Origin of the sequence: Pseudomonas sp. Irchel 3F6 (assembly GCF_900187595.1) — a bacterium.
GTDB lineage: Bacteria > Pseudomonadota > Gammaproteobacteria > Pseudomonadales > Pseudomonadaceae > Aquipseudomonas > Aquipseudomonas siliginis.
Window position 1 is genome coordinate 171,076 of sequence record NZ_FYDP01000007.1, and the last position, 57,671, is coordinate 228,746.

Below are 57,671 nucleotides of genomic sequence, written 5' to 3' on the forward strand. Positions count from 1 at the left end.
GGTTCGGCACGTCGATCGGCCCGCTGCAGCATTTACAGATGGCGCAGATGCGCGCGCTGGAAGCCGGACGCTGGATGATCCGCGCGACCAACAACGGCGTTACTGGCCTGATCAACCCGTTCGGGCAGATCACCGAACAGATTCCGCAGTTCGAACAAGGTGTGCTGTACGGCGAAGTGGTACCGATGCACGACCTGACGCCGTATCTGCAATGGCGCTCGTGGCCGTTGATCGCGTTGTGCCTGCTGCTGTTTGGCTGGGCGCTGATGGCCAGCCGGATGTCGAAGACCCTCTGAGAAATGTGACAAGGGGATTTATCCCCGCTGGAGTGCGCAGCAGTCCCCTCTTCTGAAGGTAAGAGAGAGGCCGCTACGCGCCCCATCGGGGATAAATCCCCTCGCCACAATGATCTTCAGCGGTAAAACAACGAGTACCCCACCTGCCCCACCGCTTCATTGAGCAATTGCCCGCTCTGCCAGATCGACTTGAATTCCGGCAACCAGCCGCCAAACGGCCGGGCGTTATCCGTACCGAGGAAACCCACCGGTGCCGGCACCACTTCGAATCCGGCCTGCTCAAAGCTCCACACTGCACGCGGCATATGCCACGCCTGCGTCACCACGACGACCCGCTTGATCCCTTGCGGCAAGAGGATATCTGCCGTCATCTTCGCGTTCTCCCATGTGGTGCGACTCTCGCCTTCCTGCCAGCGTACCGTTACGTCGAAATCATCACGCAACGAATCTGCCATCAATTTCGCTTCGGTCGGCGGCGTGCCGTAGTGCAGGCCGCCGCTGGTCAGAATCGGCAGGCCCGAGGCCTTGGCCAGGCGCGCCGCGTAACGCTGCCGCTCCAGTCCGATGCCGGTCGGCTGGTCTTCGCCCCAGGCGATGTCACCGCGCTCGCGTCCCGAGCCCAGCACCACAATCGCATCGGCACGTTGCGCCAGGGTCGTCCACTCTGACCGCGCCAGCGGCGGCTCACGCTCCAGCGCCTTGGCGCTCCACTGCACGACCACCGGCAGGCTCATCAGCAGCAGGCCACCAAAACCGACGGCAAAACACACGCCAGCCAGGCGTGGCCGCGAGCGGCGCAGCCACCAGGCGACCAGCAACAGCAGCAAAAGAATGCCGGGCGGCAATAAAAGTTGTTTGATGAAATAGCGAAAGGGCATCGGGCATCTCCAAAGATGCCCGAAGCCTAAGAGTGTTGATTACGAGTTACAACCAGTAGGCCGGATCCGGTTGCAAAAGATCCGTTTCATGACCTGCCATGCGCTTACTTGGCCTGTACAGAGCGCACCTTGCCGGTGTCTCTGCGCGGCGCCTTGTCCTTGAGCCAGATGACCTTGGCCGAATGTGCTGCATCGAGTTGCTTCACTGCTTGAGACAGGCATCCCTGCGTTTCACGTTCACTGCGATCCAGATAGGCCTTGACCAGTTTGAACTCGGCGGGGCTCAAGCCACGCAATTCCAGTTCCAGGGGGCGCTCGTCGCGCAGCCGGTCAGCGGTTTTCACGGCGTCCAGCGCCATGCCCAGACGATCGATCAACCTTTCATACAACTCGGGTTTCGTTACGTTCTTTTTCCGTTGCTCCACCATCCCTCACCTCATTGAAGATAAGACTCACTCCCCAATTAGAGCTTAGCTTCGCTGCACGAACCGGCTACACGCCGCGACCAACGGCCCTCGTCGTCCAAAAGGTCGGGCAAACAGCTGTAATCAGGGTTTCCCTCGGCCAAGCGCGGTCATGTATGCTACGGCGCTTCCTGTCATTCCACTTCCAGCGCACCCGGGCCATCCCGGATGCTGCCGTCGAAGAGGATTAGGCCACCCCTATCCAGTACAAAAGTAGCCATGCACGAACAATATCAGCCACGTGAGATCGAAGCCGCCGCCCAGTCGTTCTGGGATGAGCAAAAGTCCTTTGAAGTCAGTGAACAGCCAGGCAAGGAAACCTACTACTGCCTGTCGATGTTCCCTTACCCCAGCGGCAAGCTGCACATGGGCCACGTGCGCAACTACACCATTGGCGACGTGATCTCGCGCTACCAGCGCATGCAGGGCAAGAATGTTCTGCAGCCAATGGGTTGGGATGCGTTCGGCATGCCGGCGGAAAACGCCGCAATGAAAAACAACGTAGCGCCCGCCAAGTGGACCTACGAGAACATCGCCTACATGAAGTCGCAGCTGCGCAGCCTCGGCCTCGCGGTGGACTGGTCCCGTGAAGTGACCACCTGCAAGCCGGACTACTACCGCTGGGAACAATGGCTGTTCACGCGCCTGTTCGAGAAAGGCGTGATCTACCGTAAAAACGGCACCGTGAACTGGGACCCGGTCGACCAGACCGTTCTGGCCAACGAGCAAGTCATCGACGGCCGTGGCTGGCGATCCGGGGCGCTGATCGAAAAGCGCGAAATCCCGATGTACTACTTCAAGATCACCGCTTACGCCGACGAGCTGCTGGAAAGCCTCGACGAACTGACTGGCTGGCCGGAACAGGTCAAGACCATGCAGCGCAACTGGATCGGCAAGTCCCGTGGCATGGAAGTGCAGTTCCCGTACAACGTCGATTCGATCGGCGAAGCCGGCACCCTGAAAGTCTTCACCACCCGTCCGGACACCCTGATGGGCGCGACCTACGTCGCCGTCGCTGCCGAGCACCCGCTGGCCACCCTGGCCGCGCAGAACAATCCCGAGCTGCAAGCGTTCATCGCTGAATGCAAGGGCGGCAGCGTCGCTGAAGCCGATGTCGCCACCCAGGAAAAGAAAGGCCTGCCGACCGGCCTGTTCGTCGAGCACCCGCTGACCGGCGAAAAGCTCCCGGTATGGGTCGCCAACTACGTGCTGATGCATTACGGCGACGGCGCGGTCATGGCGGTTCCGGCGCACGACGAGCGCGATTTCGAGTTCGCGCACAAGTACAACCTGCCGGTGAAATCGGTGGTACGCACCAGCTCCGGTGACACCAACCCGGCGCCGTGGCAGGACCCCTATGGCGAGCACGGCACGCTGATCAACTCCGGCGACTTTGACGGCCTCGACTTCGCCGGCGCGTTCGACGCCATGGAAGTGGCCCTGATCAAGAAACAACTGGGCGCCTCGCGCACCCAGTTCCGCCTGCGCGACTGGGGCATCAGCCGCCAGCGCTACTGGGGCTGCCCGATCCCGATCATCCATTGCGCCGCGTGCGGCGACGTGCCGGTGCCGGAAGATCAACTGCCGGTCGTGTTGCCGGAAGACGTGGTGCCGGACGGCGCCGGTTCGCCGCTGGCGCGCATGCCCGAGTTCTACGAATGCAGCTGCCCGAAATGCGGCGCGCCGGCCAAGCGTGAAACCGACACGATGGACACCTTCGTCGAGTCGTCGTGGTACTACGCCCGTTACGCCTCGCCGCATTTTGAAGGTGGCCTGGTAGAAAAATCCGCAGCCGATCACTGGCTGCCGGTGGATCAGTACATCGGTGGTATCGAACACGCCATTCTCCACCTGCTTTACGCGCGCTTCTTCCACAAGCTGATGCGTGACGAAGGTCTGGTCAGCTCCAACGAGCCGTTCAAGAACCTGCTGACCCAAGGCATGGTGATCGCCGAGACTTACTATCGTCGCGAAGCCAATGGTGCCTACACCTGGTTCAACCCGGCAGACGTGGAACTTGAGCGTGACAGCAAAGCCAAGGTGATCAGCGCAAAGCTGAAATCCGACGGCCTGCCGGTGGAAATCGGCGGCACCGAGAAGATGGCCAAGTCGAAGAACAACGGCGTCGACCCGCAGTCGATGATCGACCAGTTCGGTGCCGACACCTGCCGTCTGTTCATGATGTTCGCCTCGCCGCCTGACATGAGCGCGGAATGGTCCGATTCCGGCGTTGAAGGTTCGCACCGTTTCCTCAAGCGCGTCTGGCGTCTGGCGCAAGCTCACGTCACCCAGGGCTTGCCGGGCAAACTGGATATCGCCGCTCTGAGCGACGAGCAGAAAACCGTGCGTCGTGCGATTCACCTGGCGATCAAGCAGGCCAGTCATGACGTCGGCCAGAACCACAAATTCAACACGGCCATCGCTCAGGTGATGACGCTGATGAACGTGCTGGAAAAAGCCGCCCAAGGCACCGAACAGGACCGCGCGCTGCTGCATGAAGGTCTGGAAGCGGTGACCCTGCTGCTGGCGCCAATCACCCCGCACATCAGCCACGAACTGTGGAAGCAGTTGGGTCACGCCGATGCGGTGATCGATGCAGGCTGGCCGGCCGTGGACGAAAGTGCCTTGGTGCAGGACAACCTGACCCTGGTCATTCAGGTCAACGGCAAGCTGCGCGGGCAGATCGAAATGCCGGCCAGCGCCACCCGCGAAGAGATCGAAGCCGCCGCGCGCGTCAACGAAAACGTGCTGCGTTTCGTCGACGGCCTGACCATTCGCAAAGTGATCGTGGTACCGGGCAAACTGGTCAACATCGTCGCGAGCTAAATTGGATCGGCTGCCAGGCTCGCCTGGCAGCCAGTAAAACCTTTCGGGCCGCAGAGTCGGCTCACCTGGTTTCAAGGGGAGCAACACAATGATCAAACGCAATCTGCTGGTGATGGGCCTCGCCGTTCTGCTGAGCGCCTGCGGTTTCCAGTTGCGTGGTACCGGCACCAACGAACTGTCGATCAAGGAAATCGACCTGAGCGCGCGTAACGCTTATGGCGAAACCGTAAGACAGCTGCGTCAGACGCTGGAGTCCAGCGGCGTCAAGGTTTACAGCGGCGCGCCGTACAAGCTGTATCTGGCTGACGAACAGGAAAGCCAGCGCATCCTCAGCTATGCCGGTGCCGGGCGCACAGGCGAGTATCAGGTCAACACTGTGCTGAGCTATGACATCCGCGGCGACAAAGACCTGTCCCTGCTTAGCGATAAGCTCGAAGTGCAGAAGGTGTTCATTCACGACGGCAACAACCTCGTCGGCTCCGATCAGGAAGCCAACGACGCCCGTCATGAAATCCGTCGCGAGCTGGTGCAGCGCATGATGCTGCGCCTGTCGCAGCTGACCCCGGGCCAGTTGCAGCAACTGCAGCAAACCGCCAACGACCGCGCCAAGGCTGAAGCCGATGCGCTGGAAGCGGCGCAGAAGGCTGAGGCGGAAACTCCGCGTCAGTCGCCGCTCGAAATCCCGCAGCAGTAAGACGGCCGGGGCGCTCAGGCGCCCCGCTCGCCCTTCCTTATGAAGCTCGCTCCCGCGCAACTCGGCAAACACCTGCAAGGCGCACTTGCGCCGGTCTACATCATCAGCGGCGATGATCCGTTGCTGTGTCAGGAAGCCGCCGACGCCATCCGCACCGCTGCTCGCCAGCAAGGTTTCGACGAACGTCAGGTCTTCGCCGCCGACGCCAATTTCGATTGGGGTACGTTGCTGCAGGCCGGCGCAAGCATGTCGCTGTTCGCCGAAAAACGCCTGTTGGAACTGCGCCTGCCGTCCGGTAAGCCTGGCGATAAAGGCGCCGCCGCGCTGATCGAATACTGCTCGCGTCCTGCGGAAGACACGGTTCTGCTGATCAGCTTGCCGAAGCTCGATGGCAGCGCGCAGAAAACCAAGTGGGGCAAGGCACTGGTCGAAGGCCAACAGACCCAGTTTGTGCAGATCTGGCCGGTGGATGCCAATCAACTGCCGAGCTGGATTCGTCAGCGCCTGTCCGAGGCAGGTCTGTCGGCCAGTCAGGACGCCGTCGAATTGATTGCCGCGCGTGTCGAAGGCAACCTGCTCGCCGCCGCACAGGAAATCGAAAAGCTCAAGTTGATGGCCGAAGGTGGGCAGATCACCGTCGAAACCGTGCAGGCCGCCGTGGCCGACAGTGCCCGGTTTGACGTGTTCGGCCTGACCGACGCGGTGCTCAACGGCGAACCGGCGCACGCGTTGCGCATGCTTGAAGGCCTGCGCGGTGAAGGCGTCGAGCCGCCGGTGATCCTCTGGGCATTGGCGCGGGAGTTGCGCCTGCTGGCCAACATCTCCCTGCAATACAGCCAGGGCACGCCACTGGACAAATGCTTCAGCCAGTCGAAACCGCCGGTCTGGGACAAGCGCAAGCCGCTGATGAGCAAGGCGCTGCAACGTTACTCGGCGCAACGCTGGGCACAGTTGCTGCTCGAAGCGCAGCGCATCGATGCGCAGATCAAGGGCCAGGCGGCGGGTTCACCGTGGATGAGCCTGAGTCGGTTGGCGCTGTTGATGGCTGGCCAGCGATTGTCTTTGCCTGCCGAATAAGGCAGTCGACCGCGTAGCGTCCATTCGCGAGCAGGCTCGCTCCCACAGCTGACCGCGTACCAATGTGGGAGCGAGCCTGCTCGCGAAAGCGCCAGAATATTCCTACGCATGAGCTACTGGACAGATGCGCCACATCGGCAGATTATTCCCGGCGCAAAACCCACCACGCCGAGAGAACCCTCATGAGCAAAAAGCCAGCAAAGCATGGCCCCAACAAGGCCAAATCCATCGTCGCCCAGCCCTTGTTCCGCAGCCGCCAGGAACGACCTTCCAAGGGCAAAGGCAGCTACCGCCGCGAAGCCTTCCGGTCTGACAACCGGGAGGCTTTTTACTTTCTGGCTGCCTGAAGCGCACTACCCCTCGCTCATGTTAAGGTCTGCACCTGATTCGTTTCCCCTGGAACTGTGCATGCCCACAAGTCTTTCCCGTCGTTGGCCCGTGCGCCAATTGATCGCTGCCTCCAGCTTCATCCTGCTTGTCGCCTGCGCGGAAAAACCCACCGCCGCCGATGCACAACCGCTTCAAGCCGCCCCGGTTACCACGGCCCCAGCGATCATTCCGCCGGTAGTGCCGTCCGCCGACCCGCTCGATATTCAACCGACCCAGACCTTTGCCGAATGGCAGGCGGGCTTCCGCAAGGACGCCCTCGCCGCCGGGATTCGCCCCGAGCTGTTCGATCAGGCATTTGCCAACATCAGCTTCGACGCCAGCGTGATCCGTGCCGATCGCAGTCAGCCGGAGTTTTCCCGCCCGGTGTGGGAATACCTCGATGGTGCGCTGTCACCGCTGCGTGTACGCAAAGGCCAGGCGCTGATCAACCAGTACGCCGACATTCTGCAAAGCATCGAGCAGCGCTATGGCGTTGATCGCCAGGCACTGGTGTCGGTGTGGGGCATGGAAAGCAATTTCGGTCAGTTTCAGGGCAGCAAGTCGGTGATCAACTCGTTGGCCACTCTCGCCTACGAGGGGCGTCGTCCGGGCTTTGCTCACGCGCAATTGATTGCCGCGCTGCAGATTCTGCAACAGGGCGATATCACCCCGGAGAAAATGCTCGGCTCCTGGGCCGGCGCGATGGGCCAGACCCAGTTCATTCCGACCACTTACAACACCCACGCCGTGGACTTTGACGGTGACGGTCGCCGCGACATCTGGGGCAGCCCGGCCGATGCGCTGGCCTCGACCGCGCATTACCTGCAAAGCTCGGGCTGGCAACGCGGCCAGCCGTGGGGTTTCGAAGTGCAATTGCCGAGCGGTTTCAACTACACGCTGGCCGATGGCGCGATTCGCAAAAGCGTCGCCGAATGGCGGCAACTGGGTGTGAACCTGCCCAATGGTGCGCAGGTGCCAGCCGGCTCCGAACAACTGTCCGCTGCCCTGCTGCTGCCAGCCGGTTATCGCGGCCCGGCGTTTCTGATCCTCGACAACTTCCGGGCGATTCTCAAGTACAACAATTCGTCGTCGTATGCGCTGGCGGTGAGCCTGTTGTCCGAGCGTTTCGAAGGCGCGGGCCTGATCAATGGCAGTTGGCCCAAAGATGATCTGCCGCTGAGCCGCACCGAACGCATCGAACTGCAGACGCTATTGAGCGCGCGTAATTACGACGCTGGCACGGCGGACGGGATTATCGGCGCCAATACGCGCAAAGCGATTCGCAGTGCCCAGCAGGCGCTGGGCTGGCCGGCGGATGGTTATCCGACGCACAAGTTGCTTGAGAGCCTGCGCAACCAATAGAGCAAATCAAAAGATCGCAGCCTTCGGCAGCTCCTACAGGACGATCATCAATCCCATGTAGGAGCTGCCGAAGGCTGCGATCTTTTGCCTCCCGAATTATCGGATGACCACATCCTGCTCCAGCAGCAACTCCTGCTTCCCTGCATCCAGGCGCACCAGCGCGCCCAACGGCAGTGTCAGGTTCGGGTCGCAATGGCCACTGCGCCAACCCGACAACACCGGAATTCGCAACGGCTCAAAGGTTTGCTTGAGCAGGCGATTCAGCGCGTCGACCTCCACGCCGGCGATATCACCGACCAGCACACCGCGCAGTCTGGCCAGCTTGCCGGCCAGACGCATCTGGGTCAGCAGCCGATCAATCCGATACAGCGGCTCGTTGATGTCTTCGATAAACAGAATCACCCCTTCGACATCAATCTCGTAGGGCGTGCCGAGGGTTGCAGCAATCATCGCCAGATTGCCGCCAAGCAGCCGCCCGTGAGCGATGCCCGGTTCGACGGTTGATAATGGATGAGCCGCCGGATGGCTCAGCACACTCCCTGACTTCATTTGCCCGCGCAGCATGGCGAAGAATGAGGTGACGGTCGGCGGCTCTTTGTCGCCCAGCAGGTCGGCGTTGAGCAGCGGCCCGTGAAAGGTCACAAACCCGGCGTAGCGACTAATGGCCAGGTGCAGCGCGGTGATATCGCTGTAGCCGATAAAGGGTTTGGCGTGCCGGCTGAGCAGGTCGTAATCGATTCGGTCCAGCAGGCGCGGCGTGCCGTAGCCGCCGCGCAGGCAAATGATCGCGTCGACTTCGGGGTCAGCGAATGCCGCGTGCAGATCGCGCAGGCGTACGTCGTCACTGCCAGCCAGATAGCCGTCCTTCTCATAGACACCCGGAAACACCTTCAGCCCATAGCCGCGCGCGCGCATCCATTGCAGCGCTTTTTCAGTGTCGAGGGCGCCGGGGCCGGCAGGCGCGATGACGCCGATCGTCCCTTCGGAGGGCAGCGCCGGTACGGCTCGGTGGGCAACGAGGGTGTGGCTCGGTCGAACGGTCATCCTTGGGCTCCAGCGGTAAAGTCATGCACACACAGTAGACAGCTCAAGAGGCAAACAAAAGCCCCTTGTCTCAGGCAAAAAAATGCCCGCCGAGGAACCGTCCTCGGCGGGCATTTTTACATCAGCAGTGAATCAGGAACCCAGCAGCTCGGCCTTGACCAGCTTCGCCTGCTCGTCGGCGTGGTACGAGGAACGTACCAGCGGGCCAGACGCAACGTTCTTGAAGCCCATCTTGTAACCTTCTTCGGCGAACCAGGCGAAGGTGTCCGGGTGCACGAAACGCTGCACCGGCAAGTGGCTGCGCGACGGTTGCAGGTATTGACCGAGGGTCAGCATGTCGATGTCGTGTTCGCGCATGCGCTTCATGACTTCGATGACTTCCTCGTCAGTCTCGCCCAGACCCAGCATCAGGCCGGATTTGGTCGGGATATGCGGCATCATCTGCTTGAAGCGTTGCAGCAGGGTCAGCGACCACTGATAGTCCGAACCCGGACGCGCAGCCTTGTACAGGCGTGGCACGGTTTCCAGGTTGTGGTTGAACACATCCGGCGGCTCGGCAGCGGTGATTTCCAGGGCGATGTCCATGCGGCCACGGTAGTCCGGGACCAGGGTCTCGAGCTGCACGTTCGGCGACAGTTTGCGGATTTCGCGGATGCAGTCGGCGAAGTGCTGGGCACCGCCATCACGCAGGTCGTCGCGGTCCACCGAAGTGATCACCACGTACTTTAGCTTGAGGTCGGCGATGGCGATGGCCAGGCTTTCCGGCTCGTTGACGTCCAGTGGCTTCGGACGACCGTGGCCAACGTCGCAGAACGGGCAGCGACGGGTGCAGATGTCGCCCATGATCATGAAGGTCGCAGTACCGCCGGAGAAGCATTCGCCGAGGTTCGGGCAGGACGCTTCTTCGCAGACACTGTGCAGCTTGTGCTTGCGCAGCAGGCTCTTGATGCGGTCGACTTCCGGCGAAACCGGGATGCGCACGCGGATCCAGTCGGGTTTCTTCGGCAGTTCGGTAGTCGGGATGATCTTGACCGGGATGCGTGCAACCTTCTCGGCGCCGCGCAGCTTGACGCCGGCTTCAACCTTGGGACGCGGGGCCGGGCGCTCGGTCACGTCGAGCGTCGGGATCATGGTTTGCACTGCATCAGTAGTCATATCAGTCGATTCCGCCCGTGAGGGTCGTCTGCTCAGCATAGTCGAGGTGTTTGACGAGCTGCGCGCGCAGCCGGGCACTTACCTCGGCAAATTCAATCGATCCTGCGTGATCGCTCAGCTGGGTCATGGCCAGCCCGGCGTAGCCGCAGGGATTAATCCGTCGAAACGGTTCCAGGTTCATATCCACGTTCAGGGCCAGGCCATGAAAGGAACAACCGTGGCGAATGCGCAAACCCAGAGAAGCGATTTTCGCTCCATCGACGTACACGCCGGGAGCATCTGGCTTGGCGGCGGCGCTAACGCCGTAGCTGGCCAGCAGTTCGATGAGGCAGGCTTCCATGCGGCTGACCAGATCGCGCACGCCGAAACCCAGCTTGCGCACATCCAGTAACAGATAGGCCACCAGTTGCCCGGGGCCATGATAAGTCACTTGGCCGCCACGATCGACCTGCACCACCGGAATATCTCCCGGCAGCAACAGGTGTTCGGCCTTGCCGGCCTGGCCCTGAGTGAACACCGGCGGGTGTTCGACGAGCCAGATTTCGTCGGCGGCATCGCTGCCGCGTTCGTTGGTAAAGCGCTGCATGGCATGCCAGACCGGCTCGTAAGGCATCTGGCCCAGTTCGCGAAAGCCCAGCGTGCCGTGCATCACAACACCATGTGCACGATGCCGGAAGCCCGCAGTTCGCTGTTGATGTTGTACAGCTGATCCTGGTCGGTGGCGACGATGTGCAACTGGATGGTGGTGTATTTGCCGTTGCTGCTTTGACGCTCGTCGATGCGCTCATCATTGATGGTCGCGTGTTTCAGGACGATCGCGATGATCTTGTCCTTGTTGCCAACACCCGTATCGCTGATCACCTTGATCGGATAATCAGTCTGGGGAAATTCGATCTTTGGCGCCTTTACTTCGGTATCGGTCATGGCGTAACGGCCTCTATAGCGCAAGCCGTGGTAACGCACATGGCCCCGCACCGGATCGGGGCGGGGCCATGCAGGTCAACACAAAATCAATTGAACAAGCCGTAGAAGAATAGACGGATGCTATCCCACATGCGGCGGAAGATACCACCCTCCTCGACGCCGTCCAGAGCGATCAGGTCAGCGCTGTGCACCACCTTGTCTTCCAGTTTGACTTCGACTTTACCGATCACGTCGCCCTTGGCGATTGGCGCAACCAGTTGCGGGTTCATGGTCATGCTGGCAGCGAGTTTCTTCAGCTGGCCTTTTGGCAGAGTCATGGTCAGGTCTTGCGCCAGACCGGCCTTGACCTGGCTGGTGTTGCCTTTCCATACCGGCGCCTGCGCCAGTTCAGTGCCCTTCTGGTAGAAGGTCTGGGTTTCGAAGAAGCGGAAACCATAGGTCAGCAACTTCTGGGTTTCAGCGGCGCGAGCCACTTCGCTGTTGGTGCCGAACACCACGGCGATCAGGCGCTGGCCGTCACGTACCGCCGAGGACACCATGCAGTAGCCGGCTTCATCGGTGTGGCCGGTTTTCAGACCGTCAACGGTCTTGTCGCGCCACAGCAGCAGGTTGCGGTTAGGCTGCTTGATGCCGTTCCAGAAGAACTCTTTCTGCGAGTAGATCGCATAGTGAGCCGGGTCTTCGTGGATGATCGCACGGGCCAGGATCGCCATGTCGTGCGCCGACGAGTAGTGCTCAGGGTTTGGCAGACCGGTCGGGTTCATGAAGTGGGTATTGGTCATGCCCAGTTCGGTGACGGTCTTGTTCATCAGATCGGCGAACGCGTCTTCGCTGCCGGCGATGTGCTCGGCCAGGGCGACGCTGGCGTCGTTACCGGACTGGATGATGATGCCGTGCAGCAGGTCGCTGACAGTCACCTGCGAACCGACCTTGATGAACATCCGCGAACCGCCGGTGCGCCAGGCGTTTTCGCTGACGGTCACCGGATCGTTTTCACCGATCTGGCCGCGACGGATTTCCAGGGTCGCGATGTACGCGGTCATCAGCTTGGTCAGGCTGGCCGGTGGCAGACGCTGGTCGCCGTTGTTTTCGACCAGCACGTTGCCGCTGCTGGCGTCCATCAGAACGTAGGCCTTGGCGGCCAGTTGTGGTGGCGACGGCATCATCTCGGCCGCGAAGGCGGCTGGCGAGAGGAGCAGCGGGACTAGCAGACACAGGCGTTTGGCAAAGGTGGTGATGTTCATCCGTCTCTCGAAATCGCTAATGGAAACTTGCCCGAAGGCAAAACTTATTCAGACAGCCTTCTAACGGGCCATCGCGTGTTCAGTTGCTCACTCCAGTCACCCTTGCCGGGCTTTTGTTCTTCGACGAGCCAACAACCTGGTTCACCCCCCGAATACCGCAAGTGAACCGTCAATCAAGGTCTACGTGTTACTCGGTGACCACGCTGGGCGAACCCAGATTGGCCAGCCGCACACTGTTCTGCACCTGGGCGATCTCACCCGGCGAGCCGATCGGCCCCAGGCGTACCCGGTGCAGGGTCTGCTGATTGCGCACGATCGAGCTGATGAACACCGGCGCGCTCACCATCCCGCTGAGCTTCGACCTCAGCAGCTCGGCAGCGTCCGGGTTGGCGAACGCGCCCACCTGCAGATACTGGCCAGACGCTGGTGCAGAAGCGTTTTTTTTTGCATCGATCTGCACGGGCACCACGGCCGCGGCGTGTTGCTGCGGCGGCGGCGTCCATTGCTCGACGGTACCGGCCGACGCGGTGATGACCGGGGCGCTATTCTGCGCCACTTGCGGCTCATTGAGCATCAGCGGCGCCGGACGGCCCTTGGCCGCCCACCACTGCTGCGGATCGATGCCTTCGACCTTGACCCGTGCGGTGCCGGTTTCGGCATAGCCGAGCTTCTTCGCCGCAGCATAAGACAAGTCAATGATGCGATCGGAATAGAACGGCCCACGGTCGTTGACGCGCAGGATCACGGTCTTGTTGTTGTCCAGGTTGGTCACCCGGACGTAACTTGGCAGCGGCAAGGTCTTGTGCGCGGCACTCATGCCGTACAGGTCATACACTTCGCCGTTGGCGGTGTTCTGGCCATGGAACTTGGTGCCGTACCAGGACGCCGTACCCGAAGCCACGTAGGTCTTGGATTCCTGCAACGGAAAGTAGGTCTTGCCCAGCACGGTGTACGGGTTGGCCTTGTACGGGCCGGTGTGCAGGGTCGGTGTCGCATCCGGGATGCGCGAAACATCGACATCCCACCACGGCGCGCCGTCTTTGTGCGCGCGGTTGATGTCCAGGCCCGGTTGGGCGCGGACAGCGGTGGACGGGGTTTTCTGCGTCGGCGTGCGGCTGGTCGTGCAACTGGCGACCAGGACTGCCAACGCAGCGAAAGCCACCAGCTTCAGGGGTTTATTGTTAGGCAATGCCTGCATTACTTGACGCCCCGTGCTTGTACCAGCTGTTCAGACAGTTGATGTACGGCCATGGCGTACATCACGCTGCGGTTATAACGCGTGATCGCGTAGAAATTCTGCAGGCCCATCCAGTATTCAGGGCCGTTGTCGCCTTCGAGGCGAAATGCGGTAACCGGCATATCATCGCGCAGCGCATCATGACTTGACCAGCCCAGCGCCCGCAACTCTGCGACCGTTTTCACCGGTTCGATACCAGTAGTCAGGCCTTCATCAACCTGCTCGCCGCGCACATCGGCGCGGCTGACCACCGGTTCGCCGGCGACCCAGCCGTGACGCTTGAAGTAGCTGGCGACGCTGCCAATGGCATCGTCCGGGTTGTTCCAGATATTGATGTGGCCGTCACCGTCGAAATCCACCGCGTAGGCGCGAAAGCTGCTCGGCATGAACTGCGGCAGGCCCATGGCCCCGGCGTACGAGCCTTTCAGGGTCAGTGGATCGACCTGCTCTTCGCGGGCCAGCAGCAGGAACTCACGCAGTTCCTTGCGGAAAAATTCGGCACGGGGAGGATAGTCGAAGCCGAGGGTCGATAAAGCATCGATCACGCGGAAATTACCGGTATTACGTCCGAAAAAGGTCTCGACGCCGATGATCGACACGATCACTTGTGCCGGCACGCCGTATTCCTGCTCGGCACGGGCCAGGGTCGCCTCGTGCTGACGCCAGAAGTCGACACCACGGGCGATGCGCGCGTCGGTGATGAACATCGGACGATATTCGTTCCACTGCTTGACCCGTTCGGCGGGTCTGGAGATGGCGTCGAGAATCGACTGCTTGCGCTGCGCCTCGCGGAACACACCCATCAGTTGTTCACCGGCGAAACCGTAGTCGCGGGTCATTTCGCCGACGAATTCGGCCACCTGCGGCGAGCCTTCATAGTCGCCGGCCAGCGCTTCCTGCACGCTCCCCAGCAGGCCCACCAGGCCAACCAGCGGCGCGCATCGAGTCGCCCAGCCACGCATTACTTGCATTGCACTCTTCACCTTATTCAAACCTGTGCGATCCACTTGCGATGGGTATGGATCGACATCAAAACCCCAAACGCTGACAGCAGCGTCACCAGCGAAGTTCCTCCGTAGCTAATGAACGGCAACGGCACCCCCACGACCGGTAACAGGCCACTGACCATACCGATGTTGACGAAAACGTAAACAAAAAAAGTCATGGTCAACGCGCCGGCGAGCAATTTGCCGAACAGCGTTTGCGCCTGAGCGGTGATCACCAGCCCGCGACCGATCAACAACAGATAGATCAGCAGCAGCGCGCAAATCCCCACCAGACCGAACTCTTCGCCAAGCACGGCAATGATGAAGTCGGTGTGGCTTTCCGGGAGAAAGTCCAGGTGTGACTGGGTGCCGAGCAGCCAGCCTTTGCCGAATACGCCACCGGAACCGATCGCGGCTTTCGACTGGATGATGTTCCAGCCGGTGCCGAGCGGATCGCTTTCCGGGTCGAGGAAAGTCAGGACACGCTGCTTCTGATAGTCGTGCATGACGAAGAACCACATCGCCACCGACACCGGCACCGCCGCCGCCAATACGCTGAGAATCCAGCGCCAGCGCAGGCCGCCCATGAACAGGACGAAGGCGCCACCGGCAAGAATCAGCAACGAGGTACCGAGATCCGGCTGGCGCACGATCAGAATGAACGGCACGCCAATCAGCATCAGGCTGATGCCGACGTGCTTGAGCTGCGGCGGCAAGGTGCGTTTGGACAGATACCAGGCGATGGTCGCCGGCATCAGGATCTTCATGAACTCCGAGGGCTGGAAGCGGATCACCCCGGGGATGTTGATCCAGCGCGTGGCGCCCATGGCGTTGTGGCCCATGATGTCGACGACGATCAGCAATATCACGCCGATCACGTAACCGAGCGGCACCCAGCGCGCCATGAAACGCGGTTCGAACTGGGCGATGACGATCATCGCCACCAGACCGATGCCGAACGACGTGGCCTGCTTGCCGAGCAGGTCCCAGCTCTTGCCGCTGGCCGAATACAGCACGAACAGGCTGCCGGCGGCGAGGATCAGCAACAGGATCAACAGCGGGCCATCGATATGCAGTCTTTGCAGCAACGTCGCGCGGCGACGCATCACATCCTCGCTGGAGAGCATGCGATCGAAGTTATTCATCACGGGCCGGGGCCTCCGCAGTGATAGGGCTGGCGTACTCGGCTTTCAGGTGGCCGTCCTGGTCGAGCAACCAGGCGTCCATGACCTGGCGCACCACGGGCGCGGCAACGCCGGAACCGGACTCACCGTTCTCGACCATCACCGACACGACGATTTTCGGATCATCGGCCGGGGCGAAGCCGACGAACAGGGCGTGGTCGCGGTGGCGTTCCTGGACCTTGGAGCGGTCGTATTTCTCGCCCTGCTTGATCGCCACCACCTGCGCGGTACCCGACTTGCCGGCGATGCGGTATTGCGCGCCGATCGCCGCTTTGCGCGCGGTACCACGGGCACCGTGCATCACCTGCTGCATGCCATGGTTGACCTTGTTCCAGTCGGACGGGTCGCGCAGGATGATGTTCGGCATCGGGTTTTCATCCACCGGCTTCACCCCGTCGAGGGACTTGGCCAGATGCGGACGGTTCCAGATGCCCTTGTTGGCCACCAGCGCCGTGGCCTGGGCCAGTTGCAGCGGCGTCGACTGCATGTAGCCCTGGCCGATCCCGAGAATCAGGGTTTCGCCGGGGAACCACGCCTGTTTGCGCGTCGCCCGTTTCCATTCGCGGGACGGCATCAGGCCCGGGGACTCTTCGAACATGTCCAGCGAGACCTTCTGGCCGATGCCGAACTTGTTCATATAGGTAGACAGCCGATCGATGCCGAGCTTGTGCGCAAGGTCATAGAAGTAGGTGTCGTTGGAACGCATGATCGCCGTGTCGAGGTCGACGAAGCCGTCACCAGTGCGATTCCAGTTGCGATACTTGTGGTCGTAGTTGGGCAGCATGTAATAGCCCGGGTCGAACACCCGGCTCGAAGCCGTGACTACGCCGGCGTCGAGACCGGCAATTGCCACCGCCGGTTTGATCGTCGAGCCCGGCGGGTACAGACCGCGCAGCACGCGGTTGAACAACGGCCGGTCGATGGAATCGCGCAACTCGGCGTAGGCCTTGAAGCTGATACCGGTGACGAACAGATTGGGGTCGAAACTCGGCTGACTGACCATCGCCAGCACTTCGCCGGTTTTCGGATCGAGCGCCACCACCGCGCCACGTCGCCCGCCCAGCGCGGCCTCGGCGGCTTCCTGCAACTTGATGTCGAGGCTCAGGACGATGTCCTTGCCGGGAATCGGATCGGTGCGTTTGAGCACGCGCAATACGCGGCCACGGGCGTTGGTCTCGACTTCCTCGTAACCGACCTGACCGTGCAATTCCGGCTCGTAGAAACGCTCGATGCCGGTCTTGCCGATGTGGTGGGTGCCGCTGTAGTTGACCGGATCCAGCGACTTCAGCTCTTTCTCGTTGATCCGCCCCATGTAGCCCACCGAATGCGCAAAATGCGCGCCCTGCGGGTAATGCCGGACCAGTTGCGCGACCACTTCCACCCCGGGCAGGCGGAACTGGTTCACCGCAATGCGGGCGATCTGCTCTTCGGTCAGCTCGAACAGGATCGGCACCGGCTCGAACGGCCGACGGCCCTGACGCATGCGTTTCTCGAAGATCACCCGGTCCTCGGGCGTCAGCTCCAGCACCTCGACGATGACGTCGAGCACCTGTTGCCAGTCGCCGGAGCGCTCGCGGGTCATGCTCAGGCTGAAGCTCGGCCGGTTGTCGGCCACGACCACGCCGTTGCGATCGAAAATCAGCCCGCGCGTCGGCGGAATCGGCTGCACGTGGACGCGGTTGTTTTCCGACAGGGTCGAGTGGTACTCGTACTGGATCACCTGCAGGTAATACAGACGCGCGATCAGCACACAGATCAGCGCCACGATCACGATCGCACCGAACACGACACGGCTGCGCACCAGACGGGCGTCCTTTTCGTGGTCCTTGATGCGGATCGGCTGAGACATGAGGGCAGGCTTACTTGTGGTAAGGGTGGCCGGACAACACGGTCCAGGCACGGTACAACTGTTCGCCGATCAGGATCCGCACCAGCGGGTGCGGCAAGGTCAGCGGCGACAACGACCAGCGCTGGTCAGCGCGGGCACAGACTTCCGGTGCCAGCCCTTCCGGGCCGCCGACCATGAAGTTGACCGTGCGCGAATCCAGGCGCCAGCGATCGAGTTCGACCGCCAGTTGCTCGGTGCTCCACGGCTTGCCGTGAACCTCCAGCGTGACGACCCGCTCGTTGTGCCCGACCTTGGCCAGCATGGCTTCGCCTTCCTGGCGGATGAAACGGGCCACGTCGGCATTCTTGCCACGGGTGTTGAGCGGAATTTCCACCAGTTCCAGCGCCAGTTCGGACGGAAGACGCTTGGCATATTCATGCCAGCCTTCTTCCACCCACTTGGGCATGCGTGAACCGACGGCGATCAGGCGCAGTCGCACAGCAATCCCTTAGAACTGGTCTTTATTGAGCTTGGTGAAATGCTCGTGGGTGTTCTCCGGGCTGTGGTGCTTGGCATCGGCCGCACGGCTTTGCTCGGCACCGGCCCACAGGCGCTCCAGGTCGTAGAACTGACGCGCCGAGGCAGTCATCATGTGCACGATCACCAGATCGAGGTCGAGCAGTACCCAATCGCTGTCGCCCTTGCCTTCTTCGCCCAGCGGCTTGGCGCCCTGCTTTTTCACTTCCTCGCGGACCTTGTCGAGCATCGCGTTGATCTGGCGATTGGAGGTACCGGTGGCGATGATCATGTAGTCAGTGATGCTCTGCTTGTCGCGCACATCGATGATCTGGATGTCCTGGGCCTTGACGTCTTCCAGCGCAGCGACGGCAATCTTGACCAGTTCGTCGCCCTTGAGCGGCTCGTTGGTGTTGACGGCTTCCGGCAGTGGTGCGCTCTTGAACGTGCCTTTGCGCTTTACTTTCGGTAGATCTTTATCAGTCATATGTAACTCGTTTTGCTCATGTATTCGGCGGCTTGGGGATACGGTGATCCGTATCGGTGAAGCACGCCTTGTTCAGTTCGACGCACGGTACAGACCGTGCGCATCGATGTAGGCCAGGACCGCGTCGGGCACCAGGAAACGTACCGACTTACCGCTGGCCAGCAGTTGACGGATCTGGGTGGCGGAAACCGCGAGCGGTGTCTGCCAGACGAATGCAATCTGTCCGCTCGGCCCTTTCAGGGCCAGCGGGTCGCTCACCGAACGCGCTGCCAGCAGGTTGCGCAAGGCATCCGGCGGTTCGCTGTCGGCGTCCGGGCGCTGTAGCACCAGGATGTGGCAATGCTGGAGCAACTCTTCCCAGCGGTGCCAAGTGGGCAGGCCGCAAAATGCGTCCCAGCCCAAAAGCAGAAAAACCTGGGTCTCGGCGGGCATCTCTGCGCGCAGCGACTCCAGGGTATCGATGGTCCAGGACGGTTTGTCCCGCTGCAATTCGCGGGCGTCCACCACCAGCGGCGGCAATCCGGCCACCGCGCACTCGACCATCGCCAGCCGGTCCTGCGCCGACACCTGCGGCGTACCGCGATGTGGCGGCCGCGCGTTCGGCATCAGGCGCAACTCGTCCAGCGTCAGCGCTTCGACAACTTCCAGCGCGCCACGCAAATGGCCGATATGCACCGGGTCGAACGTACCGCCCAGCACGCCAATGCGTTGCGGGCGCGACTCGCTGCCGGTGTGCGGCGCTGTCAGGTCGAGGTCGGTCAAGTCAGACCGTCGCCTGGCCGCGCAACTGGCCATCGCCGACCACGATGTACTTCTCGCAGGTCAGCCCCTCAAGCCCGACCGGGCCGCGGGCGTGCAGCTTATCAGTAGAAATGCCGATCTCGGCACCCAATCCGTATTCAAATCCATCGGCAAAGCAGGTCGGCGTGTTGATCATCACCGAGGCCGAGTCGACTTCCGCCACGAACCGGCGGGTGTCAGCGAGGTTTTCGCTGACGATCGAGTCGGTGTGATGGGAGCCGTAATGGTTGATGTGTTCGATCGCCTGCTCCAGACCGTCGACCACGCGGATCGACAGAATCGGCGCCAGGTACTCGGTGTGCCAGTCGTCTTCGCAGGCCGCGACCGCTTCGATGATCGCCCGGGTGCGCTCGCAACCACGCAGTTCGACGCCTTTGTCGCGGAACTGCGCGGCCATCGAAGGCAGGAAATCCCTGGCAACAGCCTGATCGACCAGCAGGGTTTCCATCGCGCCGCAGATGCCATAACGGTAGGTCTTGGCGTTGAAGGCGATGCTTTGGGCTTTGGCCAGATCGGCATGTTCACTGACGTAAACGTGGCAGATGCCGTCCAGGTGCTTGATCACCGGTACGCGAGCATCGCGGCTGATGCGTTCGATCAGGCCACGACCGCCACGGGGCACGATGACGTCGACGTATTCCGGCATGCTGATCAGCGCGCCGACGGCGGCACGGTCGGTGGTTTCGACCACTTGCACCACGGCGGCGGGCAGTTCGGCCTCGGCCAGACCGCGCTGAATGCACGCGGCAATCGCGCGATTGGAATGAATTGCCTCGGAGCCACCGCGCAGGATGGTCGCGTTGCCGGACTTCAGGCACAGACTGGCGGCATCGATGGTCACGTTCGGACGGGATTCGTAGATGATCCCGATCACGCCCAGCGGTACACGCATCTTGCCGACCTGAATACCCGACGGACGGAAGCTCATGTCGCGGATCGCACCGACCGGATCCGCCAGTGCAGCAACCTGACGCAAGCCGACGATCATGCCGTCGATGCGTGCCGGGGTCAGTTCCAGACGCTCCAGCAGCGCCGGCTCCAGACCGTTGGCGCGACCGGCAGCCAGATCCAGCTCATTGGCGGCGGCCAGCTCGGCGCGCGCAGCGTCCAGAGCATTGGCGGCAGCCTGCAAGGCGCGGTTTTTCTGCGCGGTGCTGGCGCGACCGATGACCTTGGAGGCAGCGCGGGCGGCGCGACCCAATCGGGTCATGTAGTCAAGAACGGACTCAGTCATGGTCTGCTGGGGCCTTGGCAAAGAGGAAAGCGGCAGATTATAGCTGTCGCGTCCCGGGACTAACAGCGGTGACGGGCGGATGGTCGAAATGAGCTGCGTTTGCCCGTCGTTCAGACGTAATTAAGCTCAGCGTTGTTATCATCACGACCTCTTGAGCCTGGATAAACCTTGCCCATCATGACCAACGTGCCCCTTTGCCCCGAGTCCGCGCGCCTGCCCGTGGGCCTGCCGGACAGTTTTTTCGACCGCGACGCCCAGGTGCTGGCGCAGGCGCTGCTCGGCAAAGTCATCCGCCATCGCGTCGGCGATCTGTGGCTGAGTGCGCGAATCATCGAAACCGAAGCCTATTACTGCGCGGAAAAAGGCAGCCACGCCTCGCTCGGCTATACAGAAAAGCGTAAGGCTTTGTTTCTGGATGGCGGCCACATCTATATGTACTACGCACGCGGCGGTGATTCGCTGAACTTCAGTGCGCAGGGGCCGGGCAACGCCGTGCTGATCAAATCTGCCTATCCGTGGGTCGATGAAGTGAGCGGTCCGGCGAGTCTGGCGCAGATGTTGCTGAACAATCCCGATGCCCAGGGCCGACCGCGTCCGACACAGAAGCTCTGCGCCGGACAGACCCTGCTGTGCAAGGCGCTGGGTTTGAAAGTGCCGATGTGGGACGCCAAGCGTTTCGATCATGAACTGTTGCTGGTCGAGGACCCGGGACCGCCACCCGCGCAGATCATTCAAACCACCCGGTTGGGCATTCCGCTGGGCCGTGATGAACACTTGATGTATCGCTTCGTTGACGCTGCGTATGCGCAATGGTGCACGCGGAACCCGCTGCGACGGGGTCAGGTCGAAGGCCGGGATTATTTCCTGCTTCCCGGCGCTGAAGCCGAATCCGCTAATAAATGATGTCCCCCTGTGGGAGCGAGCCTGCTCGCGAAGGGGTCGTGCCAGCCAACGCTTCTATCGTCTGACACAGCGTATTCGCGAGCAGGCTCGCTCCCACAGGTCAGCAGTCCACCGCGAAACAATTACTTAAAGAATGAATGGAGTTTTTCTGTATGGGCCCATGGCTCGATAGCATCACCGGATGGCTCGGCGCCAATCCGCAGTGGTTGGCCGCAGCGGTGTTCATCGTCGCGTGCGTGGAATGTCTGGCGATCGCCGGGCTGATCGTGCCGGGCACGGTGCTGTTGTTCGGCGTGGCGGTACTGGCCGGCAGTGGCGCGCTGTCATTGAGCGAAACGCTGCTGCTGGGCTTTCTTGGCGGCATCCTCGGCGACTTGATCTCGTACTTCCTGGGGCGGCATTTCCATCAGAACATCCGCCGCCTGCCGGGCCTGCGCCATCACCCGGAATGGATGGCCGGCGCCGAGTCGTACTTCCAGCGCTATGGCATCGCCAGCTTGCTGGTCGGGCGTTTCATCGGCCCGCTACGACCAATGCTGCCAATGGTCGCCGGGATGTGCGACATGCCCTTCCCGCGTTTTTTCGCCGTCAGCCTGTTGGCCGCTGCTGGCTGGAGCCTGGCTTATCTGCTGCCGGGCTGGGCCACCGGCGCGGCGTTCCGTCTGCCATTGCCTGAAGGGTTCTGGCTGGAGGCCGGGATTGTCGCCGCCAGCATCGCGGTGATGGTCGGCCTGAGCGTCAACAGCAGCGTGCGCCGCCATCGTCGCGCGACGATCTGGATCGGCGGCATGAGCCTGCTGATCCTGATCGGTCTGTTCATCGGCTATCCATACCTCACCGCGCTCGACAACGGCGTGATGACCCTGGTGCAGGAGCACCGCCAGCCAGCGCTGGACGAAATCGCCGTGACGCTGACCCTGATCGGCGAATTCCGCAACATGCTGCTGTTCAGTGCACTGCTCGTCATTCTGCTGGTGCTGTGCAAGCAGTGGCGCCAGGCAATGTTCGCGGGCGCCACCATGTTGGTCACCGCAATGGCCAATACCGGAACCAAGTATTTTTTCGCCCGGGTGCGCCCGGAAGTGCTCAGCGATCCATTGACCACCTACAGCATGCCCAGCGGCCACGCTTCTGGCGCATTCGCCCTGTTCCTGACGCTGGGTGTACTCGCCGGACGCGGTCAGCCGCCGCGCATGCGCCTGACCTGGCTGCTGATTGCCTGCATCCCGGCACTCTCTATCGCCCTGTCGCGGGTGTATCTCGGCGCGCACTGGCCAACCGACATATTGGCCGGGGCGATGCTCGCCAGTTGTGTGTGTGCTGCGATGCTGTGGTTGAGCCAACGGCAGGCGTCCCTTAATGCAATGCCGTTCAAGATCTGGTGGCTGATCCTGCCATCGATGGTTGCTCTGTTCGGCTTCTTCGTACTGCGCCACTTGCCACATACATTGTTGCGTTACGCCTACTAAACCAGACAACTCACAAGCCAGATTTTTTATACGCCGCTCTTTTGGAATATTCCGACAAGAGCGGCGTTGATTACCTACGCAAACTTCCCCTCCTGCGGTTAACTTTCCTGGTTATAAAACCGACGTTTCCGCATTCCCAATCGACGCCAAACTAGCGTTACATAGTCCAGCCGGAACACGGTGGCGAAGTATTTCGCGCAACAGAAAATCCGTGAGTTCAATCCGCCCGGCTTGAGCACTTGCCAACAATCAATATTTATCCGGACCCGGCATTGAAGTTCTGCCGAGGCATTTATCAATTCATTCTTTGTCGAGTTATTCATGAGTCCAAAGATACCCCGCAAGACGCCTGTTACAACGCCGCATCAAACTGATCCGCACGCACCGGCACCACATCGCCCCTTGATCGATGCCAGCGCCGTTGAAATATCGAGAAGGACCGGTGGTCACGACCAGGCGCTGCCCACAACAACTTCCGGCAGCCCCCTCGCCGATGCAAACCCGAGACTTCCGGCGATCGAAATCTTTCAGTTACCGACACACGGCGCTTATCGTTCTGAACATTCCACTTCAATAAACGATTACTGGTTGTCGGAAGCTTTTCTGCGTGGGATGAAGCCCGCTGACCCCGATGGATTTCGCTGGGTCGTTGGCAGAAAGTTCGTCGACGTCGAATATCAGGGCGCTTTGCAAACCACTCACGTCGGCGTGGATGAAACCGGCGCATGGCGCAGCAAGTTGCTGACCGAGCGCGTGCCCTCCGGACCGCTTTTGTATAAAAACGCAGACAGCCCCACCTGGCGCCTGACCGAACATCCAGCGCCGAAGCGAGCACGGCTCGCCCCCGCGACAACGCCCATCAATCAAAGCCGTTACAGTCCATCGGGGCGTTCGCCGGATGCTCAGGGTTACTACGAAATGCATCCGCTTTTTGCAGCGCGCACAGACGCCCCCCTGTTCGCCTTCAGGGATTCATTTGGCAATTTCATTCCGGTAGATCCTCCGTCGGGGGGATTCGCGGCGTCGCCGACCCACCTCAAACAGTGGACCGATCATGAGATTTGGCAGCTATATGGCTTGCAGGGCCAGGACATCGCGCGCTTTCGTGTCGAAGCTCAGGCCAGCGGCATGCCGCCACAGTGGGCACATCCCACAACCACCGGAAATCCGCTGACCGATCTGCTGCGCGACTCGCTGCGCTGGCTGCATCCGCAGATGAGCCGTGCAGAGCGTGAAGCCTTTCTGCAATCGTTCAATCTGCTGCCCAGGCAATTGACCCGCTTGCAGCAGGAGATGAGCGACCATCTGGCGATTCCAGCCTGGGCACTGGCGCACAAGCGCCTGTTGGATGACGTCACCCACCCGCGACGCTTCGAGCAATTGGCCAAGGATGCGGTCGAGCAGCTCAACCTCAAGCACAATGCCCGCCACGACTGGTACGACGCCGAACAAGGCCTGACCCCCGAAGTCCGCGAGGCGCTGTTGAAACAGCTCGGTTACCTGCGTAACAAGCACAATTGCCTGTATCGCACGGACGTCCCGGCGCTGTTTCGCGGTGACGAGCGCACGCCGTTCGAGCTGGCGAATGACGGCACCATGCTGCCCCGCTACCACCACAAACCCGGCGCCACCACGCACAAGCCGATCAGCGCGACGTTCAGTCTCGAGCAGGGCCAGATGTATGCCAGCGCCCCCGATCCCGCATACCTGCGTTTCAACAGCCAGACCCATAAATATCCGGGACGCGACGCGGGTGACAGCAGCTCAGACAGCGGCGCAAGCGACGCCGATGATTCAAGCAGTTCCTCATCCGACTGGTCTGATCCTGAGAGTCCCGTCGCCTGGGATCACGAGCGGGGTTATCGGTCCTCGCGCACGCGGCAGACAGAAATGTTCATGTACGCCCTCGACACGCGCAATCTGGAAGTCGTCCCGCACGAAGAGAACATGGCGTTCAATTCCGCTGCGCGTGAGAACCCGCCGACCTGGTTTCCCTCCGACGATTTCGAGGGGCTGATTTCGGTCACCCGCAGCGGAGTTCCAGCCGAGCGTATCTGGTTACTGAACACAGACCTGAGCAAAGGCGCCAGGATCGCAGACATCAAGGAACAGGCCGGCGCGGACGCTGAGCGCATCGAGGCGGCGACCCATGCCGGGCATGCCAACAAATTCCAATACGACCGACTGATCGACAAAGTGGAAGCGGCGGGACTGCCAATCCTCAGGCTGTCGGGCAACAAGAACGAGTTTGCATACGACATCGCCTGGCCCTGAACCGGGCACGCCCATACAACGCCGGAGAGGAGACCGGCCCCCTCATGCACACCATTAAAGGATTAATACGTGTCGAAACTCATCGTCCCTGCGACCCATATCGCCCACGTTCGCGCACTTGAAGTTACCCCCATCGACGTCTCGGCGAATCCCCATGCCCCGCCCACCCATATGCGCAATCAGACGCAGGCGCCTGACATTGATCCGTCGCTTCGCAAAACCCTCAAAGCCCTGGACAAGCATCTGGGCCTGCTACGCATCGGTGAGATCATGATCAGTCGGGTCGAATTGCAAGCGCTGGGGGCGACCATTGACGGTCAACCGGTCAGTGCGGCGAACGCCCACATGAAGAGCGTGGATCAGGCATTTCTCGACGGACTCAATTTTCAATCGGCGCAGGTGCAGTCGCGCTTGCAGGCCGTGGATTTCCCCGACAATGACATGGCGGCAATGCTGTTTTACGAAATTGCCTGCAAGCGCTCGGTGGATGCCGGCCCACTGTTCATCAGTGATACGCCGCTGGTTTCCGGCAGCGCCATGGATCGCCTCAACAAGCTGGGCAAGGCTGCGCAAAAGCTGGAAATCCACCGTGCGGACGCGTTTGAAAACGCACCGGGCTGGATCAACAAGAGCAAAAGCTATTTGATGAGCGGCGCGGGAGTCGGCATGCAAGCCTTTGGCATCTACAGCAGCTACATGGCGCTGACCGATGCGATCAAGAAAGGCGAGGCACTGGAAATGCTGTACTACGGCGGATCCATCGCTGCAGAACTCGGCTCGCTGATCATCGAGCAGGGCCTGACCAGAACAGGCCAGGCGATGCTGACTCAGGGCAGCAACGTGCTGAGGGGTTTTGCGCTGACCTCAATCGGCAAATACATGAGCCGTGGTGCGGGACTGTTCGCCAGCGCGATTACCTTGCCGTTCGACATCGTTGACGCGATCAAATCCTTCAACGCCGCCGCCGCAACATCGGGCAAACAAGCTCAGGATCATTATTTCAGCGGTGCCCTGAGTGTAGCGGGCGCGGGTATCAGCCTGGTGCTGGGCGTCGCCGCGCTGGCCGGCTTCGGCAGCGTTGCCGGCCCGCTCGGCCTTGCGGCCGCTGCGCTGCTCATCGGCGGATCGATGATTTATCAGGCCGCCAGGGTCGTCGACGATATCGACGACTACATCGAACTGACGACACTCGAGCGTCTGCGCTCGGGATGGTTCGCCTTCACCGGCAAGGAACTGGACACCGAGGTGATGGATCGCTTCAAACTGTCCAGGCTTTACAGTGACTATGGAAAACAGCTCGAACTGTCGGCGAAAGACATGCTGGCCGGTGCTTACAAGGACTCCATCGCACAGGTAGTCAATGGCGCGTTTCGCGCTGAACTGCGCCCTGTCGAACTGTGGCGTTACCAGTGGGACGAAAGCGCCGGGCAGTTGCCGTTCAGACTCGACAGCCAGGCGGTGATCGTCGGCGGCGACGATGCAGTCGACGCAAGCCTCGGATTACCCGACAACCTCAAAGGCATGGTCAGCGGCAGCCCAGGCGAAGGCAAAGGCGTGTTCTGGCGCCTGGGTGATGGCAACGACCGCGTGGTTGGCGTCAAGGCGCGGCCCAACCTCTTCACCTACCGCGACGGCCATAAGGCACTGACGGGCGGCGACACAAATGATGCGTTCTACCAGGAAGTCTCTGATCAGGAACTGGATCGATCGAGCAAACCGCCGCACATCAATGTGCTGGATGGCGGCTCGGGCAACGACCTGGTTGCGTTCGAAGGCGTCCGCCCGATTACCGACACGCGTTACATCGGTCACGACGTCAACCTGCAAACCGGCAAGATCTCTCTTCGCGGCCCGGACTCTGCGAACGACACCCTCGAAGTCGCCCATCTGACCTCCATTGAAAACGTTGCGACCTTGCGCAAAGGCACAAGCACTATCACGGGCAATGACCAGCCCAACCAGATTTCCGCCAACGGTTACGACCGCATCAGCGCCGGCGACGGCAACGACACGATCGCAATCTCTGGTACCGAGTGCACGGTGGAGGGCGGCGGCGGCGAAGATCGCTATTACATCGCCGACACCAATGCACGTACAACGATCATCGAGTGTGGCGACCATTCGAGCCTGATCGAATTCGGCTGGCCGATGGCGGTCATTCAACGCTGGCAAATCATCGGCACCTCACTGGTGGTCAACTCCTTGCGCGGCAGGGACGGCAGCGACCCCGACCATGTGCTGACCCTTGAAAACGTCTACCAGACAGTCAACGGTCAGCGTCAATTGAACAATGCTCGGTGGGTGTTCCGCACTCTCGATGGCTATGAACTGCGCGCGCAACTGCCCACTCGACCTGGTGAAGCGTTGAGTCAGGACATCGAGGTTGCCGTCACTGTCAGCGGACGGCCGGCACCCGCCCCGGCAATCGTCAACGGTGGCACGGTGGCGCTGGACGGTCAGGACGTGCAGCGCCACTTCGTCGCACGTACCGAGCACAGGGTCGAATTCGTCGCCACAGGCAACGCTACCGGCGCCCGTACGATTTACCTGGATTACCAGGACAGCGAGATCGTCGACGTGGTGGTCAGCTATGGCGTGGAATTGCGCCAGGGTGTTTCGGGCAATACGCACCTGACCTACAACAACATCAGCCTGTCGATTCTGCTGCCATCCAGAGTGCTGGCCTTCAAAGGCGTGATCCAGACGATTGCCGCCGCGACGGGCTACAGTGGCCAAAACAGCCTGAAGGTCACGACACCGCTTCTGGCCCGGGACATCGTGCTGGTCATGCAGGATGACGTTTCATACCGCGTGCAGGTGCCCGCGTTCGATTACCGGGACGACGCCAGAAATCCCGGTACACGTGTGCTCAGCTCGCGGAGCTGGTTGAAGCGGCGCAACGGAAAATATCCATTCATCCGTCCGCTGGTCAGCGAGAAACCATCACTGGCCGCCCAGAACAGCAAAGTGGTCATCGAATCGCGGCCGCACACCGGGATTTATCTGCTCGAAGGCAAAAGCGCGACTTACGACGTCTATCTCGCCAGCAACAGCATCCTGCGTCTGGCCACACCGGGCGCTGCGGCAAAAACGGCCAATGCATCGAGATGGAATCTGTTCACCCGTACCCTGACAGAAACCGTCACGCGCGCCGACATTCAGCTCCAGGGCAACCGCCTGCGCATTGCCAGCGTCACGGTGGAGTTGCCGGACATCTTGGATGACACTCCGGTGGAGTGCATCGGTGTGGTGACGTCAGCCGGCAACATTTATGAAGTCTCGCTGCTGTTTGAGGTGTTGCAGCTGTATGTGATCGATGCTCGTGGCTACGCCAGTGTCGAGGCATTGCTGACGGATATCGACAAGCACAAACAGCGCCACGAACTGGCCGCGCGGGTCTACGTCACCCACATCGGCTACAAACCCGAGACAGCGGGCACGCTGGTTTACAACTCGGTGAGCAATCAATGGCGCCTGCTCAATGATCTGCAAGAGCGCGTCGACCGCGAAGGTCTGTTCATCCCGGTCAACATGAGCTGACGGTGCGCTGCCGGTTTCAACATCGTGTCAGGGTGGGCCTGCGCTGATCTTCGTTTGCGCCTTGAGTCATGCGTTCTGCAAGTGAAACTAGGCGAACAGTTCGCCCTGCAACTCGTCGAGTAATGCCTGGATCGCATCCAGCCGTTGCTGAGGGTCGTCGAGTTGCAGCAGATCGATCTTGTCTTCTTCGGCGAACGGCAACAGGTAGGCAAGCTGATTGGCCAGTGACTGTTGACCGGCGGCTTCAGTGCCCATGTCCAACGCTTCGACCATCGGGTGTTCGGCCAGCGCCTTGAGCAGCGCGACCAGATCGGCGTCCTCGTCCTGCAACGGTTGCTCAGGCTCATCGTCCAGCCATTCGACGTCGGCGACGATCAACTGATCGCGCTGCACTTCGGTGCGCAACACCGTGAAACGCCGCCCGCCCTGGACACGAATGCCGAGCAGGCCGTTGTCCTGTTGCTGGAAATCGGTGATCCGCGCTTCGCAGCCAACCAGCGCAAAACCTTCTGGTGCCACGCCGACTTCGCTGCCCTCAAGGATGCATACCACGCCGAAGCCGACGCCCTGTTTCATGCAGCGGCCGATCATGTCGAGGTAGCGCGCCTCGAAGATCTGCAGATCGAGGTTGCAGCCGGGGAACAGCACCGTGTTCAGCGGAAAAAGCGGCAGACTCATAGACATTTCCTTACACCACCATCGACACCGCCAACGGCAGGAACACCGCCGTGGCCACACCCATCAGACTCATTGCCAGCGCGGCGAACGCGCCGCACTCATCGTTTTCCTGCATCGCCACCGCCGTGCCGACCGCATGCGCTGTCATGCCCAGCGCCATGCCGCGCGCTTCAGGGCTGTGCACGCCGAGGCGGGTCAGCAGCGCCGGGCCGAAGATCGCGCCGATGACCCCGGTGATCAATACAAACACCGCTGCCAGCGCCGCCACACCGCCGATCTGCTCGGCAACCAGCATGGCGATCGGCGACGTCACCGATTTAGGCGCCATGGTCATCAGGATCATGTGATCGGCACCGAACCACCAGCCCAGCGCCACGCCCATGCCCGTTGCGACAACCCCGCCTATCACCAGCGTAGTAAAAATCGGCCAGAACAATTGCCGGATGCGGCGCAGATTCAGGTAGAGCGGCACCGCCAGCGCCACCGTGGCCGGCCCCAGCAGAATGCTGAGGATTTCGGTGCTCTTGCGATACTCCGCGTAGGTCAGGCCGCAGCCGACCAGCACACCGATCACCAACAACATGGAGACCAGCACCGGTTGCAGAAAGATCCAGCGGGTTTTCTCGAACGCCGCCAGCACCAGTTGATAGGCACCGAGGGTGATGCCAATGCCGAACAGCGGATGGTGAATCACCGACGCCCACGCGCCTTGCCAGTCGAACAGCATCAGGATTCCTCCGCCGGCGGCGCATGACGTTTGACCAGCCGTTGCATGAGCACGCCGGCAAAGGCCATCGACAGGATCAGCGAGACCACCAGCGCGCCGACGATCGCCCAGAAATCGGCGGCAATCGCCGTGGCATACACCATCACGCCCACCGCTGGCGGCACCAGCAGCAACGGCAGATAACGCAGCAGGCTGCCCGCCGCCTGATTCAGCGGCTCGCCGACTTCACCGCGAATGATCAGGAACACCAGCAACAGCAGCAGCCCGATGATCGGCCCCGGCAATATCGGCAACAGCAAATGATTGAGCGCCGTGCCGAGCAGTTGGAACAGCACCAGCAGGGTCAGGCCACGTAACAACATCTGACATCTCCGTCTTCTATTTCACCCAGCAGGGGCTCGGCATTATAAGCATGCCGGCGCTATGGACCGGCATTCGCCAAAAGCATGGTCGGTTGACCTGAGCAAATCGCCATGATGATCTACAGTGGTTCGCAGGCCGGTCAAATCCGCCCCCTGAAAAACTATAAAACCGATGAACCCAAGGAGAGTCTCAATGCCCTATGTTCCCGTTGCAGAGCTCAAAGATTATGTCGGCAAGGAACTTGGACGTTCCGAATGGCTCACCATCGATCAGGAGCGCATCAACCTGTTCGCCGAAGCCACTGGTGATTTTCAGTTCATTCACGTCGATCCGGTCAAGGCTGCGCAAACGCCGTTTGGCAGCACGATTGCCCATGGTTTCCTGTCGCTGTCGCTGATGCCGAAACTGATGGAAGACATCCTCGTGCTGCCCGAAGGCGTGAAGATGGTCGTCAACTATGGCCTGGACAGCGTGCGTTTCATCCAGCCGGTCAAGGTCAATTCGAAAGTCCGACTGAAGGTCGACATGGTCGAGGTCACCGAGAAAAAACCCGGCCAGTGGTTGCTCAAGGCTACCGCGACACTGGAGATAGAAGGCTCGGACAAACCGGCCTACATCGCCGAGCCGCTGTCACTCTGCTTCGTCTGATCATCCCGGATGCGAAGCAGCGCACGCTGTTTCGCGTCACGTCTGTATATATGCGACGCATAGCTGCGGCATACTCGGTCGCCTAATTGCCCGGATCCCGCTATGCGCTCAATCGCTCGACTTGCACCCCTTGCCCTGACCCTGATGCTCACCGCTTGCGGCGACGGCGAATCGCTGTTGCCGCCGGATGCGCGCCTGCCCGATGGCGGACGCTATCGCGGTGAACTGGTCGACGGCTTGCTGCAAGGTCAGGGCCGCGTCGACTACCCCAACGGCAGCTGGTACGCCGGAGAGTTCGACAAGGGTCAGTGGCACGGGCAAGGCGAATGGCATGGCAGCAATGGCGAGGTCTATCGCGGCCAGTTCCAGCAAGGTCTGTTTGATGGACAGGGCAGCCTGAGCACCAATGCCAGCAGTTATACCGGTGGTTTCAAGCAGGGCCGGCGCGATGGCGAAGGTACGCTGAAAGAAAACGGCATGACCTATCGCGGCGAGTTCAAGGCTGACCAGTATTCCGGCCTCGGCCGTCTGGAAATGGACGACGGCAGCTCCTATCAAGGCCAGTTCGCCCACGGCAAACCCAACGGCGAAGGCCAGCGCGGCGATGCCAGCGGCAATTCGTTCACCGGCCATTTCGTCAACGGTCAACTGGAAGGCAACGGCACTTACAACAGCGCCGACGGCGATATCTACGTCGGCGGCTTCAAGAACAATCAATTGCACGGCAAAGGCCGCTACGAGAACGCCGACGGCGACGTCTGGCTCGGCCAGTTCAAGGAAGGCGCGCTGACCGGCAAGGGCGAACTGATCGGCGCTGATGGCAGCCATTACATCGGTGTGTTCAATGACTGGCGCTTCACCGGCCAGGGCCGTTTGAACCTCGCCGATGGCAGCTTCTACATCGGCGGCTTCGACAACGACAGCTATTCAGGACGCGGTACTCTGGTGCTGACCGATGGCAGCGTGCTCAGCGGCACCTGGATCAACGGCCAACGCGTACGCGACGCCGACGGCAAATTACTCCCCGACACTCTCGAACTCGGTTTGCTCGCCCAGGGTCGTCTGCTCGACGAGGCACTGGCGGCGATCCCCGCTTCGACTCCGGCAGTCGAGTTGTACACCCTGACCCTCGGCGGCGACGGCAAGCAAAGCGTGTTCCTGCGTGAATCCGATTACGTCGCCAACATGCTCAGTACGCGCTTCGGCGCCTACGGCCAGATCCGCCTGGTCAATCATCGCGATCATCTCGGCGACCGGCCGATGGCCACCCGCGAAAACCTGCGCCGCGCCGCGCAAGCCCTTGCCGAACGCAGCGGGCCGGAAGACCTGCTGTTCATTTATATGACCAGCCACGGCACCGCCGAACATGAACTGGTGCTCGATCAGCCGCGCATGGAGCTGGCCGACCTGCCCGCCGATGAACTCGCCGCCGTGCTCGCGCCGCTGAAGCATCGCGACAAGGTCATCGTGATTTCCTCGTGCTATTCCGGTGGATTTATCCCGGCGCTGAAGGACGAACGCACGCTGATCATGACTGCCTCGCGCGCCGATCGGGTGTCGTTCGGTTGCTCGGAAGAAGCCAACTTCACTTATTTCGGCGACGCGCTGTTCGCCCAGGCGCTGAATCAGACCGACGACCTCGAACAGGCATTCAAACTGGCCAAGGCCACCGTTGCCGAACGCGAGCTGGCCGACGGTTTCGAAGCCTCGGAGCCGCAGATCTGGGCGCCGAAAACCGTGCTGTCGCACTGGCAACTGCTGCGCAAACAGCAAGCACGCAAAGCGTTGCAAAGCAGCGCATTGAACGACGCGGCGAAAAAAGGCAACTAAGCTGAACAGTATCAAGGGAGAGACACTATGTACTTGACGCCTCAGCACGTATTGCTTGCCGGAGCCACCGGACTGACCGGTGAACATCTGCTCGACCGTTTGCTCAACGAACCAACCATTACCCGTGTCCTCGCCCCTTCGCGCCGGCCGCTGGCCGAGCATCCGCATCTGGAAAACCCGGTCGGTGACCCGCAGGCGTTTCTGCCGCAGCTCAGTGGCCGGGTCGATATCGCCTACTGCTGCCTCGGCACCACGATCAAGCAGGCCGGCTCCGAAGAAGCCTTTCGCGCAGTCGATCTGGACATGGTCGTGGCGTTTGCCAAGCGCGCGCGGGAAATGGGCGCGCGGCACCTGATCGTGATCAGTGCGATTGGCGCCGATCCGAATTCCTCGGTGTTCTACAACCGGGTCAAAGGTGAAATGGAACAGGCCCTGCGCGCGCAGAACTGGCCGCAGCTGACCATTTGCCGACCTTCGCTGTTGCTTGGCGAACGCACCGAACCACGCCTGGTCGAGCAACTGGCCGGGCCGTTATCGAAGCTGATTCCGGGGAAATACCACGGCATCGAAGCGTGCCAGTTGGCGCGAGCGATGTGGCGCCTGGCGCTGGAAGAACAGGATGGGGTGCGGGTGATCGAATCGGATGAACTGCGCAAGTTAGGCAAATAACTCCGGGACTTTCAGAACCAAAAGATCGCAGCCTTCGGCAGCTCCTACAGAAGCCCCCATTCCCCTGTAGGAGCTGCCGAAGGCTGCGATCTTTTGACCTTTACAATCCACCAGTCGCCTGAAAGCCCACGCCAATCACGGTGAGCAATGACAACGGCAACAACAGCGTATCGAGCAACGCGCTGGCCGGCAGGTCCACTCCCGGATAGCTCGGCGCCTCGGCACCGAACCGGTCCATCGCACAACACCCGCCGTTCAACGCATACAAATCCAGCCGCGTCCCGGCATACACCACCGGTGCGCCGGGTTTGGCCGCATCCAGCGTGCGCACGGTAGCGCATCCACCCAATTGCAGCGCCAGCACAAGCACCAGCAGCTTATTCATCGCTGCTCAAGTGATGCTCGCCCCAACGCGGCAGCATGTCCTGCGGGATGCCGAGCAGATTGAGAATCCGCGCCACAACGAAGTCGATCAGATCATCGATGGTCTGCGGCTGGTGATAGAAGCCCGGCGAGGCCGGCAGAATCGTCACGCCCAGATTCGACAGCTTGAGCATGTGCTCCAGATGAATGCTCGAGTACGGCGCCTCGCGCGGCACCAGAATCAACTGGCGGCGCTCTTTCAGCGTAACGTCCGCCGCGCGTTCGATCAGGTTGTTGCAGGCGCCGGTGGCAATCGCCGACAGCGTGCCGGTCGAACACGGCACCACCACCATGGCTGCCGGCGAGCCGGAGCCCGAAGCCACCGGCGACATCCAGTCTTCCTTGCCATACACGCGAATCTGCCCGGCAGCGGCGCCGGTGTATTCGGTCAGAAAGGCCTGCATCATCTGCGGCTTGTTCGGCAGGGACACATCGGTCTCGGTGGCCATTACCAGTTGCGCCGCCTTGGAGATCAGGAAGTGCACTTCGCGATCTTCGCGCACCAGGCAATCGAGCAGGCGCAAGCCGTACTGCGCGCCCGATGCGCCGGTCATCGCCAGGGTGATGCGTTCCGGGCCGCCGGCCTGGGAAAAAGTGTTCATTGCAGTGCCTCGGCGAGCTTGCCGTGCAGGCCGCCGAAGCCGCCGTTGCTCATGATCACCACGTGGGTGCCGGGCTGCGCCTGGCTCTTCACGCGCTCGATGATGCCTTCCAGCGAATCGCTGACGATGGACGGCACGGTGCATAACGCTGCGGTGGCGCCGAGGTCCCAACCGAGGTTGGCCGGGGCATACCAGATCACCTGATCGGCATCGACCACGCTGTCCGGCAGACCGTCACGGTGGGCGCCGAGCTTCATCGAATTGGAGCGCGGCTCGATGATCGCAATCAGTGACGCGTCGCCGATGCGTTTGCGCAGGCCATCAAGCGTGGTGGCGATAGCGGTCGGGTGGTGAGCGAAGTCGTCGTAAATGGTGATGCCGCGCACCTCGGCGACTTTCTCCATGCGTCGTTTGACGTTCTTGAACGCGCTCAAACCGGCGATGCCCATCGATGGCACCACGCCAACGTGACGCGCCGCAGCCAGCGCGGCCAAGGCATTGGCGACGTTGTGTTGACCGGTCAATTCCCACTCGACGGTGCCCTGGGACACGCCTTCGAACATCACTTCGAACGCCGAGCCGTCCTCGCTCAGTAGTTTTACCTGCCACTGACCGCCGGCGCCGGTGGTTTGCACCGGGGTCCAGCAACCCATCTCGATCACGCGCTGCAACGCTGGCTCGGTGGTCGGGTGGATGACCAGCCCTTCGCTCGGAATGGTGCGCACCAAGTGATGAAACTGACGCTCGATTGCTGGTAGATCAGGGAAGATGTCGGCGTGATCGAACTCAAGATTGTTGAGGATCGCAGTGCGCGGACGGTAGTGAACGAATTTCGAACGCTTGTCGAAAAAGGCGCTGTCGTATTCGTCAGCCTCGATCACAAAGAACGGCGTACCGCCCAGGCGCGCCGACACCGAGAAATTCTGCGGCACGCCGCCGATGAGGAAACCCGGGCTCATCCCGGCATGTTCCAGCACCCAGGCAAGCATGCTGCTGGTGGTGGTTTTGCCATGCGTACCGGCCACGGCCAATACCCAGCGACCTTGCAGCACGTGGTCAGCCAGCCACTGCGGGCCGGAGACGTACGGCAGGCCTTTGTTCAGCACATATTCCACCGCCGGGTTGCCACGGGACATGGCATTGCCGATTACCACCAGATCCGGCGCCGGATCGAGCTGCGCCGGGTCATAACCCTGCGTCAGCTGAATGCCCTGGGCCTCGAGCTGCGTGCTCATCGGCGGATAGACGTTGGCGTCGGAGCCGGTGACGTGATGACCCAGCTCTTTGGCCAACACTGCCATCGAGCCCATGAAAGTCCCGCAGATACCCAGAATATGAATGTGCATAGTCGACCTCGTAAAACATGGCCGCAGGTTAGCGTAGGGAGGGGGAAATGGCACTCTTTAGCTGAAGTCTGCGCACGGGTAGGCCGCTACATCTCGGGTTCGTTTTTCGACCGCAGCCCCTCACCCCAGCCCTCTCCCAAGGGAGAGGGAGCCGATCTGCGCTGCGTTCAAATTGTGAGTTCGCCTCAATATTTCAGACTGGCGACTTACGCTCATTCAACGCGGTCGGTCCCCTCTCCCTCTGGGAGAGGGCTAGGGTGAGGGCCTTCTAGCTGACACGCCGTTCAATTCCATGCTTGCGAAGCTTTCTGTACAGCGTATTGCGGCTGACGCCCAACTGTTCAGCGGTACGGGTCATATGCCAGCGCGTCTGCTCAAGCGCATTGAGCAATGCGACACGCTCGGCGTCGTCCAATGGCTGGGCGGCAATATGCACAGGCGCAGCCGCCGGCCGCGCCTGCCGAATCATCACCGGCAAATCCTCAACGCCGACCCGCCCGCCATCACACAACGCCGCCAGCGTACGCAGGACATTGCGCAACTGCCGCACATTGCCCGGCCAGTTGAATGCGAGCAACGCCTGCCGCGCCGGTTCGTCGATCAGAATCGTTTCGCCTCCGGCCTCCTCGGCCAGGAGAAAGTCCAGCAACTGCGATTTATCACTGCGCTCACGCAATGCCGGCAGCGCCACTTCCAAGCCGTTCAAGCGGTAATACAGGTCTTCACGGAAACTGCCGTCCTCGACCCGCTCGAGCAGATTGCGGTGCGTCGCGCTGATGATGCGCACGTCCACCGCTTGCGGTTCACCGCCAATCGGCACTACTTGCCGATCTTCCAGCACTCGCAGCAAACGCGTTTGCAACGCCAGTGGCATGTCGCCGATTTCGTCGAGGAACAAGGTGCCGCCATCGGCCTGTTGCAGCTTGCCGCGCATGCCGTCCTTGCGTGCGCCGGTGAAGCTGCCGCCGCGATAGCCGAACAGTTCGCTCTCGATCAGGCTTTCCGGAATGGCCGCGCAATTGAGTGCGACAAAGGCGTTGCCGGAGCGCTGGCTGGCCTGATGCACTGCCTTGGCAAACGCTTCCTTGCCCGAGCCGGTTTCGCCGTTGATCAACAGCGGCACGTCGCGCTCGAACACGCGCAGGGCTTTGCGAAACTCCGCCTGCAACGCTTCGTCGCCGAGGCAAATGCCGGACAGGCGGGGCGCTGGAGCAGTGATTGGCGTTGGAACAATGGCAGTAGGTTTGCGCGATTCACCGCGCAACACGGCAAACAGATGCCGGCCATCACGGGTGCGCAGCGGCCAACTGGCGCTGGCGTTGGCACTCGCGCGACCAAGCAGGTCATCCAGCGAACAATCGAAAAACGCTTCCACCGATTTACCGAGCAAACCGCCGCGAATATGCCCGAGCAGGTTCAGCGCACTCTGGTTGACTGCGCTGATCCGCCCTTCGCCGTCAAACGCCAGCAGCCCTTCACTGAACAGGCCGACGGACTCGGCCTGCAGATGAAAACGCAGCAACCATTGATTGTCGAAACAGCGCAGGAAGTAGCAGCTCTCGATCATCTTCGCCGACAGATTGACCAGCGCCATGGTGTGGAACTGGCTTTGCCGTGAAACGTCCGGCCGCGCCGAGGACACGTCGAGTACCGCCAGCAATTCTCCGTGCGGATCGAACACCGGGCTCGCCGAACAGGTCAGCCCGGTGTGGCGGCCGCGAAAATGCTCGTCCTGATGAATGGTCAGCGCCTGACGCTCGACCAGGCAGGTACCGATGCCGTTGGTGCCTTCGCAGGCTTCGCTCCAGTCAGCGCCGAGCCAGAGACCGGCGCGCTCGAAAATCTTCCGTTCGGCCGGCGCGGTCACGCAATTGAGGATCACACCGCGCGCGTCAGTCAGCAGCACCGCATGGCCGGCGCCGGACAGTTGCTGATGCAGGCTGCTCATCTCGGTGCCGGCGATTTGCAGCACTTGTTGCAGACGTTCGCGACTTTCCAGTACTCGGCCATGCTCGAGCACGGTCGGCGCCATGGTCACAGAAGGATCGAGGTGATAGTCCTCAAGGCAACGCAGCCACGAACGGGCGATCGATGGATCGGCGCCGGGGCCGTGCAGGTGCGGTTTGCCCTGGGTGACGGTGAGAACCTGGCGGGCATGGCGACTCAAATGGTTGTCGTGCATTTCTTATTGTTCTCCCCGGGGCGCGATGGCCCAAAGCATGAGGTGACGCCCAGCATCCTCCAGCGGCTCCGGCATTGCAATGCCGGCAAGACCGTCCGGTCAAGGGCTGTGCCGCAAGCGGTACAAACTGTCACTCGCGCTGTACCGAAACCGTCACAGCGCCACTCCATTCGTCCAAGACAAACCGGCCAAGCCCTTGATTTGCCTGACCTGCACGGCAGTGGCCCGAGCCTTGCTCTACGCTTATAGCAAGCGCACTTGCGCGTTTCTCTAATAAGTACAAAGCCAAGGAGAACATCATCATGCGTTACGCCCATCCCGGTACCGACGGCGCCAAAGTCTCGTTCAAGAGCAAGTACGGTAACTACATCGGCGGCGAATTCGTCGCGCCGGTCAAAGGTCAGTACTTCACCAATACCTCGCCAGTCAATGGCCAGCCAATCGCCGAATTCCCCCGCTCCACCGCCGAAGACATCGACAAAGCGCTGGATGCTGCCCACGCCGCTGCCGATGCGTGGGGCGCCACTTCCGTGCAGGCACGCTCGCTGATCCTGCTGAAAATCGCCGACCGCATCGAAGAGAATCTCGAACTGCTGGCGATCACCGAAACCTGGGACAACGGTAAAGCCATCCGCGAAACCCTCAACGCCGACATCCCCCTGGCCGCCGACCATTTCCGTTACTTCGCCGGTTGCCTGCGCGCCCAGGAAGGCAGCGCTGCGGAAATCGACGGCAACACTGTGGCCTATCACATCCATGAACCGCTGGGCGTGGTCGGCCAGATCATTCCGTGGAACTTCCCGCTGCTGATGGCCGCGTGGAAACTTGCGCCAGCGCTGGCCGCCGGTAACTGCGTGGTGCTCAAACCTGCCGAGCAAACCCCGCTGGGCATCTGCGTGCTGATGGAACTGATCGGCGACCTGCTGCCGCCGGGCGTGCTCAACGTCGTGCAAGGCTTCGGCAAAGAAGCCGGCGAGGCGCTGGCGACCAGCAAGCGCATCGCCAAGATCGCTTTCACCGGCTCGACTCCGGTCGGCTCGCACATCATGAAATGCGCAGCGGAAAACATCATTCCGTCGACCGTGGAACTGGGCGGCAAGTCGCCGAACATCTTCTTCGAAGACATCATGCAGGCCGAGCCGAGCTTCATCGAAAAAGCCGCCGAAGGCCTGGTGCTGGCGTTCTTCAACCAGGGCGAAGTGTGCACCTGCCCTTCCCGCGCGCTGGTGCAGGAATCGATCTACGACGAATTCATGCAGGCAGTGATGAAGAAAGTCAGCCAGATCAAACGTGGCGACCCGCTGGACACCGACACCATGGTCGGCGCCCAGGCATCGGAGCAGCAATTCGACAAGATCCTCTCGTACCTGGAAATCGCCAAGGGCGAAGGTGCGGAGCTGCTGACCGGCGGCAAGGTGGAAAAACTCGAGGGCAGCCTGGCCACCGGTTATTACATCCAGCCGACCCTGCTCAAGGGCACCAACAAGATGCGCGTGTTCCAGGAAGAAATCTTCGGCCCGGTGGTGAGCATCACCACCTTCAAGGACGAAGCCGAAGCCCTGGCGATTGCCAACGACACCGAGTTCGGCCTCGGCGCCGGCCTGTGGACCCGCGACATCAACCGCGCCTACCGGATGGGCCGGGCGATCAAGGCCGGTCGCGTGTGGACCAACTGCTACCACCTGTACCCGGCGCATGCCGCGTTCGGCGGTTACAAGAAGTCCGGCGTCGGGCGTGAAACCCACAAAATGATGCTCGACCATTATCAGCAGACCAAGAACCTGCTGGTGAGCTACGACATCAATCCGTTGGGATTCTTCTGATCCTGCGATGCTGATCGTTCCCACGCTCCGCGTGGGAATGCCTCAACGGACGCTCCGCGTTCGGTTTCGAAGGGACGCGGAGCGTCCCGGGCTGCATTCCCACGCAGAGGGTGGGAACGATCAGGTTCCTGGCTGTAGCCGGGCCAATAAAACAATAAAAATGGTGAACCCTATGCCAAGCGAATCCCCGGCCGGCGCTCCGGCGACCGGCTCAACCGTCGACTTCGAAAAAGTCGGCTCCGATTATTTCCAACAACGCGAACTGAAAAAAGGCGCCGCCGGCTGGGTCCTGCTGGTGGGCCTCGGCGTCGCTTATGTGATTTCCGGCGACTACGCCGGCTGGAACTTCGGCCTCGCCCAGGGTGGCTGGGGCGGCATGTTTCTCGCCACGCTGCTGATGGCGACCATGTACCTGTGCATGTGTTTTTCCCTGGCCGAATTGTCGTCGATGATTCCCACCGCTGGCGGCGGCTACGGTTTCGCCCGCAGTGCGTTCGGGCCGTGGGGCGGGTTTCTCACCGGCACCGCGATCCTCATCGAATACGCCATCGCCCCCGCCGCCATCGCGGTGTTCATCGGTGCCTACTGCGAGTCGCTGTTCGGTATTGGCGGCTGGATGATCTATCTGGCGTTCTACATCATCTTCATCGCCATCCACATTTTCGGGGTCGGCGAAGCGCTCAAGCTGATGTTCATCATTACCGCCGTCGCCGCGCTGGCGTTGGGGGTGTTTCTAGTGGCGATGGTGCCGCACTTCGACGTTGCCAACCTGCTCGACATCCCGGTGACCACTGCGGTCGGTGCCAGCCCGTTTCTGCCGTTCGGCTACGTCGGCGTGTGGGCGGCGATTCCCTATGCGATCTGGTTTTTCCTCGCCGTCGAAGGCGTGCCGCTGGCCGCTGAAGAAACCAAAAACCCCAAGCGCGACCTGCCGCGTGGCCTGATCGGGGCAATGCTGGTGCTGCTGATGTTTGCCCTGCTGATTCTGATCGTCGGCCCCGGCGGCGCCGGTGCGAATTCGCTGCTGACCTCCGGTAATCCACTGGTCGAAGCGCTGAGCAAGGCCTACGGTGGCTCGACCTGGATGGGCAGCTTCGTCAATCTCGTCGGTCTGGCCGGGCTGATCGCCAGTTTCTTCTCGATCATCTACGCCTACTCGCGGCAGATCTTCGCGCTGTCGCGGGCCGGTTACCTGCCGCGCAAACTGTCGCAGACCAACAAGAGCAAGGCACCGGTGCTGGCTCTGGTGATTCCCGGCATCATCGGCTTTGGTCTGTCGCTGACCGGCCAGGGCGATTTGCTGATTCTGGTCGCGGTGTTCGGCGCGACCATTTCCTATGTGCTGATGATGGCCGCGCACATCACCCTGCGTATCCGGCGCCCCAAAATGGACCGGCCGTATCGCACGCCGGGCGGCATTTTCACCTCGGGTGTGGCGCTGGTGCTGGCGTGCATCGCCGTGGTGGCGGGTTTCCTCGTCGATCCACGGGTGGTGATCGGCGCCGCGTTCATCTATGGAGTGTTAATTGCTTACTTTGCTTTCTACAGTCGGCATCACTTGGTAGCAGGCACGCCGGAAGAAGAATTCGCGGCGATTCAAAAAGCTGAACAAGCCTTGCACTGATTGTCGAAAACCACGGCGCAGAGCTGTTCTGCGCCGTCACGGAGAACGCTGAATGGCCAGTTTTGCTCACACGGTCGGCGCGCAGACTTACCGCTTCGACAGCCTCAAAGACGTCATGGCCAAGGCCAGCCCCGCCCGCTCGGGGGATTTTCTCGCCGAGATCGCCGCGCTCAACGACGGCGAACGGGTGGCCGCGCAAATGGCCCTGGCGGACATCCCGCTCACGCACTTCCTGCAGGAAGCGCTGATCCCCTACGAAGTCGACGAAGTCACCCGGCTGATCATCGACACCCACGACAAACAAGCCTTCGCCGTGGTCAGTCACTTCACCGTTGGCGGCTTTCGCGATTGGCTGCTGAGTGACGCGGCGGACGAAACCAGCCTGCGCGCCCTCGCCCCCGGCCTGACCCCGGAAATGGTCGCCGCCGTGTCGAAAATCATGCGTGTACAGGATCTGGTGCTGGTCGCGCAGAAAATCCGCGTGGTCACCCAATTTCGCGGCACCCTCGGTTTGCGCGGGCGCCTGTCGACCCGCCTGCAACCCAACCACCCGACCGACGAGCCGTCCGGCATCGCCGCGAGCATTCTCGACGGCCTGCTCTACGGCAACGGCGATGCGATGATCGGGGTCAACCCGGCCACCGACAGCATCGCTTCGATCTGCGCGATGCTGGAGATGCTCGACGCAATCATCCAGCGCTACGACATCCCGACCCAAGCCTGCGTGCTGACCCACGTCACCACCTCGATCGAGGCGATCAACCGTGGCGTGCCGCTGGATCTGGTGTTCCAGTCGATTGCCGGCACTGAGGCGGCCAATGCCAGTTTCGGTATCAATCTGAATGTCTTGCAGGAAGGCTACGACGCCGGGCTCAGTCTCAAGCGCGGCACACTCGGGCAGAACCTGATGTATTTCGAAACCGGTCAGGGCAGCGCGCTGTCGGCCAACGCCCACCACGGCGTCGATCAACAGACTTGCGAGACACGGGCCTACGCCGTGGCGCGACATTTCAAGCCGTTCCTGGTGAACACCGTCGTAGGATTTATCGGCCCGGAATACCTCTACAACGGCAAGCAGATCATCCGCGCCGGCCTTGAAGACCACTTCTGCGGCAAGCTGCTCGGCGTGCCGATGGGCTGCGACATCTGCTACACCAACCACGCCGAAGCCGACCAGGACGACATGGATACCCTGCTGACGTTGCTCGGCGTCGCCGGGATCAACTTCATCATGGGCATCCCCGGCTCAGACGACATCATGCTCAATTACCAGACCACTTCGTTTCACGACGCCTTGTACGCCCGCCAGACCCTGGGCCTGAAACCGGCTCCGGAGTTCGAACAATGGCTGGCCAACATGGGCATCTTCACCCAGGCGGACGGCAAGGTTCGCTTCGGCAACAACCTGCCGCCGGCCTTCCGCCAGGCCTTGGCGCACTTGGGATGAGTCTTATGGAAAAACCACCGGTCGATCCGCAAAACCCCTGGCTGGAACTGCGCCGCCTGACCCCGGCACGCATTGCCCTGGGCCGAACCGGCACCAGCCTGCCGACGCGGGCGCAGCTGGATTTTCAGTTTGCCCACGCTCAGGCCCGCGATGCTGTGCACCTGGCCTTCGATCACAGCGAAATCCGCGCACAACTGAGCGAGCGCGGGCGGGAAACCCTGGCGCTGCAAAGCGCCGCGCCGGATCGACACACCTATCTGCAACGCCCGGATCTGGGGCGCAAGCTCAGCGATGAATCGGCGCAGACCTTGCGCGACTACGCCAGCGAACACCCGGGCGGCGTCGATCTGGTGATGGTCGTCGCTGATGGCCTGTCGGCGCTGGCGGTGCACCGCCACACGCTGCCGTTCCTGACGCGCCTGGAAGAACAGATGAGCGGCGACGGCTGGTCCGTGGCACCGGTGGTGCTGGTCGAGCAGGGCCGCGTCGCCATCGGTGACGAAATCGGCCAGCTGCTCGGGGCGAAAATGGTTGTGATGCTGATCGGCGAGCGTCCGGGCCTGAGTTCGCCGGACAGCCTCGGGCTGTATTTCACCTACGCGCCGAAGGTCGGCCTCACCGACGCGTATCGCAACTGCATTTCCAATGTTCGGCTTGAAGGTTTGAGCTACGGCATGGCGGCGCATCGCTTGCTGTATCTGATGCGCGAGGCCTGTCGGCGCCAGCTGTCGGGGGTCAACCTGAAGGATGAAGCTCAGCTGCACACATTGGAGGCGGACGACGCTGTCGACATGAAAGGCAACTTCCTGCTCGATCCACCGCCAGCCTGAACCGTTTCCGCATTGCCTTTCTGCGCTGCTTTCAGGCAGGATCGACGCACGGCCGCCCGGGTTTCCCATCGCCGTCGGAGCAGTTGAAGACAGCCACTTGAAGACGAGACCTATCATGCGGATTATTCAAGCGACCCTCGAACATCTGGATTTGCTGACTCCTTTGTTCGTCAAATATCGCGAGTTCTACGGCTCCCTGCCTTACCCGGATTCCTCCCGCGCGTTCCTCGAAAAGCGCCTGCGCCGCAAAGAGTCGGTGATCTATCTGGCCCTGGCCGACGATGACGACAAGAAACTCATGGGTTTCTGCCAGCTCTATCCGAGCTTTTCGTCGCTGTCGCTCAAACGCGTGTGGATTCTCAACGATATCTACGTTGCTGAAGACGCGCGCCGGCAACTGGTCGCCGACAATCTGATCCGTACCGCGAAGAAAATGGCCAAGGAAACCCAGGCCGTGCGCATGCGCGTCTCGACCAGCGCGAACAACGAAGTGGCGCAGAAAACTTACGAATCGATCGGCTTCAAGGAAGACACCGAGTTCAAGAACTACGTACTGCCGATCAGCGACGAGCTCTGACTCCAACGGCTTCGGTGATGAGGGAGTTCGCTCCCTCGCCACGGCCACCTTTTCCCTGACAATTGCTCACTTCGCGACACTCCCCGCTACAAAACCGACGCGCTTTTCATCGCTCAGACCGTATAATCCCGATCTTTCCGGCTTGTAAGAAAAACTACACCCCGCTGTAGGCTTACACGAAGTCATCCGCACAGGCCTGCCGAGTCGGGCCGTCATACAGGTGCCCCCATGGATTTCAACCCGCTCGACCTTATCCTGCATCTCGATGTGTATCTCGATTTGCTGGTGAACAACTATGGGCCATGGATCTACGCCATCCTGTTTATGGTGATCTTCTGTGAAACCGGGCTCGTGGTGATGCCGTTCCTGCCGGGCGACTCGCTGCTGTTCATCGCTGGCGCAGTGGCGGCCGGCGGCGGCATGGATCCGGTGCTGCTCGGTGGCCTGCTGATGCTGGCGGCGATCATGGGCGACAGTACCAACTACGTGATCGGACGCACGGCCGGGGAGAAGCTGTTCAGCAACCCGAACTCGAAAATCTTCCGTCGCGACTACCTGCAAAAAACCCACGACTTCTACGACAAGCACGGCGGCAAGACCGTGACCATGGCGCGTTTCCTGCCGATCATCCGCACCTTCGCGCCGTTCGTCGCGGGCGTGGCGCGGATGCCGTACCCGCGCTTCTTCGGCTTCAGCGTGCTCGGCACCATCCTCTGGGTCGGCGGTCTGGTCACTCTGGGTTACTTCTTCGGCAACGTGCCGTTCATCAAGAAAAACCTCTCGCTGCTGGTGGTGGCAATCATCCTGCTGTCGCTGGTGCCGATGATCATCGGCGTGGTGCGCAGCCGGTTCGGCGGCACCAAAGTGCAATCGCACTGATCCGATGTGGTCACTGAGCGCCTGGCGACGCCGGCGCCTCCTGGCCAGGCACCCGATTGCCGACGACCTGTGGCAACGGGTGCGCCATCAACTCTCCTTCCTCGATGGCATCAGCGCTGCTGAAGACCAGTGGTTGCGCGAAGCCTGCGTGCTGTTTCTCGACGACAAACACCTGACCGCCCTGCCCGGTGTCGAACTGCATCAGGAGCAACGCCTGCTGCTCGCCGCCCAGGCGCAGTTGCCGTTGCTGCACCTCGGCGATCTGAACTGGTACCAGGGTTTCCACGAGATCGTGCTGTACCCGGATGACTTCCTCAGCCCGCAACGCCATCGCGATGCCAGCGGCGTCGAGCATGAGTGGGACGGCGAACACAGCGGTGAAGCCTGGCAGCAGGGGCCGGTGATTCTCGCCTGGCCCGGCGTACAGGCCAGCGGTGGCTGGGAAGGCTACAACCTGGTGATCCACGAACTGGCGCACAAGCTCGATATGCTCAACGGCGACGCCAACGGCCTGCCGCCACTGCACGCCGACATGCGCGTCAGCGACTGGGCCAAAGTGATGCAGGCCGCTTACGACGACCTCAACCGCCAACTCGACCACGATCCAGACGCCGAAACCGCCATCGATCCCTACGCCGCCGAGAACCCGGCAGAGTTCTTCGCCGTCACCAGCGAATACTTCTTCAGCGCCCCGGATCTGCTGCATGAGGCTTATCCACAGGTCTACTTGCAACTGCAGCTTTTCTACCGGCAGGATCCGTTGGGCAGACTGCGGCAACTTCAGGCCACAGACCCGGTCTATCAGGCGCACGACTGAGCTCTGCACGACTTCTGGTACGTGGCGTCGGCGTAGGAATGTGCCTATAATCGCCGCCACTTTTTGGTCAATCCGGCCAAGTGTTTTTGGTCAACTACGGGGGCAACGCCCAATGAGCTACAGCAAGATTCCGGCTGGCAAAGACCTGCCGAACGACATCTACGTCGCGATCGAGATCCCGGCCAACCACGCGCCGATCAAATACGAAATCGACAAAGACAGCGATTGCCTGTTCGTTGACCGTTTCATGGCCACCCCAATGTTCTACCCGGCCAACTACGGTTACATCCCGAACACCCTGGCTGACGACGGTGATCCCCTCGACGTGCTGGTCGTAACCCCTTACCCGGTTGCTCCAGGCTCGGTAATCCGCGCCCGTCCGGTCGGCATCCTGAACATGACCGACGACGGCGGCGGCGATGCCAAAGTCATCGCCGTGCCACATGACAAGCTGTCGCAGCTGTACGTCGACGTGAAGGAATACACCGACCTGCCACCCCTGCTGATCCAGCAGATCGAGCACTTCTTCGCGAACTACAAGGATCTCGAGAAGGGCAAGTGGGTCAAGATCGAAGGCTGGGCCGGTGCAGACGCCGCCCGCGAAGCGATCACCAAGTCGGTTGCCGCCTACAAGGGCTAAGCAATTACGCTTTGCGTGACGCTTGAAAAAAACCCCGGATTTCCGGGGTTTTTTGTTATTGGCGTCTGCATAATCGACTCGGTTGTTCAGGTCGATGTAACTCGAAATACACCTTGGTCGGCCCCCTCTCCCTCCGGGAGAGGGTTGGGGTGAGGGGCTCTTGAAAAAGCCCGACTAAACAAACCGTTTAAATTCCTACATGCAGTTTTAATCTGTTTAATTTCCCACAAGTACGTCTTACATCCCGTCGCAAAATACAGGCTTTTTTTGAACGCCCGGTTTATTCAAACCGCTCTAGTCCGGCCGTAGACTCCGTGTTTATGAGAAAGAACACTAGTGGTCCACGATTCAAGGCACTCCTGGAAGCAGCGAACATCAGCACCACGGATTTCGCAAGGTTCTGGGGCACGGAAGCCCAAAACGTTCATAACTGGTACACCCGGGGCGTCCCGGCGTATCGCATGGAAGAAGTCTCACGCCTGTTGTCGGTCAATAGTGAATGGCTGAAAACCGGGGAAGGCGTCAAGGAGGTCGCGCGCCTGCACCCACCCGCCAGCAATGGCGACACGTTCGATGCCCAGGCCATCTGCGGCGTCTACACCGTCATCAACCCCAGCGACATCGACCTGGCATTTTTCAAGGAAACCCCGATCGCCAACGGCGACGGTAAAACCCACGTCATCCTCGACCCCGACCAGTCCCTGCGCCTGCCCCGCGCCCACCTCGATCAACTCGACATCCAGCACGCCAACGCCATCTGCGCGCACATGATCGGCAACAGCATGGCCGATCGCATCGAAGACGGCTCCATTGTCGCCATCGACCGCGGCCTGACCCAAGTCGTCGACGGCGAAATCTATGCCGTAGAGCACGACGGCATGCTGCGCATCAAATACCTGCACCGCATGCCCGGCAACGGCCTGCGCATGCGCAGCCACAACAGCGCCGAATACCCCGACGAGGTCTTCCGGCCAGCGCAGATCGAAGAGCAGCGGATTCATATTCTTGGCTGGGTGTTCTGGTGGTCGACACTGGGCAAGCGCCGGCCGGTGGTACCGTTTCTATGACATTTCACTCGAACCTGTGGGAGCGAGCTTGCCCGCGAAGAGGCCCTGACAACCGGTACAAATCCTGAGTTTGTACCGCTTCAGTCGCTCTAAACCGCACTTGAGACTGGGAATCCAAAGCAAAACTCAGTATCCTGCGCCCCACATTCGCGCATCGACCCGCCCAGCGGCTCGGATGACGCCCGACGCGGCAGACCAACGTCTGACCAAGTCCCACAGCCGGACGCAGATCCGGATGTACGTTTTGAAGGCTGGCGCGGTTTACCAAAAATAAACCAAGCCAGTCCCCGAGAAGCCGGCCACAAGCCGGCTTTTTAATGCCTGCAACAAACCATATCCATTGCTGAAATTGCATTCCAGCTTGTATAGCGCCCAATGCACTGGTTACCGTCCCGCCAAATATCGCAGGAAACACCAAATGCCCAAAACCTCATTCCCCATTGAGGACGCGCTGAAGCGCGCCGCCGAACGAGGCGAGCCGCCTGCCGAAGATAAGTTGGCCAGTGAAGAAGATGACGAACTTGCCGCCATCGTTCACGAGCGCCTCGCCGCTCCTCAGCGAATGCAGGTCAGTCTGGCTGATCTGTAAGCTGTTCGAGCGCCCAGCTACAGTTGCTGAATTTGTCCAACAACCCGTTGGACAAATTCCCCTCACGGATAACTGAACGACTTCACCAGCGTCAATTCCCCCGCCGTCCGCATCGGCACTACAAACGTCTCCATCTTCTCGCTCGGCGTGCCTTCTTCAGTAATCACCGTCACCTGCGCCGTGGTCAGCGCCTGAACCGCTTCATCCCCACCTTCGTCATCTCCGCGATATCCACCGCCGTAATAATTCACATACACCAGATACTGCCCCTTGATCGGCGCGGCCATGGCGGCGATTTCCGGGCCGTAGCCGGTGGTGACGTCGACGTCGAGGGCGGCGCCGTTGGCGGCGCTGCGGTTGCCGTACCAGATGTGGGCGCCGTCGGGGGTGATCAGGTGCAGGTCGAGGTCGGTGCCGTCGCTGTCCCAGGCCAGCAGGACGCGCAGTTTGGCCGGGGTGGAGCCGCCGCGGGCGTTGAGGAATTGCGTGCGGTGGCGTTGCTGGCCGTCGGCGCTGCGCACTTCGACGCTGTTGCTGCCGTTGGGGAAGGAGAACGGGCGATCGAAGCCGCCGGCGGGGTCGATTTTCAGTGGCATGCTGACGCCGTTGACGATCAGGCGCCCGGGTTCGTTGTTCTTCGGCACGGCTTTGATCTGGCCGCTGATTCTGGCGGTATTGGCCTGGCCAAGCGGTGTGTTGACCGACGAGGCCGGGTAGTTGACAGTCTGGCGAAAGCTCTCGCCCTCGCCTTGCGGTGCGCCGCTGCGCCAGCCGCCCACCGGGGTGTCGAGTTTGACGCCATCGGCGGCGAACGCTTGCGGCAGCACGTTGAGGGCACAGAGCAGCAGCAAGACCTGTGGATAACGGAGTGTCATGGTCTATTCCAGCAAAAGGTGACGGGCGAGCCCTTCGATGTAGGTTTCATCCTGGCCGTTGGGGTGTGCTTCGAAGGCCAGGTGCAGATATTCGTGGGTCAGATCGAGGCGATCCTGCAGGCTCAGCACGCCGCGCACGTATATGCGCTGGCGTTCGCGGTCGACGAAGGGCCGGCCGAAGGCAAGTTTGCATACGGCGAAAGTACTGACTTCGTTGTAGCCGGTTTCGCTTTCGAGCCTCGGACGCCAGCCGCGTCGCTGCTTTTGCAGCCAGTCTTGCGCGGCGGGTAATGCTTCGCAGGAGGCGACCGGGTTGTCCCAGCGGCTGAGGCTGGCGCGTGGATAGGCGTGCAGCAGAATCGCGTCGTAGCGCTGGCGGGCGTTCGCTTGCTCGACGGCTTGCTGCCAAGCGAGTTTGTCCGGGCCGGGCTGGTCGGAGTGATAGGTGACGGTGCTGCCGGCAAGTACCAGATCCGCCGTCCACGCCGCGATGTTGCGTGACTCGGCCGAGGCTGGACGCGGGGCGACGCGCTGGCGATTGCTGCTGTCGTCGATGCTCAGGCAATCGCCGTTGCGTGTGGCGTTTTGCAGCAGATAAGTGCGGATCGCTACGGCTAGCGCCTTGGCGGCTTCGGCGGGTTGCGGTTTGGCTTCGCGCTCAAGAACGCGGGCGACATATTCTTCGCGATCAAGCCTTGCGACGAGTTTGTCGTTGAGCAGAAACAATTCGCCATCGCTGTGGATGTCCAGCGCGTTGCCGTTGGCGAATTCGACGCGGTAGTCGCCGCGCAATGGCCCGGACGTGGCAACACGATCTCCGGCCAGAACTTTCGACACCGGGTATTTCGAGAACAGCCCGACTTCCACACAACGCCCTGCGTCCGCTGGCCACGCCGTCGGCAACACGCTGGCCAGCGCCTGAGCGTAGTGCCGCAGAACCATTTGACTGGTACCGCGTCCACCCGCCCAGATCGGTGTGCCGTCGGCGCTCCAACCGGCGAATCCACCTTGCCGCGATTGTGCATCCTGGTCGCCGAGCCAACTCCAGGTTTTCACCCGCAGGCGCCCGCCCAACTCGCCGACGACATTGCCGTCCGCCGCGTTCAGCACGACATCGAGCAGCACGCGGCGCGTCTGATCCTGCGCTGGCAGCAATGCCAGAACGCTCAATAACTCGGCAACCGAAACCCTTGTTGCCGGTTGCACGGCTGGCAAATTCCGCAACCATGATGGCGCCTGCCGCGCCTGCCAATACTCACGCCAAGTCGCCGCGGCAATGCCCAACCGCGCCGGTTCGAAATACAGACCGCAGGACTTCACCAGTGCCTGATCCCGCTCGATCTTGCCGCCCGCCGCGCAGCAATAAACTTCTTCCTTCGATTGCCCGCGACATTCATAAGCCGGTTCCCGCGCACCGGTATCCACCAGCCAGGCGTAGACGAACAACTTCCACAGACTGCCCAGCGGCGCATCCAGCGACGCTGGCAACGGTTCGCGCTTGATCAGTTGCGTCTGATTCAACGACAACAACTCGCCCTGATAGGCCACGCGCAACGGCTCGTCCTGCGCTGTCGCCAGCGCAGGCATCATCCACATCAGCAGCCACAACAGCGGCCGGCGCATGTCAGTTGACCGTGACCTGACCGAGGGCAGCTTTCGCCTCCTGGGCCTGATGCTGCGGCGCATACACCTGCTTGAAGCGTACCGGCGGCAGGTTGAACTGGCCCTTCTGCGAGAAGCGCACCAGATGGCGCAGGCGCAATTCGCCACTCAGCGCATCAACCGGCACCGCGTAAGCCAACTGACCCGGTTCAAAGCGCGCCTTCTCCAGCGCGGTCGGTTCGGTGCCGTCCTTGCCCTGCAATTTGATGCCCCACGTCGTGCGCTCGACATCCGCGCCCGGTGGCAGCGGCACTTCAAGCATGCCGTAGCGCAGCGGTTTCGGCGCTTTGCTGGTGAGGATCACCTCGTCCAGGTACAGGCTGTCGCTGGACAACGGTTTAGTACCGACCGGCTCGAGTTTGAAGGTAAACGCTTCGTCGCCCGGCACCAGCCGCGACAGACGCCGAGTGACGCTCACGGCCATCGGATCGACCTGCGGCTGTTGAGTCTGAAAGCTCAGCGCTGCACGCAACGGCCGCTCTTGCGTGCCGGACACGCTCAGTACGTTCGGCAAAGGCGTCGCGCCTTGCCATGTCCAGTACATCTCGCCGCTGGCGCCGTAGTTTTTCTTCCAGCCCTCACCCGGCATCAGCGCGATGGTCGGCGAGGCCTGAGCGATGCTGCGTTGCAGCCAGGTCAGCGCCAGTGCACGTTCCAGTGTCGATTGCTGCGGCAACAGACGTTGCAACAACGCCGTCGCGCGAGCCTGATCGAACGGTTGCAGCGACAGGTTCAGTGCTTCAACGAAGGGCTGCGAGCTGACGGCCAGACGTTGTTGCGCTGCACCCAGTTGCCGATTGAACGCCTCCGGCAAAGCAACTTTCGCCTGCGTGGCCAACGATGCAGTGAGTACCCGCGCCGTCGCCAGACCAAGTGCCGAATCCGGGTCGTTCATCACCAGACTCTCCTGGCCGTCGTCGAGCAAGGTTTCGGCACTGCCTTCACCGGCCTTGACCAGATCGTCGATCAGACCGCTGAGCAGGGTGTTCACTGGCAGCTGCATCTGTTTGGCGAACGACAGAATCAGCGCCCGTTGCAGCAATGGCGTATTCGGCGCTTGCTTGGCATAAACCTCCAGCACTCGCTGCCAGTGCTCCGGCGGCAAGGTCAGCTCGAGTACGCGGCTGGCGTTCCAGTCGGCGTAGTAGGCATAGGCGGTGAGAAATGCATCCGGCTCGCCGTCGTAGCCCCACCAGGTGAAGCTCGCCGACGGCCCGGCCATTTGCACCAGACGCAGACGGCTGTTCTGCATGATCAGGCGCAAGCGATCGCGAATCTGCGGGTTCGACGCCAGCGATGGATAAGCGATGCTCAGCGGCAGCAAGCGACTGGCCGTCTGCTCGACGCCGCCGTACGGGTAGCCGAGCAGATCATCGAGGGCGGAACGGAACAGCGCTTGCGGACTGTCATCCAGACGCAGGCGGATATCCGTGGCATCCGCCGGCAAACTCAACGGCGTATCGCCGCTGACAACGTCGAGGCTTTGGGTCTGGGTGACCTGCCAGCCTTCACCGGTGGCACTCAAGCGCACAGCCAGGGCATCGGCGACTTTGCCATCCTGCACAAGCTCCGCCGTCCACTCGCCAGAGGCCAAAGCGAACGCCGGCAGTGGCAGGTAATTGATGCCGCTGTTCAGGGTCACCGGCGAGCGCTGTTCGGCGCCGGCATAGTGCGTGACCAATTCAGCCTTGACCGGTTTCTCCGCCTGACTGAAAGCGAACACGCCCAGTTGCGGCTGATCGCCCTTGCGGAATTTGCTCGGCCCGCTCCACTTCAGGTACAGCGGTTTTTCCGAACGGACGAACTGCTTCTTCTGCCCGACCTGACCGTCATCGGCAATCGCCCGCGCGGTGATGCGCCAGCGGGTCAGCGAGTCCGGCATCTTGAAGGTGAAGCGGGTTTTGCCGTCGGCGCCGGTCAACAACTCCGGCTGCCACGCAGCGGTGTCGACGTCTTCACGGCGCGGACGCTCAAGCACTTTCACGCCGCGTTCGCTGCGATTGGCTTTACCCGGGGCGCCGGGGCTGCCCGGCAACGCCACGTCGTAGCTGATGAACGACAGGCTGGCACTGGTGCGCACGTTGTTGCGCCGTGGGTGGTAGAAGAACTGGTCAATGCTCGGAGCGACTTCCGGTTGCAGCGCGTAGACCATTTCGTCGACCACGCTGACCGTCAAGTGTGCCGGAACCGCTTTGCCGGCGAACTGCGTGGTCAGGTCGACCGTGACCGTATCGCCCGGCAGGTACACCGCTTTGTCGGTGCTGATCGCCACGTCGATTTGCGGCGCGACCACTTTGATCCCGGCGTTCTGAAAGCTGTACTGACCGCCCTTGGTGTAGAGCACGGAGAAGGTCAGGTTCGGCGCGAAGCTGTCTTTCACCGCAATGCGCGCGCGGTATTGGGTGTCGCTGAGTTTTTCCAGTTTCAGCCAGTCGCCGCCCTTGGCCAGCAGCGCAGTGGCCTCGACCTTGTCGCGCTCCAGCGACAGCAGTGCGTCGCTGACCGGCTCAGGGAAGGTGATCAGCGCCAGCGCTTCTTCGCCCGCCTTGTACTCGGGCTTGTCGAGGACGATTTCCACGGTACCCGGCACCGCTTTCACACCGTCGCCGGTGACCGAATGGCCGGTGGCGCCGAGGACGCGACCGTGTTGATCTTTCAAGGTCAGGTTGTAAGTGCCCGGGCGTTCGAAGGCCATGCTGAAGCCTTTGTCATTCGCCGCGAGTTTGCCTTCGCCGGTGCTCTGATCTTCCAGGCGCACCCAGGCGTAGCTGCTCGGCGTCACGGCTTTGCTCTGCTCGGTGCCACCCTCATTCGCGTAGCTGAAGGCAACCTTGTCACCGACCGCGCTGAAACGCTGCGGCGCACTCAAGCGGAAACTCGCCGCGCCACGGTCGATGAGGATTTCCTTGGTGGTCTTGACCCGATAAGCCGCGCCGTCGCTGGCGAACACGGTGAGCATGTAGCGGCTCGGTTTATCGGCTGCCGGCAAATCGAGGGTCGCGTTGCCTTTGCTGTCGGTAGTCAGTTCGGTGCTGGTCAGCTCCACCGGAAATTGCCCGAGGTATTGCAGCTCGTTGTCGACCATGGACAGTTGCTGGGCGCGCAGGCTCAGGCTTAATTTGGCGTTGGCCACCGGTTTGCCGTCCGGGTAGAGCAGCACCAGACTGCCTTTCACCGGCTCACCGGTGCGGTAATCCTGCTTGGCCAGATTCAGCGAGATCTCGAAGTGCGGCTTGATGTACTCAGCCACACGAAAGGCGCTGCTGTAGGCCTGCTCCTTGTAGTTGAAACGGATCTCGTAACCACCGGCCACGGCGTTATCCGGCAACTGGAAACGGCCCTGGGTACCTGCTTTCGAATCAAGCTTCAGATCGAGGGTCTGCAGTTCGGTCCCCGTGGCATCAAGCACGCTGACACTGACATCCGCCGCGCCCGGCAGCACCGAATCACGGGCATTCTTGAACTCGCGACCGACGATTTTCAGCGACACCCAATCGCCCGGGCGATACAGCGGCCGATCGGTGAAGGCATACAGTTTAGTGTCGTAGATTTCGCTGTCGTAGTAGAAGTTTTCCGAGACGAACACGCCGCCCTCTTCGTCCTCGCCGATGACGAACGAGCGCTCCGGGCTGACGTGTTTCAGGCGCAGCAGACCGTCGGCATCGGTAGCACCGCTGCTCATCACGCCGAGGCCATCGGTCCACAGCACATTGACCTTCGGCACCGAACTGCCTTCGTGCTTGCGCGCGGCCCAGACCAGCAGTTCATCACCGGCAATCTTGCTCACCGCGACGGTGTTGGAGACGAACACCATGGTGGTCGCGCGGTACTTGCCGATCAGCGCTTCGACCAGATACAGCCCCGGTTTCAGATTACCCAGCGGAATGTAAACGTTGCCCGGCGAGACGCTGACGAAGTCACTGGACGAGCCGGCCAGATTGACCCCGGTCGGTGGCTGGATCGGCTTGGCCTGCCACAGTGGATAACGGAACTGGCTGACCACCGGCAGACCCGGGATCAGCGCAAATTGCGGCTGCGCGTCGTACGGCGTCGGCGCGGCCATGGCCTCGCCCATTTTCAGTTCCGGCACTTCTTCGGTGACCTGCTTGCGCGATTCGTAAGAGAACGCACGCTGCATCACCCGCCGGGATTTGCGATACCAGTTGTCCCACAGATACGCGAGAGTGTTGGACAAACCTTCGCCCTTGAACTGGCCGTCACTGACGACGCGGTGCAGGTTCTTCTGGCGCTTGAGGAAATCCAGCGGCTTGTCGATGCGATATACGCGAATGTCGGCGCCGCCGTACGGCTCCATGCGAAAGCGCCGGTAGTCACGACCCGGGGCTTCGAGGCGGACCATCGCCGGCTCGTCGCTGGCAAAACTGCTGTCGGCGAGCAGGAAGAAACTCTCACCGGCCACCGGCGTGTAATTGCTCGGCTCCACCGAGTCTTCGGCGTTGACGCAGGTAAACGGCAGCAACAACGCTAACAGCAAAGAAATTCGCGAACAGATACGCAACATGCGGGCACCGGTCATTGGGAGAGAAAGTTCAGTCGATAGACGCCGATGAAGTTGGGGTTGGCTGCGTCGGGTATCCATCGGGTGTCCTTCCATGTCATGAGTTGCTGCAGGCTTGCCGAACGCATGCCGTTGTCAGTTGGGGTGGTGGTGCCGGTGTGATAGGCGATGTAGCGGCCCATCCAGATCATCAGGTGCTGATCGTCGCCCTGATCGAAAAACATCAGGTCACCGGGCCGCGCCTGCGCCACATCGCGGCCGACCAGGTGGCTGTTGAACTGAATCAGTTTGATCGCGTTGACGTACGGCCCGACCTTGCCGCCGCCCTGCTGCCACTGTTGCGCGAGCTTGCGTTGCTCGTTGCTCAGCGTCAGTTCCGGCGGCAGGTAGCGATTGGACAGACCATTGCTGCGCAGCCATTTGTCGTCGTGGACTTTCAGCGCTTCGTTGGCGGCAAAGCGCACCAGCCCGGCGCAGTCCTGCTGATACCAGCGCGGGCTTGGGCCTTGGCTCAATTGCTCTTGAGCGATGCGCACAAACCAGGCGCGAAACACCTGGGATTGCGCCGGGTCGAGCGCTGGCGCTTCAACTGCTCGGGCGCCGGCGCTCAGCAGCAACGCAAGCAAGCCGAGGCTGCGGATCAGTGCGCTCACAGCGCTTTCCATTCCAGCGGCAGCCATTGCCAGTGGCCGTCAGGCTCACTGCCTTCGGGCAAGGTCAGGGCATATTTGCCGTAGCCGCCGAGGGTGCGCAGTTTCGGCATCAGGTAGGTTTGCGCGGCGTTGTAGAACACCGGCTCCATGTCCTGCGGCAGGCTGTCGAGGGTTTCGCGCTGCATCAGTTGCGCCATCGCGTCCGGGCCGAAGTAGATCGGCATCAATACGTCTTTTGGCAGCACGTCGGCCATCGGCGGGAAGCGCTTGTCGAGGGTGCCGAGGGCTTTGTCGACGAGTTTGTCGTCGAGGGAAAACAGCAGCGTCGAGCCGTGACGGGCGAGGCTGACTTTCATGAACGCCTTGCCGGAAATCGCCTCCGGGTTCTCGGCGGTCTTCGCCGCGTACGGCCCGAAACTGGAACTGACCTGACGCTGCCAGACGTGGCTCTGGCCTTCCTGCTTGTCGATCACCGGGAATACGCTTTCGGCGACATTGGCTTCGAACGCGCCGACCATCGAACCGAACAACTTGCCCAGATCACCATCAAGCTTGCTGGTGTCCTCGTCTTTGAGGCTGGCGACCAGCAATGGCGTGTACAGCCGCGAATCGGCGTACCAGCACAGGCCAGCCGCGCCAGCGACGTGTTCGGTGAGGGTCTGCGCCACCGCTTCTTCAGCGCCGAGTTTGATCAATATCGGCTTCTGCGGTTCGGCCGCCACTGGCAGGGTCACGCAAGCGCTCGCCCCCAGCGGCATCGCTTGCCAGACCGGTTTGAAATCGAAGTCCGGCTGGTTTTCCAGCTCATCCATGGCCAGATAGCTGTGCCAGCCCTTGTCGTCCATGTCGAAACGCAGCCCGGCGAAATTCGGGATGAAGCGCTGATAGCCCATCGCGAGCACGCTGGAATTGACCGACAGACGCTGCTTGGTTTCCGGGCTTTTCGCCGGCAAGCCGAACGCTTCGGGGAAAAGTTTTTCACCGTTGAGCAACGCCGCCAGCGCTTGCGCGGAGACGCGACCCGATTCTTCCGAGACGCCGCTTTCCGGGTCGTAGTACTTGGCTGGATTGGACAGCACCACCAGTTTGTCGCCGCGCGACGCGAACAGCAGCGATTTGCTGGCGTTGTAGCTGAGTTGATACAGCGGCACTTCGTCGCTGCCGACTTTGAGAGTGCCGAAGATGCTGAGCTGGGTGTCATCCAGCGCCACTTTCGCCAATGGCTCGAGCAGCTTGGCCAACCCGCCGCGATCCATCACCAGCAGGAAATCCTTCAAACGACCATCGGCGCCACGCCACAGCGCAACATCGGCCGGTTGATCGAAAAGCTGCTCGATCAGGCTGTCCTGCAACTTCAGGTCATGCTCGTAGATGATCCGCCGCAGGCTGCCGATCAGGCCGAGGCGATC

At 61.4% G+C, this 57,671-nt stretch carries 50 protein-coding genes (2 of these 50 only partly in view); 23 read left to right on the forward strand and 27 right to left on the reverse strand.

Annotation, left to right across the window (positions count from 1 at the left end; translation table 11 throughout):
* On the forward strand, positions 1-296 hold the final stretch of the coding sequence (lnt, locus tag CKW30_RS21860; protein WP_095181894.1) for an apolipoprotein N-acyltransferase. The gene continues 1,228 nt to the left of window position 1, outside the view; 296 of the gene's 1,524 nt are visible here — the last part of the coding sequence; its start codon lies off the left edge, out of view; it ends in the stop codon at positions 294-296.
* A gap of 116 nt (positions 297-412) precedes the next feature.
* Here lnt and CKW30_RS21865 read toward each other — a convergent pair whose 3' ends face one another.
* On the reverse strand, positions 413-1,174 hold the full coding sequence (locus CKW30_RS21865) for a YdcF family protein (RefSeq protein WP_095181895.1): 762 nt from the start codon (positions 1,172-1,174) through the stop codon (positions 413-415).
* Positions 1,175-1,278: 104 nt separating this feature from the next.
* Positions 1,279-1,602 (reverse strand): hypothetical protein, encoded by a 324-nt coding sequence (locus CKW30_RS21870; protein WP_024014441.1) that lies wholly within the window; start codon positions 1,600-1,602, stop codon positions 1,279-1,281.
* 255 nt (positions 1,603-1,857) lie between these two features.
* On the opposite strand from CKW30_RS21870, the gene leuS reads away from it, so the two are divergent.
* The 5 genes from leuS to CKW30_RS21895 all read left to right on the forward strand — a co-directional run bounded on the left by leuS (position 1,858) and on the right by CKW30_RS21895 (position 7,966).
* Entirely contained in the window at positions 1,858-4,464 is a 2,607-nt protein-coding gene (gene leuS / locus CKW30_RS21875) for a leucine--tRNA ligase (protein ID WP_095181896.1), read from the forward strand.
* 88 nt (positions 4,465-4,552) lie between these two features.
* A complete protein-coding gene (gene lptE / locus CKW30_RS21880; RefSeq protein ID WP_073475660.1) occupies positions 4,553-5,158 on the forward strand; it encodes an LPS assembly lipoprotein LptE in 606 nt (201 codons plus the stop codon).
* A 39-nt stretch (positions 5,159-5,197) separates the two neighbouring features.
* A complete protein-coding gene (gene holA, locus CKW30_RS21885) occupies positions 5,198-6,235 on the forward strand; it encodes a DNA polymerase III subunit delta (protein ID WP_095181897.1) in 1,038 nt (345 codons plus the stop codon).
* Between the two features lie 182 nt (positions 6,236-6,417).
* On the forward strand, positions 6,418-6,582 hold the full coding sequence (arfA, locus tag CKW30_RS21890) for an alternative ribosome rescue factor ArfA (protein ID WP_095181898.1): 165 nt from the start codon (positions 6,418-6,420) through the stop codon (positions 6,580-6,582).
* A gap of 61 nt (positions 6,583-6,643) precedes the next feature.
* A complete protein-coding gene (locus CKW30_RS21895) occupies positions 6,644-7,966 on the forward strand; it encodes a lytic murein transglycosylase (RefSeq protein ID WP_095181899.1) in 1,323 nt (440 codons plus the stop codon).
* Positions 7,967-8,062: 96 nt separating this feature from the next.
* Here CKW30_RS21895 and CKW30_RS21900 read toward each other — a convergent pair whose 3' ends face one another.
* From CKW30_RS21900 to CKW30_RS21960, 13 genes are all read right to left on the reverse strand, one after another.
* Positions 8,063-9,010 (reverse strand): LD-carboxypeptidase, encoded by a 948-nt coding sequence (locus tag CKW30_RS21900; RefSeq protein WP_095181900.1) that lies wholly within the window; start codon positions 9,008-9,010, stop codon positions 8,063-8,065.
* 132 nt (positions 9,011-9,142) lie between these two features.
* The gene (gene lipA / locus CKW30_RS21905) at positions 9,143-10,141 is read right to left on the reverse strand and encodes a lipoyl synthase (RefSeq protein ID WP_160768663.1); all 999 of its coding nucleotides are present in this window, start codon (positions 10,139-10,141) and stop codon (positions 9,143-9,145) included.
* A 25-nt stretch (positions 10,142-10,166) separates the two neighbouring features.
* Complete coding sequence (gene lipB, locus CKW30_RS21910) at positions 10,167-10,814, reverse strand: lipoyl(octanoyl) transferase LipB (protein ID WP_095181901.1); 648 nt, start codon at positions 10,812-10,814, stop codon at positions 10,167-10,169.
* Positions 10,814-11,089, reverse strand: a complete 276-nt coding sequence (locus CKW30_RS21915) for a DUF493 domain-containing protein (protein ID WP_024014446.1) — start codon at positions 11,087-11,089, stop codon at positions 10,814-10,816. Before CKW30_RS21915 ends, lipB begins: the two co-directional genes overlap by 1 nt.
* 86 nt (positions 11,090-11,175) lie before the next feature.
* A complete protein-coding gene (locus tag CKW30_RS21920; RefSeq protein WP_095181902.1) occupies positions 11,176-12,333 on the reverse strand; it encodes a D-alanyl-D-alanine carboxypeptidase family protein in 1,158 nt (385 codons plus the stop codon).
* 187 nt (positions 12,334-12,520) lie between these two features.
* The gene (locus CKW30_RS21925) at positions 12,521-13,531 is read right to left on the reverse strand and encodes a septal ring lytic transglycosylase RlpA family protein (protein WP_016773027.1); all 1,011 of its coding nucleotides are present in this window, start codon (positions 13,529-13,531) and stop codon (positions 12,521-12,523) included.
* Positions 13,531-14,541 carry a lytic murein transglycosylase B gene (mltB, locus tag CKW30_RS21930; RefSeq protein WP_041477722.1) on the reverse strand — a complete coding sequence of 337 codons (1,011 nt, stop codon included), beginning with the start codon at positions 14,539-14,541 and terminating at the stop codon, positions 13,531-13,533. The genes CKW30_RS21925 and mltB overlap by 1 nt, the downstream gene beginning before the upstream one ends.
* 17 nt (positions 14,542-14,558) lie before the next feature.
* Positions 14,559-15,662 carry a rod shape-determining protein RodA gene (gene rodA / locus CKW30_RS21935; protein WP_050977864.1) on the reverse strand — a complete coding sequence of 368 codons (1,104 nt, stop codon included), beginning with the start codon at positions 15,660-15,662 and terminating at the stop codon, positions 14,559-14,561.
* 31 nt (positions 15,663-15,693) lie between these two features.
* On the reverse strand, positions 15,694-17,589 hold the full coding sequence (gene mrdA, locus CKW30_RS21940) for a penicillin-binding protein 2 (RefSeq protein WP_041477721.1): 1,896 nt from the start codon (positions 17,587-17,589) through the stop codon (positions 15,694-15,696).
* A gap of 10 nt (positions 17,590-17,599) precedes the next feature.
* The gene (gene rlmH, locus CKW30_RS21945; protein ID WP_095181903.1) at positions 17,600-18,067 is read right to left on the reverse strand and encodes a 23S rRNA (pseudouridine(1915)-N(3))-methyltransferase RlmH; all 468 of its coding nucleotides are present in this window, start codon (positions 18,065-18,067) and stop codon (positions 17,600-17,602) included.
* Between the two features lie 9 nt (positions 18,068-18,076).
* Positions 18,077-18,571, reverse strand: coding sequence for a ribosome silencing factor (gene rsfS / locus CKW30_RS21950; protein ID WP_016773024.1), 495 nt, complete (start codon positions 18,569-18,571; stop codon positions 18,077-18,079).
* A gap of 72 nt (positions 18,572-18,643) precedes the next feature.
* Positions 18,644-19,366 carry a nicotinate-nucleotide adenylyltransferase gene (nadD, locus tag CKW30_RS21955; RefSeq protein ID WP_095181904.1) on the reverse strand — a complete coding sequence of 241 codons (723 nt, stop codon included), beginning with the start codon at positions 19,364-19,366 and terminating at the stop codon, positions 18,644-18,646.
* Entirely contained in the window at positions 19,335-20,606 is a 1,272-nt protein-coding gene (locus CKW30_RS21960) for a glutamate-5-semialdehyde dehydrogenase (protein ID WP_056790655.1), read from the reverse strand. Before CKW30_RS21960 ends, nadD begins: the two co-directional genes overlap by 32 nt.
* Before the next feature lie 177 nt (positions 20,607-20,783).
* Here CKW30_RS21960 and CKW30_RS21965 point away from each other — a divergent pair, with 177 nt between their 5' ends.
* From CKW30_RS21965 to CKW30_RS21985, 4 genes are all read left to right on the forward strand, one after another.
* The gene (locus CKW30_RS21965) at positions 20,784-21,509 is read left to right on the forward strand and encodes a DNA-3-methyladenine glycosylase (RefSeq protein ID WP_095181905.1); all 726 of its coding nucleotides are present in this window, start codon (positions 20,784-20,786) and stop codon (positions 21,507-21,509) included.
* Between the two features lie 152 nt (positions 21,510-21,661).
* Positions 21,662-22,978, forward strand: coding sequence for a bifunctional DedA family/phosphatase PAP2 family protein (locus tag CKW30_RS21975; protein ID WP_041477718.1), 1,317 nt, complete (start codon positions 21,662-21,664; stop codon positions 22,976-22,978).
* Between the two features lie 321 nt (positions 22,979-23,299).
* Positions 23,300-25,252 (forward strand): hypothetical protein, encoded by a 1,953-nt coding sequence (locus CKW30_RS21980; RefSeq protein ID WP_095181906.1) that lies wholly within the window; start codon positions 23,300-23,302, stop codon positions 25,250-25,252.
* Between the two features lie 69 nt (positions 25,253-25,321).
* A complete protein-coding gene (locus CKW30_RS21985) occupies positions 25,322-28,792 on the forward strand; it encodes a calcium-binding protein (protein WP_256584389.1) in 3,471 nt (1,156 codons plus the stop codon).
* A gap of 87 nt (positions 28,793-28,879) precedes the next feature.
* Here the strand turns inward: CKW30_RS21985 and CKW30_RS21990 are convergent, their stop codons facing one another.
* Genes CKW30_RS21990 through CKW30_RS22000 form a run of 3 tightly spaced genes read right to left on the reverse strand, consistent with a single transcriptional unit; the run spans position 28,880 to position 30,559 of the window.
* Positions 28,880-29,470 carry an LON peptidase substrate-binding domain-containing protein gene (locus CKW30_RS21990; protein WP_095181907.1) on the reverse strand — a complete coding sequence of 197 codons (591 nt, stop codon included), beginning with the start codon at positions 29,468-29,470 and terminating at the stop codon, positions 28,880-28,882.
* Positions 29,471-29,480: 10 nt separating this feature from the next.
* Positions 29,481-30,197 (reverse strand): LrgB family protein, encoded by a 717-nt coding sequence (locus CKW30_RS21995; RefSeq protein WP_016773013.1) that lies wholly within the window; start codon positions 30,195-30,197, stop codon positions 29,481-29,483.
* Positions 30,197-30,559, reverse strand: coding sequence for a CidA/LrgA family protein (locus tag CKW30_RS22000; RefSeq protein ID WP_016773012.1), 363 nt, complete (start codon positions 30,557-30,559; stop codon positions 30,197-30,199). The genes CKW30_RS21995 and CKW30_RS22000 overlap by 1 nt, the downstream gene beginning before the upstream one ends.
* Before the next feature lie 193 nt (positions 30,560-30,752).
* Here CKW30_RS22000 and CKW30_RS22005 point away from each other — a divergent pair, with 193 nt between their 5' ends.
* The 3 genes from CKW30_RS22005 (at position 30,753) to CKW30_RS22015 (ending at position 33,707) form a co-directional block, all read left to right on the forward strand.
* On the forward strand, positions 30,753-31,208 hold the full coding sequence (locus tag CKW30_RS22005) for a MaoC family dehydratase (RefSeq protein ID WP_016773011.1): 456 nt from the start codon (positions 30,753-30,755) through the stop codon (positions 31,206-31,208).
* Between the two features lie 102 nt (positions 31,209-31,310).
* The gene (locus CKW30_RS22010) at positions 31,311-33,038 is read left to right on the forward strand and encodes a C13 family peptidase (protein ID WP_095181908.1); all 1,728 of its coding nucleotides are present in this window, start codon (positions 31,311-31,313) and stop codon (positions 33,036-33,038) included.
* 27 nt (positions 33,039-33,065) lie between these two features.
* On the forward strand, positions 33,066-33,707 hold the full coding sequence (locus tag CKW30_RS22015; protein WP_016773010.1) for an oxidoreductase: 642 nt from the start codon (positions 33,066-33,068) through the stop codon (positions 33,705-33,707).
* A 100-nt stretch (positions 33,708-33,807) separates the two neighbouring features.
* Here CKW30_RS22015 and CKW30_RS22020 read toward each other — a convergent pair whose 3' ends face one another.
* The 4 genes from CKW30_RS22020 to CKW30_RS22035 all read right to left on the reverse strand — a co-directional run bounded on the left by CKW30_RS22020 (position 33,808) and on the right by CKW30_RS22035 (position 38,260).
* Positions 33,808-34,092: a YceK/YidQ family lipoprotein gene (locus CKW30_RS22020; RefSeq protein WP_095181909.1), complete on the reverse strand. Its 285-nt coding sequence runs from the start codon at positions 34,090-34,092 to the stop codon at positions 33,808-33,810.
* A complete protein-coding gene (gene ubiX / locus CKW30_RS22025) occupies positions 34,085-34,732 on the reverse strand; it encodes a flavin prenyltransferase UbiX (protein ID WP_041477713.1) in 648 nt (215 codons plus the stop codon). Before ubiX ends, CKW30_RS22020 begins: the two co-directional genes overlap by 8 nt.
* Positions 34,729-36,078, reverse strand: a complete 1,350-nt coding sequence (gene mpl / locus CKW30_RS22030; RefSeq protein WP_095181910.1) for a UDP-N-acetylmuramate:L-alanyl-gamma-D-glutamyl-meso-diaminopimelate ligase — start codon at positions 36,076-36,078, stop codon at positions 34,729-34,731. Before mpl ends, ubiX begins: the two co-directional genes overlap by 4 nt.
* Before the next feature lie 268 nt (positions 36,079-36,346).
* Entirely contained in the window at positions 36,347-38,260 is a 1,914-nt protein-coding gene (locus CKW30_RS22035; RefSeq protein WP_095181911.1) for a sigma-54-dependent Fis family transcriptional regulator, read from the reverse strand.
* 302 nt (positions 38,261-38,562) lie between these two features.
* On the opposite strand from CKW30_RS22035, the gene CKW30_RS22040 reads away from it, so the two are divergent.
* The 10 genes from CKW30_RS22040 to CKW30_RS27240 all read left to right on the forward strand — a co-directional run bounded on the left by CKW30_RS22040 (position 38,563) and on the right by CKW30_RS27240 (position 48,553).
* Positions 38,563-40,083: an aldehyde dehydrogenase family protein gene (locus CKW30_RS22040; protein ID WP_024014465.1), complete on the forward strand. Its 1,521-nt coding sequence runs from the start codon at positions 38,563-38,565 to the stop codon at positions 40,081-40,083.
* Positions 40,084-40,255: 172 nt separating this feature from the next.
* Complete coding sequence (gene eat, locus CKW30_RS22045; protein ID WP_095181912.1) at positions 40,256-41,707, forward strand: ethanolamine permease; 1,452 nt, start codon at positions 40,256-40,258, stop codon at positions 41,705-41,707.
* Between the two features lie 52 nt (positions 41,708-41,759).
* Entirely contained in the window at positions 41,760-43,154 is a 1,395-nt protein-coding gene (locus CKW30_RS22050; RefSeq protein WP_095181913.1) for an ethanolamine ammonia-lyase subunit EutB, read from the forward strand.
* A gap of 5 nt (positions 43,155-43,159) precedes the next feature.
* The gene (gene eutC / locus CKW30_RS22055; protein WP_095181914.1) at positions 43,160-43,984 is read left to right on the forward strand and encodes an ethanolamine ammonia-lyase subunit EutC; all 825 of its coding nucleotides are present in this window, start codon (positions 43,160-43,162) and stop codon (positions 43,982-43,984) included.
* Between the two features lie 115 nt (positions 43,985-44,099).
* Entirely contained in the window at positions 44,100-44,561 is a 462-nt protein-coding gene (locus CKW30_RS22060) for an N-acetyltransferase (protein ID WP_016773002.1), read from the forward strand.
* Positions 44,562-44,789: 228 nt separating this feature from the next.
* Complete coding sequence (locus tag CKW30_RS22065) at positions 44,790-45,440, forward strand: DedA family protein (protein ID WP_095181915.1); 651 nt, start codon at positions 44,790-44,792, stop codon at positions 45,438-45,440.
* Between the two features lie 4 nt (positions 45,441-45,444).
* Entirely contained in the window at positions 45,445-46,257 is an 813-nt protein-coding gene (locus CKW30_RS22070; protein WP_095181916.1) for a zinc-dependent peptidase, read from the forward strand.
* Positions 46,258-46,369: 112 nt separating this feature from the next.
* Entirely contained in the window at positions 46,370-46,897 is a 528-nt protein-coding gene (gene ppa, locus CKW30_RS22075) for an inorganic diphosphatase (protein ID WP_003205933.1), read from the forward strand.
* Between the two features lie 320 nt (positions 46,898-47,217).
* Complete coding sequence (locus CKW30_RS22080) at positions 47,218-47,964, forward strand: S24 family peptidase (protein ID WP_041477707.1); 747 nt, start codon at positions 47,218-47,220, stop codon at positions 47,962-47,964.
* Between the two features lie 418 nt (positions 47,965-48,382).
* On the forward strand, positions 48,383-48,553 hold the full coding sequence (locus tag CKW30_RS27240) for a hypothetical protein (protein ID WP_016772997.1): 171 nt from the start codon (positions 48,383-48,385) through the stop codon (positions 48,551-48,553).
* 62 nt (positions 48,554-48,615) lie between these two features.
* Here CKW30_RS27240 and CKW30_RS22085 read toward each other — a convergent pair whose 3' ends face one another.
* The 5 genes in view from CKW30_RS22085 to CKW30_RS22105 are tightly spaced (at most 3 nt apart) and all read right to left on the reverse strand, a layout consistent with a single transcriptional unit that may run on beyond the window.
* Positions 48,616-49,428 carry a YfaP family protein gene (locus tag CKW30_RS22085; protein ID WP_095181917.1) on the reverse strand — a complete coding sequence of 271 codons (813 nt, stop codon included), beginning with the start codon at positions 49,426-49,428 and terminating at the stop codon, positions 48,616-48,618.
* Between the two features lie 3 nt (positions 49,429-49,431).
* Positions 49,432-51,051 carry a DUF2300 domain-containing protein gene (locus tag CKW30_RS22090; RefSeq protein WP_095181918.1) on the reverse strand — a complete coding sequence of 540 codons (1,620 nt, stop codon included), beginning with the start codon at positions 51,049-51,051 and terminating at the stop codon, positions 49,432-49,434.
* Position 51,052: 1 nt separating this feature from the next.
* Positions 51,053-55,627, reverse strand: coding sequence for an alpha-2-macroglobulin (locus tag CKW30_RS22095; RefSeq protein WP_095181919.1), 4,575 nt, complete (start codon positions 55,625-55,627; stop codon positions 51,053-51,055).
* Entirely contained in the window at positions 55,624-56,274 is a 651-nt protein-coding gene (locus CKW30_RS22100; protein ID WP_095181920.1) for a DUF1175 domain-containing protein, read from the reverse strand. The genes CKW30_RS22095 and CKW30_RS22100 overlap by 4 nt, the downstream gene beginning before the upstream one ends.
* On the reverse strand, positions 56,259-57,671 hold the 3' portion of the coding sequence (locus CKW30_RS22105; RefSeq protein WP_095181921.1) for a DUF2138 domain-containing protein. It continues 300 nt past the right edge of the window; only the last 1,413 of its 1,713 coding nucleotides appear in the window; the start codon falls outside the window, past its right edge; its stop codon occupies positions 56,259-56,261. Before CKW30_RS22105 ends, CKW30_RS22100 begins: the two co-directional genes overlap by 16 nt.

What these genes read in the sequence shown, in the direction of transcription:
- lptE (WP_073475660.1), top strand. Translation starts at nt 4,553, where the DNA reads ATGATCAAACGCAATCTGCTGGTGATGGGCCTCGCCGTTCTGCTGAGC.
- CKW30_RS21960 (WP_056790655.1), bottom strand. Translation starts at nt 20,606, where the DNA reads ATGACTGAGTCCGTTCTTGACTACATGACCCGATTGGGTCGCGCCGCC.
- CKW30_RS22060 (WP_016773002.1), top strand. Translation starts at nt 44,100, where the DNA reads ATGCGGATTATTCAAGCGACCCTCGAACATCTGGATTTGCTGACTCCT.
- CKW30_RS21980 (WP_095181906.1), top strand. Translation starts at nt 23,300, where the DNA reads ATGAGTCCAAAGATACCCCGCAAGACGCCTGTTACAACGCCGCATCAA.
- CKW30_RS21990 (WP_095181907.1), bottom strand. Translation starts at nt 29,470, where the DNA reads ATGAGTCTGCCGCTTTTTCCGCTGAACACGGTGCTGTTCCCCGGCTGC.
- mrdA (WP_041477721.1), bottom strand. Translation starts at nt 17,589, where the DNA reads ATGTCTCAGCCGATCCGCATCAAGGACCACGAAAAGGACGCCCGTCTG.
- CKW30_RS21995 (WP_016773013.1), bottom strand. Translation starts at nt 30,197, where the DNA reads ATGCTGTTCGACTGGCAAGGCGCGTGGGCGTCGGTGATTCACCATCCG.
- CKW30_RS21895 (WP_095181899.1), top strand. Translation starts at nt 6,644, where the DNA reads ATGCCCACAAGTCTTTCCCGTCGTTGGCCCGTGCGCCAATTGATCGCT.
- arfA (WP_095181898.1), top strand. Translation starts at nt 6,418, where the DNA reads ATGAGCAAAAAGCCAGCAAAGCATGGCCCCAACAAGGCCAAATCCATC.
- CKW30_RS21965 (WP_095181905.1), top strand. Translation starts at nt 20,784, where the DNA reads ATGACCAACGTGCCCCTTTGCCCCGAGTCCGCGCGCCTGCCCGTGGGC.
- ubiX (WP_041477713.1), bottom strand. Translation starts at nt 34,732, where the DNA reads ATGAACACTTTTTCCCAGGCCGGCGGCCCGGAACGCATCACCCTGGCG.
- ppa (WP_003205933.1), top strand. Translation starts at nt 46,370, where the DNA reads ATGAGCTACAGCAAGATTCCGGCTGGCAAAGACCTGCCGAACGACATC.
- CKW30_RS22100 (WP_095181920.1), bottom strand. Translation starts at nt 56,274, where the DNA reads ATGGAAAGCGCTGTGAGCGCACTGATCCGCAGCCTCGGCTTGCTTGCG.
- CKW30_RS22020 (WP_095181909.1), bottom strand. Translation starts at nt 34,092, where the DNA reads ATGAATAAGCTGCTGGTGCTTGTGCTGGCGCTGCAATTGGGTGGATGC.
- CKW30_RS22070 (WP_095181916.1), top strand. Translation starts at nt 45,445, where the DNA reads ATGTGGTCACTGAGCGCCTGGCGACGCCGGCGCCTCCTGGCCAGGCAC.
- CKW30_RS21900 (WP_095181900.1), bottom strand. Translation starts at nt 9,010, where the DNA reads ATGACCGTTCGACCGAGCCACACCCTCGTTGCCCACCGAGCCGTACCG.
- CKW30_RS22005 (WP_016773011.1), top strand. Translation starts at nt 30,753, where the DNA reads ATGCCCTATGTTCCCGTTGCAGAGCTCAAAGATTATGTCGGCAAGGAA.
- CKW30_RS22040 (WP_024014465.1), top strand. Translation starts at nt 38,563, where the DNA reads ATGCGTTACGCCCATCCCGGTACCGACGGCGCCAAAGTCTCGTTCAAG.
- mpl (WP_095181910.1), bottom strand. Translation starts at nt 36,078, where the DNA reads ATGCACATTCATATTCTGGGTATCTGCGGGACTTTCATGGGCTCGATG.
- CKW30_RS22050 (WP_095181913.1), top strand. Translation starts at nt 41,760, where the DNA reads ATGGCCAGTTTTGCTCACACGGTCGGCGCGCAGACTTACCGCTTCGAC.
- rsfS (WP_016773024.1), bottom strand. Translation starts at nt 18,571, where the DNA reads ATGACTGATAAAGATCTACCGAAAGTAAAGCGCAAAGGCACGTTCAAG.
- CKW30_RS21925 (WP_016773027.1), bottom strand. Translation starts at nt 13,531, where the DNA reads ATGCAGGCATTGCCTAACAATAAACCCCTGAAGCTGGTGGCTTTCGCT.
- leuS (WP_095181896.1), top strand. Translation starts at nt 1,858, where the DNA reads ATGCACGAACAATATCAGCCACGTGAGATCGAAGCCGCCGCCCAGTCG.
- CKW30_RS22035 (WP_095181911.1), bottom strand. Translation starts at nt 38,260, where the DNA reads ATGCACGACAACCATTTGAGTCGCCATGCCCGCCAGGTTCTCACCGTC.
- eat (WP_095181912.1), top strand. Translation starts at nt 40,256, where the DNA reads ATGCCAAGCGAATCCCCGGCCGGCGCTCCGGCGACCGGCTCAACCGTC.
- CKW30_RS22090 (WP_095181918.1), bottom strand. Translation starts at nt 51,051, where the DNA reads ATGCGCCGGCCGCTGTTGTGGCTGCTGATGTGGATGATGCCTGCGCTG.
- rodA (WP_050977864.1), bottom strand. Translation starts at nt 15,662, where the DNA reads ATGCGTCGCCGCGCGACGTTGCTGCAAAGACTGCATATCGATGGCCCG.
- CKW30_RS27240 (WP_016772997.1), top strand. Translation starts at nt 48,383, where the DNA reads ATGCCCAAAACCTCATTCCCCATTGAGGACGCGCTGAAGCGCGCCGCC.
- CKW30_RS21865 (WP_095181895.1), bottom strand. Translation starts at nt 1,174, where the DNA reads ATGCCCTTTCGCTATTTCATCAAACAACTTTTATTGCCGCCCGGCATT.
- CKW30_RS22080 (WP_041477707.1), top strand. Translation starts at nt 47,218, where the DNA reads ATGAGAAAGAACACTAGTGGTCCACGATTCAAGGCACTCCTGGAAGCA.
- CKW30_RS22000 (WP_016773012.1), bottom strand. Translation starts at nt 30,559, where the DNA reads ATGTTGTTACGTGGCCTGACCCTGCTGGTGCTGTTCCAACTGCTCGGC.
- nadD (WP_095181904.1), bottom strand. Translation starts at nt 19,366, where the DNA reads ATGGCCAGTTGCGCGGCCAGGCGACGGTCTGACTTGACCGACCTCGAC.
- CKW30_RS21920 (WP_095181902.1), bottom strand. Translation starts at nt 12,333, where the DNA reads ATGAACATCACCACCTTTGCCAAACGCCTGTGTCTGCTAGTCCCGCTG.
- CKW30_RS22065 (WP_095181915.1), top strand. Translation starts at nt 44,790, where the DNA reads ATGGATTTCAACCCGCTCGACCTTATCCTGCATCTCGATGTGTATCTC.
- lipA (WP_160768663.1), bottom strand. Translation starts at nt 10,141, where the DNA reads ATGATCCCGACGCTCGACGTGACCGAGCGCCCGGCCCCGCGTCCCAAG.
- CKW30_RS22015 (WP_016773010.1), top strand. Translation starts at nt 33,066, where the DNA reads ATGTACTTGACGCCTCAGCACGTATTGCTTGCCGGAGCCACCGGACTG.
- mltB (WP_041477722.1), bottom strand. Translation starts at nt 14,541, where the DNA reads ATGCAAGTAATGCGTGGCTGGGCGACTCGATGCGCGCCGCTGGTTGGC.
- lipB (WP_095181901.1), bottom strand. Translation starts at nt 10,814, where the DNA reads ATGCACGGCACGCTGGGCTTTCGCGAACTGGGCCAGATGCCTTACGAG.
- holA (WP_095181897.1), top strand. Translation starts at nt 5,198, where the DNA reads ATGAAGCTCGCTCCCGCGCAACTCGGCAAACACCTGCAAGGCGCACTT.
- CKW30_RS22095 (WP_095181919.1), bottom strand. Translation starts at nt 55,627, where the DNA reads ATGACCGGTGCCCGCATGTTGCGTATCTGTTCGCGAATTTCTTTGCTG.
- CKW30_RS22010 (WP_095181908.1), top strand. Translation starts at nt 31,311, where the DNA reads ATGCGCTCAATCGCTCGACTTGCACCCCTTGCCCTGACCCTGATGCTC.
- CKW30_RS21975 (WP_041477718.1), top strand. Translation starts at nt 21,662, where the DNA reads ATGGGCCCATGGCTCGATAGCATCACCGGATGGCTCGGCGCCAATCCG.
- CKW30_RS22085 (WP_095181917.1), bottom strand. Translation starts at nt 49,428, where the DNA reads ATGACACTCCGTTATCCACAGGTCTTGCTGCTGCTCTGTGCCCTCAAC.
- eutC (WP_095181914.1), top strand. Translation starts at nt 43,160, where the DNA reads ATGGAAAAACCACCGGTCGATCCGCAAAACCCCTGGCTGGAACTGCGC.
- CKW30_RS21870 (WP_024014441.1), bottom strand. Translation starts at nt 1,602, where the DNA reads ATGGTGGAGCAACGGAAAAAGAACGTAACGAAACCCGAGTTGTATGAA.
- CKW30_RS21915 (WP_024014446.1), bottom strand. Translation starts at nt 11,089, where the DNA reads ATGACCGATACCGAAGTAAAGGCGCCAAAGATCGAATTTCCCCAGACT.